This is a genomic window from Streptomyces sp. NPDC127108 (assembly GCF_042677545.1).
Taxonomy (GTDB): domain Bacteria; phylum Actinomycetota; class Actinomycetes; order Streptomycetales; family Streptomycetaceae; genus Streptomyces.
Genome location: NZ_JBHXTE010000045.1, coordinates 1 through 57,671, shown reverse-complemented (window position 1 = coordinate 57,671; position 57,671 = coordinate 1). Strand labels below are relative to the sequence as shown.

The 57,671-nt window shown below is 72.3% G+C and carries 46 protein-coding genes, 2 tRNA genes and 1 pseudogene (1 of these 49 running past the window's edge); 11 read left to right on the top strand and 38 right to left on the bottom strand.

The genetic code is table 11. The annotated features are described in order from the left end of the window. From ACFVHO_RS31610 to hrcA, 12 genes are all read right to left on the bottom strand, one after another. Positions 1 to 183: the 5' portion of a PhoH family protein gene (locus ACFVHO_RS31610; RefSeq protein ID WP_385722121.1), read on the bottom strand. It extends 927 nt beyond the left edge of the window; the window shows 183 of its 1,110 coding nt (coding positions 1-183); the start codon lies at positions 181 to 183; its stop codon lies off the left edge, out of view. A gap of 200 nt (positions 184 to 383) precedes the next feature. Further along, positions 384 to 1,538: a carbohydrate kinase family protein gene (locus ACFVHO_RS31605; protein WP_385722119.1), complete on the bottom strand. Its 1,155-nt coding sequence runs from the start codon at positions 1,536 to 1,538 to the stop codon at positions 384 to 386. Between the two features lie 66 nt (positions 1,539 to 1,604). Continuing rightward, complete coding sequence (locus ACFVHO_RS31600) at positions 1,605 to 2,606, bottom strand: adenosine deaminase (RefSeq protein WP_385722116.1); 1,002 nt, start codon at positions 2,604 to 2,606, stop codon at positions 1,605 to 1,607. 42 nt (positions 2,607 to 2,648) lie between these two features. Then, entirely contained in the window at positions 2,649 to 3,557 is a 909-nt protein-coding gene (locus ACFVHO_RS31595) for a ribonuclease Z (RefSeq protein WP_385722114.1), read from the bottom strand. Between the two features lie 90 nt (positions 3,558 to 3,647). Continuing rightward, on the bottom strand, positions 3,648 to 4,001 hold the full coding sequence (locus ACFVHO_RS31590; protein ID WP_385722111.1) for a histidine triad nucleotide-binding protein: 354 nt from the start codon (positions 3,999 to 4,001) through the stop codon (positions 3,648 to 3,650). A gap of 208 nt (positions 4,002 to 4,209) precedes the next feature. Then, the gene (locus ACFVHO_RS31585; RefSeq protein WP_385722108.1) at positions 4,210 to 7,446 is read right to left on the bottom strand and encodes a S41 family peptidase; all 3,237 of its coding nucleotides are present in this window, start codon (positions 7,444 to 7,446) and stop codon (positions 4,210 to 4,212) included. A gap of 45 nt (positions 7,447 to 7,491) precedes the next feature. Continuing rightward, a complete protein-coding gene (locus tag ACFVHO_RS31580; RefSeq protein ID WP_385722105.1) occupies positions 7,492 to 8,109 on the bottom strand; it encodes a hypothetical protein in 618 nt (205 codons plus the stop codon). A gap of 201 nt (positions 8,110 to 8,310) precedes the next feature. Beyond that, positions 8,311 to 8,712, bottom strand: a complete 402-nt coding sequence (locus tag ACFVHO_RS31575; protein WP_385722102.1) for a VOC family protein — start codon at positions 8,710 to 8,712, stop codon at positions 8,311 to 8,313. Between the two features lie 22 nt (positions 8,713 to 8,734). Next, positions 8,735 to 9,484: a 16S rRNA (uracil(1498)-N(3))-methyltransferase gene (locus tag ACFVHO_RS31570; protein WP_385722099.1), complete on the bottom strand. Its 750-nt coding sequence runs from the start codon at positions 9,482 to 9,484 to the stop codon at positions 8,735 to 8,737. Further along, entirely contained in the window at positions 9,481 to 10,554 is a 1,074-nt protein-coding gene (locus tag ACFVHO_RS31565; RefSeq protein WP_385722096.1) for a nitronate monooxygenase, read from the bottom strand. Before ACFVHO_RS31565 ends, ACFVHO_RS31570 begins: the two co-directional genes overlap by 4 nt. Positions 10,555 to 11,008: 454 nt before the next feature. Next, entirely contained in the window at positions 11,009 to 12,148 is a 1,140-nt protein-coding gene (gene dnaJ, locus ACFVHO_RS31560; RefSeq protein ID WP_385722093.1) for a molecular chaperone DnaJ, read from the bottom strand. After that, entirely contained in the window at positions 12,149 to 13,165 is a 1,017-nt protein-coding gene (hrcA, locus tag ACFVHO_RS31555) for a heat-inducible transcriptional repressor HrcA (protein ID WP_380857027.1), read from the bottom strand. Positions 13,166 to 13,503: 338 nt separating this feature from the next. On the opposite strand from hrcA, the gene ACFVHO_RS31550 reads away from it, so the two are divergent. Continuing rightward, entirely contained in the window at positions 13,504 to 14,265 is a 762-nt protein-coding gene (locus ACFVHO_RS31550; protein ID WP_385722090.1) for an MBL fold metallo-hydrolase, read from the top strand. Between the two features lie 23 nt (positions 14,266 to 14,288). Next, on the top strand, positions 14,289 to 15,107 hold the full coding sequence (locus tag ACFVHO_RS31545) for a DUF3097 domain-containing protein (RefSeq protein ID WP_385722087.1): 819 nt from the start codon (positions 14,289 to 14,291) through the stop codon (positions 15,105 to 15,107). Between the two features lie 112 nt (positions 15,108 to 15,219). Here ACFVHO_RS31545 and hemW read toward each other — a convergent pair whose 3' ends face one another. Together hemW and ACFVHO_RS31535 are read right to left on the bottom strand one after the other, a co-directional pair. Next, positions 15,220 to 16,452: a radical SAM family heme chaperone HemW gene (gene hemW, locus ACFVHO_RS31540; RefSeq protein ID WP_385722084.1), complete on the bottom strand. Its 1,233-nt coding sequence runs from the start codon at positions 16,450 to 16,452 to the stop codon at positions 15,220 to 15,222. A gap of 166 nt (positions 16,453 to 16,618) precedes the next feature. Next, a complete protein-coding gene (locus ACFVHO_RS31535; protein ID WP_385722081.1) occupies positions 16,619 to 18,526 on the bottom strand; it encodes a SpoIIE family protein phosphatase in 1,908 nt (635 codons plus the stop codon). 783 nt (positions 18,527 to 19,309) lie between these two features. Here ACFVHO_RS31535 and ACFVHO_RS31530 point away from each other — a divergent pair. Continuing rightward, positions 19,310 to 23,575, top strand: coding sequence for a HAMP domain-containing protein (locus ACFVHO_RS31530; protein WP_385722183.1), 4,266 nt, complete (start codon positions 19,310 to 19,312; stop codon positions 23,573 to 23,575). 13 nt (positions 23,576 to 23,588) lie between these two features. Further along, entirely contained in the window at positions 23,589 to 24,173 is a 585-nt protein-coding gene (locus ACFVHO_RS31525; protein ID WP_385722079.1) for a two-component system response regulator, read from the top strand. Positions 24,174 to 24,230: 57 nt separating this feature from the next. Here ACFVHO_RS31525 and ACFVHO_RS31520 read toward each other — a convergent pair whose 3' ends face one another. Together ACFVHO_RS31520 and lepA are read right to left on the bottom strand one after the other, a co-directional pair. After that, on the bottom strand, positions 24,231 to 26,120 hold the full coding sequence (locus ACFVHO_RS31520; protein WP_385722076.1) for an AMP-dependent synthetase/ligase: 1,890 nt from the start codon (positions 26,118 to 26,120) through the stop codon (positions 24,231 to 24,233). 281 nt (positions 26,121 to 26,401) lie between these two features. Further along, on the bottom strand, positions 26,402 to 28,267 hold the full coding sequence (gene lepA / locus ACFVHO_RS31515) for a translation elongation factor 4 (RefSeq protein ID WP_385722073.1): 1,866 nt from the start codon (positions 28,265 to 28,267) through the stop codon (positions 26,402 to 26,404). Positions 28,268 to 28,469: 202 nt separating this feature from the next. On the opposite strand from lepA, the gene rpsT reads away from it, so the two are divergent. After that, a complete protein-coding gene (gene rpsT, locus ACFVHO_RS31510; protein WP_030357727.1) occupies positions 28,470 to 28,730 on the top strand; it encodes a 30S ribosomal protein S20 in 261 nt (86 codons plus the stop codon). Positions 28,731 to 29,174: 444 nt separating this feature from the next. On the opposite strand, the gene holA is transcribed toward rpsT, so the two are convergent. Beyond that, complete coding sequence (gene holA / locus ACFVHO_RS31505) at positions 29,175 to 30,161, bottom strand: DNA polymerase III subunit delta (RefSeq protein ID WP_385722070.1); 987 nt, start codon at positions 30,159 to 30,161, stop codon at positions 29,175 to 29,177. Between the two features lie 148 nt (positions 30,162 to 30,309). Here holA and ACFVHO_RS31500 point away from each other — a divergent pair, with 148 nt between their 5' ends. After that, complete coding sequence (locus ACFVHO_RS31500) at positions 30,310 to 30,555, top strand: hypothetical protein (RefSeq protein WP_289950884.1); 246 nt, start codon at positions 30,310 to 30,312, stop codon at positions 30,553 to 30,555. A 7-nt stretch (positions 30,556 to 30,562) separates the two neighbouring features. Here the strand turns inward: ACFVHO_RS31500 and ACFVHO_RS31495 are convergent, their stop codons facing one another. The 7 genes from ACFVHO_RS31495 to leuS form a co-directional block, all read right to left on the bottom strand. Beyond that, positions 30,563 to 31,444 (bottom strand): YceI family protein, encoded by an 882-nt coding sequence (locus tag ACFVHO_RS31495; RefSeq protein ID WP_385722067.1) that lies wholly within the window; start codon positions 31,442 to 31,444, stop codon positions 30,563 to 30,565. 240 nt (positions 31,445 to 31,684) lie between these two features. Further along, entirely contained in the window at positions 31,685 to 32,029 is a 345-nt protein-coding gene (locus ACFVHO_RS31490) for a hypothetical protein (protein WP_385722064.1), read from the bottom strand. 103 nt (positions 32,030 to 32,132) lie between these two features. Continuing rightward, positions 32,133 to 34,889 carry a ComEC/Rec2 family competence protein gene (locus ACFVHO_RS31485; RefSeq protein WP_385722061.1) on the bottom strand — a complete coding sequence of 919 codons (2,757 nt, stop codon included), beginning with the start codon at positions 34,887 to 34,889 and terminating at the stop codon, positions 32,133 to 32,135. A 98-nt stretch (positions 34,890 to 34,987) separates the two neighbouring features. Next, positions 34,988 to 36,247 carry a helix-hairpin-helix domain-containing protein gene (locus ACFVHO_RS31480; RefSeq protein ID WP_385722058.1) on the bottom strand — a complete coding sequence of 420 codons (1,260 nt, stop codon included), beginning with the start codon at positions 36,245 to 36,247 and terminating at the stop codon, positions 34,988 to 34,990. Positions 36,248 to 36,377: 130 nt separating this feature from the next. After that, positions 36,378 to 37,223, bottom strand: coding sequence for a DegV family protein (locus tag ACFVHO_RS31475; protein WP_385722056.1), 846 nt, complete (start codon positions 37,221 to 37,223; stop codon positions 36,378 to 36,380). Between the two features lie 135 nt (positions 37,224 to 37,358). Beyond that, positions 37,359 to 38,150, bottom strand: coding sequence for a hypothetical protein (locus ACFVHO_RS31470; RefSeq protein ID WP_385722053.1), 792 nt, complete (start codon positions 38,148 to 38,150; stop codon positions 37,359 to 37,361). Positions 38,151 to 38,566: 416 nt separating this feature from the next. After that, positions 38,567 to 41,506: a leucine--tRNA ligase gene (leuS, locus tag ACFVHO_RS31465; protein ID WP_385722050.1), complete on the bottom strand. Its 2,940-nt coding sequence runs from the start codon at positions 41,504 to 41,506 to the stop codon at positions 38,567 to 38,569. A gap of 426 nt (positions 41,507 to 41,932) precedes the next feature. Between leuS and ACFVHO_RS31460 the strand changes: the two genes are divergently transcribed. Together ACFVHO_RS31460 and ACFVHO_RS31455 are read left to right on the top strand one after the other, a co-directional pair. Continuing rightward, positions 41,933 to 43,378: a cytochrome b/b6 domain-containing protein gene (locus ACFVHO_RS31460; protein WP_385722047.1), complete on the top strand. Its 1,446-nt coding sequence runs from the start codon at positions 41,933 to 41,935 to the stop codon at positions 43,376 to 43,378. Further along, a complete protein-coding gene (locus ACFVHO_RS31455; protein WP_385722044.1) occupies positions 43,375 to 44,967 on the top strand; it encodes an NADH-ubiquinone oxidoreductase-F iron-sulfur binding region domain-containing protein in 1,593 nt (530 codons plus the stop codon). Before ACFVHO_RS31460 ends, ACFVHO_RS31455 begins: the two co-directional genes overlap by 4 nt. A 111-nt stretch (positions 44,968 to 45,078) precedes the next feature. Here the strand turns inward: ACFVHO_RS31455 and ACFVHO_RS31450 are convergent. Next, positions 45,079 to 45,151, bottom strand: a tRNA-Ala gene (locus ACFVHO_RS31450). Positions 45,152 to 45,265: 114 nt separating this feature from the next. Between ACFVHO_RS31450 and ACFVHO_RS31445 the strand changes: the two genes are divergently transcribed. Then, on the top strand, positions 45,266 to 46,564 hold the full coding sequence (locus tag ACFVHO_RS31445; protein ID WP_385722041.1) for a glycosyltransferase 87 family protein: 1,299 nt from the start codon (positions 45,266 to 45,268) through the stop codon (positions 46,562 to 46,564). Here ACFVHO_RS31445 and ACFVHO_RS31440 read toward each other — a convergent pair. The 3 genes from ACFVHO_RS31440 to ACFVHO_RS31430 form a co-directional block, all read right to left on the bottom strand. Next, on the bottom strand, positions 46,543 to 46,776 hold the full coding sequence (locus ACFVHO_RS31440; RefSeq protein ID WP_016643127.1) for a hypothetical protein: 234 nt from the start codon (positions 46,774 to 46,776) through the stop codon (positions 46,543 to 46,545). The genes ACFVHO_RS31445 and ACFVHO_RS31440 overlap by 22 nt on opposite strands. A gap of 3 nt (positions 46,777 to 46,779) precedes the next feature. Further along, positions 46,780 to 46,956, bottom strand: coding sequence for a hypothetical protein (locus ACFVHO_RS31435; RefSeq protein WP_190113686.1), 177 nt, complete (start codon positions 46,954 to 46,956; stop codon positions 46,780 to 46,782). An 89-nt stretch (positions 46,957 to 47,045) separates the two neighbouring features. Further along, positions 47,046 to 48,509, bottom strand: a complete 1,464-nt coding sequence (locus ACFVHO_RS31430) for an MFS transporter (RefSeq protein WP_385722037.1) — start codon at positions 48,507 to 48,509, stop codon at positions 47,046 to 47,048. A gap of 93 nt (positions 48,510 to 48,602) precedes the next feature. Between ACFVHO_RS31430 and ACFVHO_RS31425 the strand changes: the two genes are divergently transcribed. Then, positions 48,603 to 49,619: a helix-turn-helix transcriptional regulator gene (locus ACFVHO_RS31425; RefSeq protein WP_385722034.1), complete on the top strand. Its 1,017-nt coding sequence runs from the start codon at positions 48,603 to 48,605 to the stop codon at positions 49,617 to 49,619. 118 nt (positions 49,620 to 49,737) lie between these two features. Here ACFVHO_RS31425 and ACFVHO_RS31420 read toward each other — a convergent pair. The 7 genes from ACFVHO_RS31420 to ACFVHO_RS31390 all read right to left on the bottom strand — a co-directional run bounded on the left by ACFVHO_RS31420 (position 49,738) and on the right by ACFVHO_RS31390 (position 54,098). Continuing rightward, positions 49,738 to 49,810: transfer RNA gene (locus ACFVHO_RS31420), tRNA-Ala, on the bottom strand. Positions 49,811 to 49,938: 128 nt separating this feature from the next. Beyond that, positions 49,939 to 50,580: a histidine phosphatase family protein gene (locus tag ACFVHO_RS31415; RefSeq protein ID WP_385722031.1), complete on the bottom strand. Its 642-nt coding sequence runs from the start codon at positions 50,578 to 50,580 to the stop codon at positions 49,939 to 49,941. After that, the gene (rsfS, locus tag ACFVHO_RS31410; RefSeq protein ID WP_030362627.1) at positions 50,577 to 51,035 is read right to left on the bottom strand and encodes a ribosome silencing factor; all 459 of its coding nucleotides are present in this window, start codon (positions 51,033 to 51,035) and stop codon (positions 50,577 to 50,579) included. The genes ACFVHO_RS31415 and rsfS overlap by 4 nt, the downstream gene beginning before the upstream one ends. A 158-nt stretch (positions 51,036 to 51,193) precedes the next feature. Then, the gene (locus ACFVHO_RS31405) at positions 51,194 to 52,927 is read right to left on the bottom strand and encodes a LytR C-terminal domain-containing protein (RefSeq protein ID WP_385722028.1); all 1,734 of its coding nucleotides are present in this window, start codon (positions 52,925 to 52,927) and stop codon (positions 51,194 to 51,196) included. Between the two features lie 16 nt (positions 52,928 to 52,943). After that, the gene (gene nadD, locus ACFVHO_RS31400) at positions 52,944 to 53,594 is read right to left on the bottom strand and encodes a nicotinate-nucleotide adenylyltransferase (RefSeq protein WP_385722025.1); all 651 of its coding nucleotides are present in this window, start codon (positions 53,592 to 53,594) and stop codon (positions 52,944 to 52,946) included. A 68-nt stretch (positions 53,595 to 53,662) separates the two neighbouring features. Next, positions 53,663 to 53,827 (bottom strand): hypothetical protein, encoded by a 165-nt coding sequence (locus ACFVHO_RS31395; protein WP_385722022.1) that lies wholly within the window; start codon positions 53,825 to 53,827, stop codon positions 53,663 to 53,665. 115 nt (positions 53,828 to 53,942) lie between these two features. Next, positions 53,943 to 54,098, bottom strand: a complete 156-nt coding sequence (locus tag ACFVHO_RS31390; RefSeq protein ID WP_385722020.1) for a hypothetical protein — start codon at positions 54,096 to 54,098, stop codon at positions 53,943 to 53,945. Positions 54,099 to 54,199: 101 nt separating this feature from the next. Here ACFVHO_RS31390 and ACFVHO_RS31385 point away from each other — a divergent pair, with 101 nt between their 5' ends. After that, on the top strand, positions 54,200 to 55,315 hold the full coding sequence (locus ACFVHO_RS31385; protein WP_385722017.1) for a M48 family metallopeptidase: 1,116 nt from the start codon (positions 54,200 to 54,202) through the stop codon (positions 55,313 to 55,315). A 55-nt stretch (positions 55,316 to 55,370) separates the two neighbouring features. On the opposite strand, the gene ACFVHO_RS31380 is transcribed toward ACFVHO_RS31385, so the two are convergent. The 3 genes and pseudogenes from ACFVHO_RS31380 to ACFVHO_RS31370 all read right to left on the bottom strand — a co-directional run. After that, positions 55,371 to 56,435 (bottom strand): hypothetical protein, encoded by a 1,065-nt coding sequence (locus ACFVHO_RS31380; protein WP_385722014.1) that lies wholly within the window; start codon positions 56,433 to 56,435, stop codon positions 55,371 to 55,373. Positions 56,436 to 56,582: 147 nt separating this feature from the next. After that, positions 56,583 to 57,212: a hypothetical protein gene (locus tag ACFVHO_RS31375; RefSeq protein WP_385722012.1), complete on the bottom strand. Its 630-nt coding sequence runs from the start codon at positions 57,210 to 57,212 to the stop codon at positions 56,583 to 56,585. A gap of 123 nt (positions 57,213 to 57,335) precedes the next feature. After that, positions 57,336 to 57,671 (bottom strand): annotated as a pseudogene (locus ACFVHO_RS31370) (gamma-glutamyl-phosphate reductase); the annotation flags it as partial.

Genomic DNA, 57,671 nt, shown 5'->3' with positions numbered 1-57,671 from the left:
GAAGGCCGTCTCGATCACTCGCAGCAGCGCGTCTCCGGAGCCCAGGACCATCACCATGGGGTGCTTGGCCGGGACGGAGAAATGAGCCTTGCCGATGCCCTTTCCGGGCGCCCGCGTCCGTGCCGTGTCCTGTTCCGCGTCCTGCGGCTGCGCAGGGGTCTGAGCTGTCGGTGTCTGCGTCATGGGCCGGCCGTGAAGGCCTGCACAACCCTCCTCGTCAGGGACTCGCCGCGCGGCGACTTCTGCACTGCCAAGCGTACGGCGTGCCACTGACAAGGCCTAAGCCGTTTTCCGGGACAGGCGAGGACTGGCGGGAACGGGCGGGGCACACGGAGAGCGGCCTGGAGGGAGCGGCCCGCAGGGAGCGGGCTACGGGGAGCGGCCTACAGGGAGCGCCCGAAGCCGATCGTCGGGACCGCGCGCCGCAGCGGCCAGGCCCGGCCGCCACCCGCGGGCAGCAGGTCCTCCAGGAAGGCGTACCGCCGCAGGGCCACCGGGTCCTGCTCGTCGAACTCGCCGACGCGCCGCCACCAGGCCGCCACCTCGGCCCACCCGGGCGCCGAGAGGGAGCCCCCGAACTCCTGCACGGACAGCGCCGCCGTGAGCCCGGCGAAGGCGAGCCGGTCGGCGAGCGGCCACCCGGCCAGGGTGCCGGTGACGAAGCCCGCGACGAACACGTCGCCCGCCCCCGTCGGGTCGAGGGCCTCCACCTCGATGGCGGGCACGGAGGCGGTCTCGCCGGTGCGCCCGTCGACCGCGTACGCCCCCTCGGCACCGAGGGTGACCACGGCGAGCGGCACGTGTTCGGTGAGGGCGTGCGCGGCGGCGCGGGGGCAGGTGGTGCCCGTGTACCGCATGGCCTCCTGGGCGTTCGGCAGGAACGCCTCGCAGTGCGCCAGGTCGGGCAGCGCGGCCAGGTCCCAGGCCCCCGTGTCGTCCCAGCCGACGTCCGCGAAGATCCGGGTGCCGCGCCGGGCCGCCGCGGCGATCCAGGGCGCCCGCACGCCGGGCACCAGGGAGGCGATGGCGGCCCGCGCCCGCGGCGGGCACTTCGGGGCGCCGCCGTCCGGGGAGTCCGCGTCGGGCGGCGGCTCGTGGCCGTGGCTGACCATGGTCCGCTCGCCCTCGTACGCCATCGAGACCGTCACCGGCGAGTGCCAGCCGGGGACGGTCCGTGACGACGACAGGTCGATGCCCTCGCCGCGCTCCAGGGCGTCCCAGCAGTACTCGCCGTAGTGGTCGTCGCCGAAGGCGGCGGCCAGGGAGGTGCGCAGGCCGAGCCGGGCGAGGGCGCTCGCCATGTTGGCGACGCCGCCGGGGCTCGACCCCATGCCGCGCGCCCACGACTCGGTGCCGCGCACGGGCGCGGAGTCGAGGCCGGTGAAGATGATGTCGAGGAAGACGGTCCCCGTCAGGTACACGTCGCAGGACGGATCGCCCGCCCTGCGCGCCGACTTGAGGGGGTCGACGACGGTCTCCGCAGCCGCGGCGGGTGTCTGCTGGGATACGCCAGGTGGTACGGCGGGTGGTACGGCCATGAGGGCAACGTAACCCAGGCCTGTGACAACCCGCCGTCGCACGCCGCCGGGACGGCCCGCCGTCCGTCAGTCGAACGTGTGGGCCTCGACCTCCGCGAGGTACCGCGCGCGCAGCGCCTCCTCCTCGGGGCCGCCGTCCAGGAACGCGGCCTCGAAGGAGTTGCGGGCCAGCTCCCGCAGCCCCTCCTGGTCGATGCCCAGGGCCTCGTGGACGGCGTGGAAGGTGTCGTCGACGTAGCCGCCGAAGTAGGCGGGGTCGTCGGAGTTGACGGTGCACAGCAGCCCGGCCGCCATCATGCGCGGCAGCGGGTGCTCCTCCAGGATGTCGACGGCCCGCAGCCGCACGTTGGACAGCGGGCACAGCGTCAGCGGCACCCGCTCCCGCACGAGCCGCTCCACCAGGTCCGGGTCCTCCATGCAGCGCAGGCCGTGGTCGATCCGCTCCACGCCGAGCACGTCGAGCGCCTCGCGCACGTAGGCGGCCGGGCCCTCCTCCCCCGCGTGCGCCACCTTGCGCAGTCCGAGTGCCCCCGCGGCCTCGTACACGGCGGCGAACTTGCTCGGCGGGTGGCCGACCTCGGCGGAGTCGAGGCCCACGCCGGTGATGCGGTGCAGATGGGGCCGGGCCTCCTCCAGGGTCGCCAGGGCCGACTCGGCGGACTGGTCGCGCAGGAAGCACATGATGAGGCGGGTGGAGACGCCGTGCCGCTCCTCGCTGCGGTCGAGCGCGCGGCCGAGGCCCTCGACGACCGTGGCGAAGGGGATGCCGCGCGCGGTGTGCGCCTGCGGGTCGAAGAAGATCTCGGCGTGCCGCACGCCCTGTGCGGCGGCCCGCGCGAGGTAGGCGTCCGCCAGTTCCTCGAAGTCGGCCTCGGTGCGCAGGACGGCCATCAGGCCGTAGTACAGGTCCAGGAAGGACTGGAGGTCGTCGAAGAGGTAGGCCTTGCGGAGCTCTTCGGTGTCGGCGTACGGCAGCGTGACGCCGTTGCGTGCGGCGAGCGCGAAGGCGAGTTCGGGTTCGAGGGTGCCTTCGATGTGCAGGTGCAGTTCGGCCTTGGGGAGGGGCATGGTGGTGCTTTTCTCTCGGGTGGTTCGGGGGGTTCGGGTGCTTCAGGGGCTGCGCTTGGGCAGCGGCACCCGCATCAGGTCCCGCGCGACCGTCAGCTCGCCCTCGAACCCGGCGTTGCGCGCCTGCTGTTCGAAGACCGCGGGGTCGGCGTAGCGCTGGCTGAAGTGGGTGAGCACGAGGTGGCGCACCCCGGCGTCGCGGGCCACGCCCGCGGCCTGCCCGGCGGTGAGGTGCCCGTGGTCGGCGGCGAGCCGGTGGTCCTCGTCGAGGAACGTCGACTCGATGACGAGCATGTCGCAGCCCTCGGCGAGGGCGTGCACGCCGTCGCACAGCCGGGTGTCCATCACGAAGGCGAACCGCTGCCCCCGGCGCACCTCGCTGACCTCTTCGAGCGTCACGCCGCGCAGGCTGCCCTCGCGTTGCAGCACGCCGATGTCGGGGCCCTTGATGCCGCGTTCGGCGAGCAGCGCGGGCAGGATGCGGCGCCCGTCGGGCTCGACGAGGCGGTAGCCGTACGCCTCCACGGGGTGGGAGAGCTTCGCCGTCTCCAGGCGGTACGAGGGGGTGCTCGCGATGACGCCGTCGGCGGCGACCGGCGCCTCGGTGAGGGCGACCGTCTCGCGGTAGGCGGTCGAGTACCGAAGGCGGTCGAAGAAGTGCCGGCCGGACGCCGGGTAGTGGGCGGTGACGGGGTGCGGGACGCGGTCCAGGTTGATGCGCTGGATCACGCCCGCGAGGCCGAGGCTGTGGTCGCCGTGGAAGTGCGTGACGCAGAGGCGGTTCAGGTCGTGCGCGGCGACGGAGGCACGCAGCATCTGGCGCTGCGTGCCCTCGCCGGGGTCGAAGAGGATGCCCTCGCCGTCCCAGAGCAGGACGTAGCCGTTGTGATTGCGCTGGCGGGTCGGCACCTGGCTCGCGGTGCCGAGGACCACCAATTCACGTGCGGACACAGGAGGTTGTCCCAGCTGTTCGGGGCGGGCGCGCTTTCGGGGCGGGCGCGGGGGTTTCGGTGCTGTCGGTGCTGCCGGTGCTGTCGGCGGCTAGCCGGGCGGCCACTGCAGGCCGCGGCCGCCGAGGACGTGGGCGTGCGCGTGGAAGACGGTCTGCCCGGCGCCGGAGCCGGTGTTGAAGACGATGCGGTAGCTCTCGGACTTCTCGTCGGCGGCGACCTCACCGGCCTCGCGCAGCACGTCACCGGCGATGCCCGGCTCGGCGGCGGCGAGCGACGCGGCGTCCGGGTAGTGCACCTTGGGGATCACCAGGACGTGCGTGGGCGCCTGCGGGTTGATGTCGCGGAAGGCGACGGTCGTCTCGGTCTCCCGCACGACGGTCGCCGGCACGTCACCCGCGACGATCTTGCAGAACAGACAGTCGGCCTGCGGTTCTCCCGCCATGGGGACACCCTCCCGGGTCACTTGGTTCGCTTGGGTCGCATGGTATCGGGGTGGGGCGCGCCGGGGGTGGGGCGGTGGCCGCGGGGGGGGTGACCGGAAGTCCGACGGAAACGGGTGGGAGGGTGGGAAATCCCGGCAGGGGGCCCGGCCGGGGGCGAAGCCGGGGTCGGCCCCAGGGCACGAGGCCCCGGGGCCGCGGGGGCGACCGTCAGGACGACGGTGCCCCCGTCCCGGGCAAGGCGGGCGGCGCCTTCGCCGGGGTCTCGTCCAACGCCGCCAGCGCGACGCGTACCGCCTCGTCGAGCTGCGGGTCCCGCCCGGCGGCGTAGTCCTCGGGCGTGACCACGACCTCGACGTCCGGGTCGACGCCGTAGTTCTCGACGCCCCACTCGTACCCCTCCAGCCAGAAGGCGTACTTGGGCTGCGTGACCAGCGTGCCGTCGACGAGGTGGTACCGGCTGTCTATGCCGACGACGCCGCCCCACGTGCGCGTACCGACGACGGGACCGATGCCGAGGGCCTTGATCGCGGCGTTCACGATGTCGCCGTCGGAGCCGGAGAACTCGTTGGCGACGGCGACGACGGGCCCGCGCGGCGCGTCCCCGGGATAGCTGAGCGGCCCCGAGCCGCGCGGCAGGTCCCAGCCGACGATGCGCCGCGCCAGCTTCTCCACGACGAGCTGCGAGGTGTGCCCGCCGCGGTTCTCGCGCACGTCCACGACCAGGCCCTCGCGGGCGACCTCGATCCTGAGGTCCCGGTGGATCTGCGCCCAGCCGGGCGCCTGCATGTCGGGCACGTGCAGATAGCCGAGCCTGCCGCCGGAGCGCTCGTGGACGTAGGCCCGCCGGTCGGCGACCCACGCGTGGTAGCGCAGCGGCTCCTCGTCGTCGACGGGGATGACGACGGCGTGCCGGGGGTCGCCGCCGCCCGCGGGCGACACGGTCAGCTCGACGGCCTTGCCCGCGGTGCCGACGAGCAGCGGCCCGGGCCCGGTCACCGGGTCGACGGGCCGCCCTCCGACGGCGAGGATCGCGTCGCCCGCGCGCACCGCGACGCCCGGCGCGGCCAGCGGCGAGCGCGCGTGCGGGTCGGACGTCTCGGACGGCAGGACGCGGTCGACGCGCCACGCCCCGTCCTCGCCCCGCGAGAGGTCCACGCCGAGCAGTCCCTGGGCTCCGGCGCCGCCCCAGCCGCCGCGCGGCGTCACATAGGCGTGCGAGGTGCCGAGTTCGCCCTGCACCTCCCAGAGCAGGTCCACGAGGTCGTCGTGGGTGGCGACGCGGGCGAGGACGGGCCGGTACCGCTCCAGGACGCCGTCCCAGTCGACGCCGCCCATGTCGGGCCGCCAGAAGTTGTCCCGCATGAGGCGCCCCGCCTCGTCGTACATCTGGCGCCACTCGGCGGCCGGGTCGACGTACTGGCGTACGCGGCCGAGGTCGACGGTGATGTTCGTGTCGCTGTCCTCGTCGCCGGACGCCCGCCGGTCGCTGGGCACGACCTTCAGCTTGCCGTCGGCCCACAGCAGCACCCGCTTGCCGTCGCCGGTGACCGCGAAGTGCTCGGCGACACCGGCGAGTTCCTCCACGCGGTGCTGCGCCAGGTCGTACCGCTCCAGCTCGGAGCTGGGGTCCGGGTCGGTCGGCGTGGCCCGGGACGCCCCGAGGACGCCGTGCACGGGGTGGCGCAGCCACAGCAGTCCGTCCTTGGCGGCGCGCAGCGTGGAGTAGCGGGCGGCCTCCACGGGGAACGGCACGACGCGCTCGGCGAGCCCGTCGAGGTCGACGCGGGTCGTGGGCGTGCCCTCGCTGTCGGGCGTCTCGGCGTGCGGTGTGTCCGGGGCGTCGAAGGCCCGCCCGTGCCGCTGCGGCCCGAACGGCGAGGGCGTCGTGGCCGCGAGGGTGATCAGGTGCGGCCGGGCGCCGCCGACGAACGCGAGGTCGAAGACGTGGTCGTCGTAGACGGGGTCGAAGGCCCGCGCGGACAGGAACGCGAGGTGCTTGCCGTCGAGGGTGAACGCCGGGCTGTAGTCCCGGAACCGGAGCTGGGTGGCCTCCGACACCGACAGGTCGGCGGTGTTGGCGAGCTTCAGCTGGCGCAGCGGCCGCGGCCCGGGGTGCGACCAGGCGAGCCACGCGGAGTCGGGCGAGAACACGAGCCCGGTGACCTCGCCGTGCTCGGCGCGGTCCACCTCGCGCACCTCGCCGCTCTCGCGCTCCACGAACAGCACCCGGCCGTCGTGCGCGGCGACGGCCGCCCGGCTGCCGTCGGGCGCCATGGCGAGCGCGAGGACCCGGCCGAGCTGTCCGGCCGCGAGCCGCCGCGGCGTCGCGCCGGGCGTGAGGCCGGTGGCGGGCGCGAACTCCAGGGCGTCGTCGCCCTCGGCGTCCGTCACCCACACCACGTGCTCCTCGCCGTCCACCCGGAAGGTACGCGGAAGGCGCGCCCGCACCCCCGGCTCGGCGGCGAGCGCGCGGGCGGGCCCCTCGCGGTGCGTGACCCAGTGCACGGCGCCGCGCACGGCGACCGCGCTGCCGCGCCCGGTGTGGTCGGGCGTGGCGGCCCCGAACCAGCGGGCGGCGCTCACCGGATGCGGCTGGAGGTCGGTGCGCTGCCCGCCGAGGACGATGTCCAGGCGGCGCGGCTCGGCGTCCACGAGGTCGTCGAGGAGCCAGAGTTCACCGGCGGCGGTGTACGTCACGCGGGTGCCGTCGGTGGCGGCGTGCCGGGCGTAGAAGCTGTCGACGGGCGTGTGGCGGCGCAGGTCGGTGCCGTCGGGCAGCGAGGAGTACACGGCGCCGACGCCCTCGTGGTCACTGAGGAAGGCGACGCGGTCGCCGACCCACAGCGGGTACTCGATGTTCCCGTCGAGGTCGGCGTGCAGCCGTGCGAAGGCGGGCTCGGGGTCGCCCTCGTCGGCGCCGAGCCGGATCCACAACTTGCCCGCCGTGCCGCCCCGGTACCGCTTCCACCAGGCGGCCTCGCGCCCCATCGGCGCGGAGAGCAGCAGGACTTGACCCCCGGGGCCGTACGCGACGTCCCCGACGAGCCCGTACGGCAGCATCTCGGCGGGCCCGCCGTCGAGCGGCACCGCGCGCGCCCGGGTGCGGCGCAGCGAGGCCTCGCCCTGCGTGCTGACGGCGAGGACCCGCCCGTCGGGCGTCCAGCCGCGCACGGACGTCTTCCCGCTGCCCCAGTACGTCAGGCGCCGGGTGGGGCCGCCGGCCACGGGCGCGACGTACACCTCGGGGGTGCCTTCGCGCGTGGACGTCCACGCGACGGTGGTGCCGTCCGGGGAGATCCGTGGCTGGGTCACGGGTACGTTGTCGGCGCTGACCCGCCAGGCGCGGCCGCCGTCGAGGGGGGCGAGCCAGACGTCGTCCTCTGCGGTGAAGGCGATCAACTCGCCGCGCAGGTGCGGAAACCGGAGGTAGGCAGGCTGAGTCACACGGTCACCCTAAGCAGGCGTCGCGCGGGGCGGGGGCGTTTTGGATCACTTGCCCGGTTCCTCGTCGGGCTGTTCGGTCACGGTGACGGTGGCGGTGGGCCCGGGGTCGGGCTTCTCGTGCCCGGCATCGTCGTCGCCGTTTCCGTCGTTGTTGCCGTCGTTGTTGCCGTTGTTCCCGTCGTGGCCGTCGTCGTTGTTGCCGTCGTGGCCGTTGCCGTTGTTCCCGTCATGACCGTTGCCGTCATCGCCGCTGTCGTCGTTGGCTTGATCGTCGTTGCCGTCGTCGTCGGGCGTGTGGTCGCAGTTGCCCAGGGCGTCGACGCGGAACCACTCCTCGCTGCCGACCTTGGCGGTCAGATTCCCGCGGACGCAGGCGCCGTTGCGCACCTCCGTCACCCGGCCCTTGATGGTGATGACCTTGTCGTCGTCGGACTGGCCCCGGCAGTCGACCTCCGCCTCCCGCTGCTCGTCGGAGTCCGATGCCTTCCTGTCCTTGCCGACGAACGAGGCCGTGCAGGTCAGCCAGTCCACGTCGACGTGCTGCCGCTCCAGCTCCAGGGTGCCCATCTTGTCGGTGGTGATCGCGACGGCGGACGTGCTCATGTTGCCCTCGACGGGGTCGCACGCGGCGAGTCCCGCACCGGCGGCGACGGCGGCCGTCACGGCGACGAGGCCCCGCCGTGTCCGCCGCGTCCACCGGGAGCGCGGTAACGGTGATCGCGGTGTTCGCCTCAATGCCCCCATGAGCGGCAGGGTGCCACCACGGACGGCACGGCGGTAGACCGCTTGCGGTCAACTGTCCAGTTACCGCCCCTTGACCGAGGCCTCTTCACGGGTCCGCTCAGGGCCCCTTCCCGGGTCCGCTCAGGCGCGGTCCGTGCGCAGCAGCAGCCACTCCTGGAGCTCCACCAGGTTCCCCTCGGGATCCTTGAGGTGGGCCACCCGCATCCGGTCCGTCATGGGCGCGGGCCCGTGCGTCAGCTCGGCGCCGCGCTCGGTGATCCGCTCGCAGTACGCGTCCAGGTCGTCGACGCGCAGCACCACCAGGGAGCGGTGTCCGGTCGCCGACTCGGCCAGCTCGCCGAGTAGTTCGGCCATCACCGTCCGGTCCTGCAGGGCGATGCCCGCGGACCCCGTCGTGGGGCTGAACTTCTCGTACGGTCCGCTCGGAGCGCCCGACTGGGGCTTCAGGCCGAGCACGTCGGCGTAGAAGCGGTAGCAGGCGGGGAAGTCGGTGACGAGCAGGCGTACCTGGGCGAGTTCCACGGGGATGCCTTTCGGGCGGTGATCAGGACCAGCGTCCGGTCCGGCCGAGGAGGAGGGCCGTCGCGGCGGTGCCGGCGGTCGACGTGCGCAACACGCTGCGCCCGAGCCGGTAGGGCTTGGCACCCGCCTGCGCGAACGCCGCCAGCTCGTCCGGGGCGACGCCGCCCTCGGGGCCGACGACGAGCACGATCCGGCCGGTCGCGGGCAGTTCGGCGGTGGCCAGCGGCTCGCTGCCCTCCTCGTGCAGGACGGCGGCGAAGTCCGCGGCGGCCAGGAGCGCCGCGACCTGCTTGGTGGTGGCGAGCTCCGCGACTTCGGGGAAACGCACGCGGCGCGACTGCTTGCCCGCCTCGCGTGCCGTGGCCCGCCACTTGCCGAGCGCCTTCTGGCCGCGCTCGCCCTTCCACTGCGTGATGCAGCGGGACGCGGCCCAGGGGACGACGGCGTCCACACCGGTCTCCGTCATGGTCTCCACGGCGAGCTCGCCCCGGTCGCCCTTGGGCAGCGCCTGCACGACGGTGATCCCGGGCGTCTCCGCGCCCTCCTCGCGTACGCCGTCGGCGTCCAGGGACACCGTCAGGCGGTCCTTGCCCTCGGTGTCCGCGACGACGCCGTGCGCCCAGTGTCCGGCGCCGTCGGTGAGGACGACGTCCTCGCCCGCGCGCAGCCGCTTCACCGACACGGCGTGCCGCCCCTCGGGCCCGTCCAGGACGTACACGCTTCCCGGGGCCGCGCCCCGGAAGTCCTCGACGACGAAGACCGGCGCCGTCACACCGCACCCCGCGCGGTGAACGTCGCCTTCGCCTCGTCGAGTTCGGCGACCAGGACCTCCATCAGCTCCCCGGCGGGCAGCGCCCGCGCCAGGCGATGGCCCTGGCCCGCCCACAGCGCCATGGCCTGCGGGTCACCGGCCTTCGCGGCGGCCTTGCGGAGCCCGGCCGTCAGATAGTGGACCTGCGGGTACGCGGCCGGGGCGTACGGGCCGTGCTCGCGCATGAACCGGTTGACCAGGCCGCGCGCGGGGCGGCCCGAGAACGCCCGGGTCAGCTCGGTGTGCCCGAACAGCGGGTTCGTCATGGCCTGCTTGTGCAGTGGCTGCGCGCCCGACTCGGGCGTCACCAGGAACGCCGTGCCGAGCTGGGCGAAGTCCGCGCCCGCGGCGAGGACCGCGGCGATCTGGCCGCCGCGCATCAGGCCGCCCGCGGCGATCACGGGCAGCCGCACCGCCTCCCGTACCTGCGCGATCAGGCTGAGCAGGCCGATCCCGGAGCCGTCCGCCTCCGGGTTGTCGCGGTGCGTGCCCTGGTGGCCGCCCGCCTCGATGCCCTGGACGCAGACGGCGTCGGCGTCCGCCCGCTGGGCCGCGCGGGCCTCCTCGGGCGTGGTGACGGTGACGACCGTACGGGTGCCGACGCGGTCGAAGGCCTGGACGACCTCCCGGGTCGGGCAGCCGAACGTGAACGACACCAGCGGCACCGGGTCGTCGAGCAGGATCGCGAGCTTCGCTTCGTAGCCGTCGTCGCGCTTGCCCTCGGTGTCGCCGAGCTGCGTCTCGTACCAGGTGGCCTCGCCCGCGAGCTGATTGCGGTAGACCTCGACGGCCGCGGGATCGGCGTACTCCGGCTGCGGCATGAACAGGTTCACCCCGAACGGCCGCGCCGTCAGGCCCCTGACCTGTTTGATCTCCTGATACATCCCGTCGGCGGTCTTGTACCCGGCAGCCAGGCAGCCGAGCCCCCCGGCCTCGGCCACAGCGGCCACGAGCTGCGGGGTCGAGCCACCGCCCGCCATCGGGGCCTGCACGATCGGATAGCGACAGAGATCGGTGAACGCGGAGGACATACCGGCATCGTGCCACGTCTGGCGGGGGCGCCTTGTCCGGGGTCCTTCGGCTTTCCCGCCGTGGGGGCTTTCCTGCCCCGCCGCTCCGCGGCGGATACCTCCCACCCACCCACCCGTGACTGGAACATCACCGCGCCGCCGCCATGGCCACCTGCGCCACTCCCGCTACGGCGAGCCGAGCCGCCCGTGCTCCCGCACCGGGGCCGGGGAAGGACCCGGCCGCCCCTGTCCGTCCCACCCTGTGGGCAGCTGGGCCGCCAGGGGCGGCACGGGTGGGCACAGCCCCGGCCGACGGCGCTGTGACGACGAGGGAGGGGCACGGCCCCCGGCCGACGGGGCGCCACGAACGGAGGTGACCCGGCCGAGCCCCGGGCGCCGTCACCGCGCGGGGTGACCACGCAAAACGGCCCGGGACGAACGTGGAATCCACGCTCACCCCGGGCCGCTCAAGGCGCTAGCGCCCGTTGAACGCGTCCTTCAGGCGGGAGAAGAGGCCCTGCTGCCCGGGCTGGAACTGCCCGGTGGGCCGCTCCTCGCCCCGCAGCTGCGCGAGCTCCCGCAGCAATCGTTCCTGCTCGGGATCGAGCTTGGACGGCGTGAGCACCTCGACGTGCACGATGAGGTCACCGCGCCCCCCACCGCGCAGGTGGGTGACACCACGCCCGTGCAGCGGGATCGACTGCCCGGACTGCGTACCGGGCCGGATGTCGACCTCCTCCACACCGTCCAGCGTCTCGAGCGGCACCTTCGTGCCGAGCGCGGCCGCCGTCATCGGCAGCGTGACGGTGCAGTGCAGATCGTCCCCGCGCCGCTGGAACACGGCGTGGGGCAGCTCGTGGATCTCGACGTAGAGGTCACCTGCGGGGCCGCCGCCGGGGCCGACCTCGCCCTCGCCCGCGAGCTGGATCCGGGTGCCGTTGTCGACACCGGCCGGGATCTTCACGGTGAGCGTGCGCCGGGACCGGATCCGCCCGTCGCCCGCGCACTCGGGGCACGGCGTCGGCACGACGGTCCCGAAGCCCTGGCACTGCGGGCAGGGCCGCGAGGTCATGACCTGGCCGAGGAAGGACCGGGTGACCTGGGACACCTCGCCGCGGCCGCGGCACATGTCACAGGTCTGCGCGGAGGTGCCGGGCGCGGCCCCTTCGCCGGAACACGTCGTACAGACGACGGCCGTGTCGACCTGGATGTCCTTCGTGGTGCCGAAGGCCGCCTCTTCGAGGTCGATCTCCAGGCGGATCATGGCGTCCTGCCCGCGCCGGGTGCGCGAGCGCGGCCCGCGCTGCGACGCCGTGCCGAAGAACGCGTCCATGATGTCGGAGAAGTTGCCGAAGCCACCCGCTCCGAAGCCGCCCGCGCCACCGGCGCCGCCGGCCTGGGACAGCGGGTCCCCGCCGAGGTCGTAGACCTGCTTCTTCTGCGGGTCCGACAACACCTCGTACGCGGCGTTGATCTCCTTGAAGCGCTCTTGCGTCTTCGGATCGGGGTTGACGTCCGGGTGCAGCTCGCGTGCGAGCCGCCGGAAGGCCTTCTTGATGTCGTCCTGGGAAGCGTCGCGGCGCACGCCTAGTACGGCGTAGTAGTCCGTGGCCACTTACGACTCCGCCAGGATCTGTCCGACGTAACGTGCCACTGCGCGTACTGCTCCCATCGTTCCCGGATAGTCCATGCGGGTCGGTCCGACCACGCCCAGCTTGGCGACTGCCTCGCTCCCCGAACCGTAGCCGACGGAGACCACCGACGTGGAGCTGAGCCCCTCATGGGCGTTCTCGTGCCCGATCTTGACGGTCATGCCCGAATCCGTCGCCTCACCAAGCAACTTGAGGAGGACGACCTGCTCCTCCAGAGCCTCGAGGACCGGCCTGATGGTGAGGGGAAAGTCATGTCCGAAGCGGGTGAGATTGGCGGTGCCGCCGATCATCAGCCGCTCCTCGGTCTCCTCCACCAGCGTTTCGAGGAGGGTGGACAGGACCGTGGTCACCGTCCCCCGGTCGTCCTTGTCGAAGGATTCGGCCAGATCCTGCACCAGCTGCGGCACGTCCGAGAAGCGGCGGCCCGCGACCCGGCTGTTGAGCCGTGCCCGCAGATCCGCGAGCGACGTCTCGCCGAACGGCGCCGGGCAGTCGATCATGCGCTGCTCGACCCGCCCGGTGTCGGTGATGAGGACCAGCATCAGGCGGGCCGGGGCCAGCGAGAGCAGTTCCACGTGCCGCACCGTGGAGCGGGTCAGCGACGGATACTGCACCACCGCGACCTGCCGGGTCAGCTGCGCGAGCAGCCGCACCGTGCGGCCGACGACGTCGTCCAGGTCGACCGCGCCGTCCAGGAAGTTCTGGATCGCGCGCCGCTCCGGCGCCGTCATCGGCTTGACTCCCGCGAGCCGGTCCACGAACAGGCGGTACCCCTTGTCGGTCGGGATGCGCCCGGCGCTGGTGTGCGGCTGGGCGATGAACCCTTCCTCCTCAAGGGCGGCCATGTCGTTGCGGACCGTGGCCGGGGAGACGCCGAGGTGGTGGCGTTCGGTGAGCGCCTTGGAGCCGACGGGCTCCTCCGTGCCCACGTAGTCGTGGACGATGGCGCGCAGCACTTCCAGCCTGCGTTCACTGAGCATCGCGCACCTCCAGCTGCCGTCCCTCGCCCCGAGCCCCCGGTGGTGGCCCCTCGCCCTGGCACTCACCCCGGGCGAGTGCCAGCCTTCACCGAGTCAGTGTACGGCCGGTGGGTACAGGCCCGGCAAGGGCCGACCCCTTTGTCATGCCGACGGGTGCCGCCCTTGTCCTGCCTTGTCATGCCGGAGGGTGGCACCGTGTCATGCCTGAGGGTGGCACGGTCCGGCCGCACCGGAGGGCACCACCGTCCCACCGTCGCCCCTCCTCCCCACACCTCCCCGCATCTCCCCACACCCTCCCCCGCCCTGCCTCCGTGCCCCGTCGGCGTTAGCGTCACCCCATGGACACCTCCTCGCCCTCCCCCGCCCCCACCCCGGCCTGGGAGGAGGCTGGCTGGGAACGGCTCGCCGCCCGCGTGGGGCGGTGCAGGCTGCCCGTGTGGGACTGCACGGCCGGGCTCGTCGTCGGCACCGGCGCCGCCCTCATGATCGAGGCCGGATCCAGCCTGCGCGAGGGCTCCCGGCTGCGCGCCGACGCCCGGCGGCTGCTCGGTGGCGAGCGGCGCGTGACCCATCTCGCCCTCACCCACCCCCACTTCGACCACGTCCTCGGCGCCGCGGCGTTCGCGGGCGTCGAGGTGTTCGGCGCCGTCGGCCTCGACACCGTCCTGGACCACGACCGCGAGGGCCTGCGCGCCGACGCCGTCGCCCAGGGCCTCGACCCGGCCGCCGCGGCCGAGGCCGCCGACCTCCTGGTCCAGCCCCGCCACCTGGTGTGCGGCGAGTGGACCCTCGACCTCGGCGGGCTCCAGGTGCTGCTCGCCAACGTCGGCCCCGGGCACTCCGGCCACGACCTGGCCGTCCTCGTGCCGGGCGGCCCGGGCGAGCCCGAGGTCGTCTTCTGCGGTGATCTGGTCGAGGAGTCCGGCGAACCGCAGGCCGGTCCGGACGCGGCGCCCCGGCACTGGCCCGCCGCACTCGACCGGCTCCTCGACCTGGGCGGCCCGGACGCGCTGTACGTGCCCGGGCACGGGGCCGTCGTCGACGCCGCTTTCGTACGCCGCCAACGCGACGAGCTGGCCCGGCGGTTCGGTGTCGCCTGACGGCATGCCATAACGTCTGGCCCATGCGCAGCTACCACCCGGACCTGACCCCGCCCTGGAAGAAGCCGGCCGCCGTCCCCGAGGTGCCCGCCGAGGCCGACCTGGTCGTGGAGGAGGTCACCACGGGCTTCTGCGGCGCGGTGATCCGCTGCGAGAAGACCGCCGAGGGGCCGACGGTGACCCTGGAGGACCGCTTCGGCAAGCACCGCGTGTTCCCGATGGCGCCGCGCGGCTTCCTCCTGGAGGGCCGGGTGGTCACGCTGGTCCGCCCGTCGGCCGCCGCCGCGCCCCGGCAGCCCGCGCGCACCGCGTCCGGCTCGCTGGCCGTGCCGGGGGCGCGGGCACGGGTGGCCAGGGCGGGGCGGATCTACGTGGAGGGGCGGCACGACGCCGAGCTGGTCGAGAGGGTCTGGGGCGACGACCTGCGCATCGAGGGTGTCGTCGTCGAGTACCTGGAAGGCATCGACGACCTGCCCGCCATCGTCGACGAGTTCGCCCCCGACGCCGACGCGCGCCTGGGCATCCTCGTCGACCACCTGGTCCCCGGCTCCAAGGAGTCCCGCATCGCCGCGGCCGTCAGCAGCGACCACGCCCTGGTCGTCGGCCACCCCTACATCGACGTGTGGGAGGCCGTGAAGCCGTCGTCGGTGGGCATCACGGCCTGGCCCCGCGTCCCCCACGGCCAGGACTGGAAGAAGGGCGTGTGCCGCGCCCTGGGCTGGCCGGACAACACGGGCGCGGCGTGGCAGCACATCCTGGGCAGGGTCCACACGTACAAGGACCTGGAGCCGGCGCTGCTGGGGAGGGTCGAGGAACTGATCGATTTCGTGACGGCTCCATAGTCCCAGGGCCCTGTCCAGGCGCCGGACGAGGAATTCTCAGCCCGTCCGGCGATTGAGGACGAGGCGCGCAGCGCCGAAAAGGGGGGCCAGGGGCGAAGCCCCGTACGAAGGCTCAGTCGACCAGATCCCGCACGACGGCGTCGGCCAGCAACCGCCCCCGCAGGGTGAGGACGGCCCGCCCCTCCGCGTAGGGGCCAGCCTCAAGCAGCCCATCAGCCAGCGCACGCGTAGCTGCGGCGAGCCCGGCCTCCTTCAGCAGCCCCAACGGACACCCCTCAAGCAGCCGCAGCTCGAGCAGCACCCGCTCGACCCGCCGATCCTCGTCCGAGAGGACCTCCCGCCCGGCCCCGGGCGACCTCCCCCCGGCGAGCGCGGCGGCGTACGCGCCGGGGTGCTTCACGTTCCACCACCGCACACCCCCCACATGGCTGTGGGCCCCCGGCCCGGCCCCCCACCAGTCGGCACCCCGCCAGTACAACTCGTTGTGCAGGCACCGCCCCGCCTCGGAGGTGGCCCAGTTCGACACCTCGTACCAGTCGAACCCGGCCCCTCCGAGCACCTCGTCGGCGATCAAGTACCGATCCGCGTGCACGTCGTCGTCGGTCATGGGCACCTCCCCGCGCCGGATCCGCCGGGCGAGCTGCGTCCCCTCCTCGACGATCAGGGCGTACGCGGACACATGATCGGGCCCCGCGCCGATGGCGGCGTCGAGGGAGGCCCGCCAGTCGTCGTCGGTCTCCCCGGGGGTGCCGTAGATGAGATCGAGGTTGACGTGCTCGAAGCCCGCGGCGCGCGCCTCGGCGACGCAGGCCTCGGGCCGCCCGGGCGTGTGCGTGCGGTCGAGGACCTTCAGGACGTGCTGCTTGGCGCTCTGCATGCCGAAGGAGACCCGGTTGAAGCCACCCTCGCGCAGGGCACTCAGATAGGCGGGGTCGACGGACTCCGGATTGGCCTCCGTGGTGATCTCCGCGTCGTCGGCGAGCCCGAACTCGTCGCGTACGGCGGCGAGCATCCGTACGAGATCGTCGGCGGCGAGCAGCGTGGGCGTACCGCCGCCGACGAACACGGTCCGCACGGGGCGCGGGTCGTCGCCGAGGACCTTGCGGGCGAGGCGGACCTCGTCGATCAGGGTGTCGGCGTAGTTGTCGCGGGAGGCGAGGACGCCACCGCTGCCGCGCAGCTCGGTGGCGGTGTAGGTGTTGAAGTCGCAGTAGCCGCAGCGGGTCGCGCAGTACGGCACGTGCAGATAGAACCCGAGCGGCCGCTCACCCGCTCCGACCAGGGCGGAGGCGGGCAGCGCCCCGTCCTCGGGCATGGGCTCACCATCGGGCAGTACAGAAGGCATGTCTGCCATTGTCCCGGACGCGCCGGGGTTCCCGGTCCCCGTGAGGATCCGCCGAAGGGTGGGTGGGGGACAGCCCCTCCGGCGATTGAGGAGCGGGGTCCGGGGCGGAGCCCCGGTTTCGGTGAAGGGGTGGGCCTGGGGCGCCCCGCGAAGGCACCCCCCCGGGTCACTTCGCCCTGAGCACCAGCAACGCCAGATCATCGTCCGGCGGCCGCTGCGAGAACTCATGGACCAGCCGCCGGATCCGCTCGGCGACGAGCCCCGCGTCAAGCCCCGCGCAGCCCGCGAGCGCCTTGGCGAGCCCGTCCCCGTCGTCGAAGAGGTGCAGCCCGGAGCGCCGCTCCGTGACGCCGTCGGTGACGCACAGAAGCGTGTCACCGGTGCGCAGCTCGAAGGTGGTGCTGGTGTACGTCTCGTCGTCGACGACACCGAGCAGCATCTGCGGCGCCGCCACGGGCCGCACCTGCCCGTCGGCCCCGAGGACCAGCGGCAGCGGATGCCCGGCGCACGCCACGGTGCACCGCACGCCGCCGTCGAAGGGCACCAGCTCGCCGTAGAGGAGGGACAGGAAGCGCGAGGTGGGGCCGTCGGTGGGCTCGTCCTGGCCGCCGGCGACGGCGAGGACGGCCGCGGCGGCGTCGGCGGCCTCCGTGGCGTCGTCGAGGAGGAGCTGGTTGAGGCGGTCGAGGACCTCGGCGACCTGGTAGCCCTCGCGGGCGAGCAGCCGCAGCCAGGGCCGGGCGAGCCCGATGACGACGGCCGCCTCGGGCCCCTTGCCCTGGACGTCGCCGAGCGCGAAGCACCAGCGGCCCTGCCCGGCGGGGAACACGTCGTAGAAGTCGCCGCCGGGCCCGCCCTGCTCCCGGGGCTCGTACACGATGCCGCTCTCCACGCCGGGGATCTCCGCGACGGCGCTCGGCAGCAGGCCGCGCTGGAGGACCTGGCTGATGGTGGCCTGGCGCTGGTAGCGGCGGGCGGCGCTGATGGCGAGGGCGACGCGGCGGCTGAAGTCCTCGACGAGCCCGGTGGCCTCGTCGGGGAAGCGCACGAGCCCGGCCCGCCCGATGACCAGGGTCCCGAGCTTCCTGCCGCCCGCCACCAGGCGGTACGCAAGCGCCGCGCCGCCCGTTTCGCCGCCGCCGAGGGCGTCCCCGGGCCACAGCACGGCCACCGCGCCGGAGCCCACCGCCTCGGTCAGCCGCGGCGGCTCCTTCTCCAGGAGCCTCCGCAGCTCCTCTATGCGGTGTTCGCTGGTGTGCCAGACGCGCGCGAGGCGGGTGCCGGGGGCGCGGCCGTCGGGGGTGCGCCCGGGGCCCTCGGCCTCGTCGTCGAGCCAGACCGCGCACCAGTCCGCGAGGCGCGGTACGAGCAGTTGTCCGGCGAGGGCCGCGACCAGGTTCTCGTCGAACTGTCCGGCGAGCAGGTCGGAGGCCTCGGCGAGGAAGGTGAGGGCGCCGCGGTTGATCCAGTCGGTGTCGTGGGTGGTTCTCTTGGGCATCGGCGCGAGGATCTCGGCGGCGCGCAGGCCGCGGTGCAGGGCCTGTTCACCGGCGTACGTCTCGAACTCCTGGGCGGCGGGGAGCCCTTCGACGGGCAGCCGGGCCCAGACCGTCTTGGTGCCGGAGCGGTAGGTGATGCCCCAGGACTCGGAGAGGGTGGCGACGAGTTGCAGGCCGCGGCCGTACTCGGGGGTGCCGGGCTGCGGGGCGCGGGGCTCGCTGCGGACGGCGCGCGCCGGGTGGTGGTCGGACACCTCGATGACCAGGGCGTCGGTGTTCTCCCCGGGGGCGCCCTCGTCGAAGCGGCACAGGACGTCGACGGCGGTGCCCGCGTGCACGACGGCGTTCGTCACCAACTCGCTGACGAGCAGCACCGAGTCGTCGGCGAGCCGGTCGGTGATGCCGGTCGCGGCGGGCGCCCCGAGTTCGGTCCAGTCGGCGAGCGCCGCGCGGACGAACCGGCGGGCCGCGGCGGGCGCCAGGGAGTTCCCGGGCAGGGACGTGCGGACGACGGCGAGCGGCCCGGGGCGCGCCGCGGGCTGGGCGGAAGCACGAAAAGTAGTCTCCCGTTGCATCGGAATGGCCCCCACAGTGCGGCTCCTGAGCAGTTCGGACGAATACGCCTCAGGCGACACGGACAGAGTGACAGACTGACTGGGCCCATAAGCACCGAGTTACCGAAGTGGGCCACCATGAGTGAGAACAGTGCTACGCCCGCGCTCGGACGCGGTCAGATTCCGTCATCCGCCGATACGGGCATTCCTGTGCGGATTTCGGCCCCGGATGCCGCTGCGGCTCCCGGCCCGACGCCCCCACCGGCCATCGTGGATCCGGGTGGCCGATTCCGGCCCCGGGCCGCGGCGGTGGCGCCCGGCGAGATCCGGCCAGCCGACGCGGGCGGCGTCGGCTGCGCCCCATCGCCGTCGCACCCCAAGTTCCCTGACCCTCTGTCACTGTCAACTTCTGCTGTCATAGCGGGACTTGAGACACCGAAGGGGACCGGAGCGGCGGCTCCGGGCAGCCCGCACGCGTCCGCGCGAACGGCGCTCGACGCCTCGCTCACACCCCCGGCACCGGAGCGCGCCCACTCGGTCTCCGCGGCCGAGCAGCGCCCCGGGCGCTCCGTCCGCGCCAAGATCCCGTCCCCGGCCGGGGAGCCGGCCCCGCCCGGCCAGGCGCCCGCCCACAAGGTCCCCGCTCCGGCCGGAGCGCCACCCGCGGCTCCGGCCAGGCGGTCGCCCAAGCGCCCGCCCAAGCCCACCCGCGCGCCGGACCCGGGCCCCGTCTTCGCCCCCGAGGCGATCCTCGGCGACCCGTCGGGCACGACCGCCGCCGATCTGCGCGGCCTGCTCGCCGCCATGCGGGCCGCCCGCGACGGCAAGTTCACCAAGGCCCCGCACACCAGCTCGGGCCTGGTCGCCGAGCTGGTCACGGTGTTCAACGAACTGGTGGACCGCTCCACGCACTTCGACGGCGAGCTGCTGCGCGTACGCAGGGAGATGGTCCGGCACGGCCGCCTCGACACGCGGTTCACGGCGAGCCCGGGGCAGGGCAGCTGGGCCAACCGGATCATCGAGGTGAACTCCCTCCTGGACTCGCTGGTCGCACCCGCCACGAACGCGACCCGCGTCCTGAACGCCGTCGCGGGCGGCGACCTCACCCAGCGCGTCGACCTGCACGACGGGTCCCGGGAGCTGCGCGGCGACCTGCGGCGCCTGGGCCGTGCCGTCAACACGATGGTCGACCAGTTGTCACTCTTCACGGGCGAAGTGACGCGGGTGGCCCGCGAGGTCGGCACGGAGGGGCGGCTCGGCGGCCGCGCCAAGGTCCGCGGCCTGTCCGGAAGCTGGCGGGACGTGACGGAGGCCGTGAACACGATGGCCTCGCGGCTGACCGCACAGGTCCGCGACATCGCGCTTGTCACCACGGCCGTCGCGCAGGGCGACCTGACGCGCACGGTCACCGTCGAGGCCACCGGCGAGCTGCTCGAGCTGAAGCTCACCGTGAACACGATGGTCGAGCAGCTCTCCGCCTTCGCGGCGGAGGTGACGCGTGTCGCCCGTGAGGTGGGCACGGAGGGGCGGCTCGGCGGCCGGGCGCAGGCCCGGGGCGTGTCCGGGGTGTGGAAGGACCTCACCGACAACGTCAACTTCATGGCGTCCAACCTCACCTCCCAGGTGCGCAACATCGCGCAGGTCACCACCGCCGTCGCCAACGGCGACCTGAGCCAGAAGATCACCGTGGACGCGCGCGGCGAGATCCTGGAGCTGAAGGACACCGTCAACACGATGGTCGACCAGCTCTCCGCGTTCGCCGACGAGGTCACCCGCGTCGCCCGCGAGGTCGGCACCGAGGGCAACCTCGGCGGCCGCGCCCATGTGCGCGGCGTGTCGGGCGTCTGGAAGGACCTCACCGACAACGTCAACTTCATGGCGGACAACCTCACTTCGCAGGTCCGCAACATCGCCCTGGTGTCGACGGCCGTCGCCCAGGGCGACCTGTCGAAGAAGATCACGGTGGAGGCCAAGGGCGAGATCCTGGAGCTGAAGTCGACGATCAACACGATGGTCGACCAGCTCTCCGCGTTCGCCGACGAGGTCACCCGCGTCGCCCGCGAGGTCGGCACCGAGGGCAACCTCGGCGGTCAGGCGCAGGTGCGGGGCGTCAGCGGCGTCTGGAAGGAGCTGACGGACAACGTCAACTTCATGGCGTCGAACCTCACCTCCCAGGTGCGCAACATCGCGCAGGTCACCACCGCCGTCGCCAACGGCGACCTGTCGAAGATGATCACGGTGACGGCGCGCGGCGAGATCCTGGAGCTGAAGGACACCGTCAACACGATGGTGGAGCAGCTGCGCGCCTTCGCGGACGAGGTCACCCGGGTGGCCCGTGAGGTGGGCACGGACGGCAGGCTGGGCGGCCGCGCCCAGGTCCTCGGCGTCTCGGGCGTGTGGAAGGACCTCACCGACAACGTCAACTACATGGCGGACAACCTCACCGGTCAGGTCCGCAACATCGCGCAGGTCGCCACGGCCGTGGCGCAGGGCGACCTGTCGAAGAAGATCGACGTGGACGCGCGCGGCGAGATCCTGGAGCTGAAGACCACCATCAACACGATGGTGGACACGCTGTCGTCGTTCTCCTCGGAGGTCACCCGCGTGGCCCGCGAGGTGGGTTCGGAGGGGCAGCTCGGCGGTCAGGCCCGGGTCGAGGGCGTGTACGGCACCTGGAAGCGCCTGACCACGAACGTGAACGAGCTGGCGCTGAACCTGACCACCCAGGTCCGCGCGATCGCCGAGGTCGCCTCCGCGGTGGCGCAGGGCGACATGTCCCGCTCCATCACCGTGGAGACCCGGGGCGAGGTCGCCGAGCTGAAGGACAACATCAACCTGATGGTGTCCAACCTCAGGGAGACCACCCGCGCCAAGGACTGGCTGGAGTCCAACCTCGCCCGCCTGGCCGGTCTGATGCAGGGCCACCGGGACCTGATGGAGGTCGCCGACCTCATCCTGCGCGAGCTGACCCCGCTGGTGAACGCAGGGTACGGCGCGTTCTTCCTGGCCGACCCGGACGCGGAGGGCACCGCGCCGCTGCAGGCCTCGCCCGCCAAGGGCCTCGCCTTCATCGCCGGGTACGGCTCCGCGCAGGGCAGCGCGACCGAGGAGGAAGGGTTCCTCGTCGACACCGGGGGCATGCCCGCGCACGGCCTGGTGCGGCAGGCGGCCCTGGAGAAGAAGCGCATCCTCCTCGACGAGGTGCCGCCCGACTACATCAAGATCCATTCGGGGCTCGGGGACGCCTCACCGGCCAGTGTCGTCATCATCCCGATCCTGTTCGAGGACAAGCTGCTCGGCGTCATCGAGCTGGCCACGTTCTCCCGCTTCTCCGACGTCCACCTGGCGTTCTTCGACCAGTTCGTGAACACCATCGGCGTCGCCATCAACACCATCATCGCCAACTCGCGTACGGAGTCCCTGCTCAGCGAGTCCCAGCGGCTCGCCATCCAGTTGCAGGAGCGCTCGGACGAACTCCAGCGCCAGCAGGCCGAGCTGCGCCGCTCCAACGCCGAGCTGGAGGAGAAGGCGGCCCTGCTCGCCACGTCCTCGCAGTACAAGTCGGAGTTCCTGGCGAACATGTCGCACGAGCTGCGCACCCCGCTGAACTCCCTGCTGATCCTGGCCCGGCTGCTCTCCGACAACCCCGACAGCCATCTCTCCGACCAGGAGGTGCAGTTCGCGACCACCATCCACCGCTCGGGCTCCGACCTGCTCCAGCTCATCAACGACATCCTCGACCTGTCGAAGATCGAGGCCGGGCGCATGGACGTACGCCCGAAGAAGCTCCCGCTGATCAAGGTCCTGGACTATGTGCACGCCACGTTCCGGCCGCTCACCATCGACCGCGGCCTCGCCTTCGACGTCACGGTCGGCCACAACGTGCCGAGGGAGATGTTCTCCGACGAGCAGCGGCTCCAGCAGATCCTGCGCAACCTGCTGTCGAACGCGGTCAAGTTCACCGCGAACGGCCGCATCGAGCTGCGCGTGCAACACGTCACGGACTCCCCCGACCCGCTCCTGAGCGACCGGGGCGACCTGATCAGCTTCGCCGTGCAGGACACCGGCATCGGCATCCCGCCCGAGCAGCTCCCGGTGATCTTCGAGGCGTTCCAGCAGGTCGACGGCACCACCAACCGCAAGTACGGCGGCACCGGCCTCGGCCTGTCCATCAGCCGCGAGATCGCCGGTCTGCTCGGCGGCCGCATCACCGCCGAGAGCAGGCCCGGCGAGGGCTCCACCTTCACGCTGTACGTGCCCGTGGTGCACCCCGGCCACGGCGCGGCGGCCGCGGCGTACGCCTCCGCGCGCACCGTGCCCGCCCCGGTCCCGCAGGACGAGACCACCTCGACCGCGCACACCCTGCCGGACACCGACGACAACTGGCCGGCGCCGACCAAGCTGGAGGTGTGGAAGGAGGGGCGGGCGGGCCGGATACTGCCGGGCCGGCGGGTGCTCATCGTCGACGACGACATCCGCAACGTCTTCGCCCTGACCCATGTCCTCAGCCGCGTGGGCCTGGTGGTGCTCTACGCCGAGAACGGCCGCGAGGGCATCGAGACCCTGGAGCGCAACCCCGACACCGACCTGATCCTGATGGACATCATGATGCCGGAGATGGACGGGTACGAGACCATCGCGGCCATCCGCCGCACCCCGCGCTGGACCGGCCTGCCGATCGTCGCCCTCACCGCGAAGGCGATGCCCGGGGACCGCGAGAAGGCCATCTCGCAGGGCGCCACCGACTACGTACCGAAGCCGGTGGACGTGGACCAACTGCTCATGGCCGTCTGCGCGCTCCTGGACCCCGAAGGCGCCTCGTTCTACAAGCAGGCCAACGTGGCCATCGAGGACCCCGCCGACCCGGAGCAACCGACGACGCCCGCCGAGGACCGGCTCGAACCCGACCCCGTCGACCCCGTCGGCCTCGTCGATCTCGTCGCCCCTATCGACCAGGCCGACCTCGTCGACCCCACAGAACCCACGGAACCCACGGAACCCACTGAATCCGTTGACCCGGAGCAGGCCGGTACGCAGGGGGAGCCTGCCGCGCCGCCCACGACTGAGTGAGGCTCTTGTCACCATGAGTACAGAGGCGCCGACCGACAACCGCGCCAGCATCCTCCTGGTCGACGACATGGAGGACAACCTGATGGCCCTGGAGGCGGTCCTGGGCTCCCTCAACGAGCCACTCGTGCGGGCCCGCTCCGGTGAGGAGGCGATGAAGGCCCTTCTGAGGCAACGGTTCGCCGTGATCCTCCTGGACGTACGGATGCCGGGCATGGACGGCTTCGAAACCGCGTCCAACATCAAACGCCTCGACCAGACGAAGGACGTGCCGATCATCTTCCTGACCGGCACGGACAACGACGCGGGTTACGCCTTCCGCGGCTACGCGACCGGCGCGGCGGACTACCTCACCAAGCCCTTCGACCCCTGGGTGCTGCGCGCCAAGGTCACCGTCTTCCTCGAACTGCACCGCAAGAACCAGCAGTTGGAACGCATGCTGGCGCGCGAGCAGGTGCAGTTCGAGGAACTGTCCGAACGGCTCTCCGCGATCGAGCGACATATGGCGGCGAGCAGCCTGACCGACGTACTGGAACTGCGCCACCACGTGACGCACATGGAGGAACTGCTGCGGGAGATGCGGCGCGGGCGGGGCGTGTGAACACCGGGGCCCCGCCCGCCCCCGCGGGCGCGTGCGTCGGCACGCGCCCGCGGACGCTCACGCCTCGCGCGAGCCCGCGTACATCTCCTCGATCAGCGCCTTGTACTCGCGCTCCACGACCGGCCGCTTCAGCTTCAGGCTGGGCGTCAGCTCGCCGTGCTCGACGTCGAGGTCGCGGGGAAGCAGCTTGAACTTCTTGACGGTCTGCCAGCGCTGCAGGCCGTCATTGAGCTGCTTCACGTAGCCCTCGATGAGCGTGACCGTCGCCGGGGCCGCGATCACCTCGGCGTAGGACTTGCCGCCGAGGCCGTTCTCCTCGGCCCAGCCCATGAGGGACGGCTCGTCGAGGGCGATGAGCGCGGTGCAGAAGTTCCGGTCGGCGCCGTGCACGAGGATGTTCGAGACGTACGGACAGACGGCCTTGAACTGGCCCTCGACCTCGGCGGGCGCGATGTACTTGCCGCCGGAGGTCTTGATCAGGTCCTTCTTGCGGTCGGTGATGCGCAGATAGCCGTCCGGGGACAGCTCCCCGATGTCGCCGGTGTGGAACCAGCCGTCCGACTCCAGGACCTCGGCGGTCTTCTCGGGCTGACCGTGGTAGCCCTCCATCACACCGGGGCTGCGCAGCAGGATCTCGCCGTCGTCCGCGATCCGCACCTCGGTGCCGGGCAGCGGCTTGCCGACGGTGCCGGTGCGGTAGGCCTCACCGGGGTTCACGAAGGACGCGGCGGAGGTCTCGGTGAGCCCGTAGCCCTCCAGGATGTGGATGCCGGCGCCCGCGAAGAAGTACCCGATCTCGGGCGCGAGCGCCGCCGACCCGGACACCGCGGCCCGCAGCCGCCCGCCGAAGGCCTCCCGCAGCTTGCCGTAGACGAGCTTGTCGGCGACCGTGTGCTTGGCGCCGAGCCCGAACGGCACCGAGGCCACCCCGGTCCTGCGGAAGTTGTCCTGGCTGGTCTTCGCGTACTCCCGGGCGACCTCCGCCGCCCACTGGAAGATCTTGTACTTCGCGCCGCCACCGGCCCGCGCCTTGGCCGCGACGCCGTTGTAGACCTTCTCGAAGATGCGCGGCACGGCGGCCATGTACGTCGGCTGCACCACCGGCAGATTCTCGATGATCTTGTCCACGCGACCGTCGACGGCCGTGACGTGTCCGAGTTCGATCTGTCCGCTGGTCAGCACCTTGCCGAAGACGTGCGCGAGCGGCAGCCACAGGTACTGCACGTCGTCGGCCGTGAGCAGCCCCGTCGCCGCGATGGCCTTCGCCATGTACGACCAGTTGTCCTGCGGCAGCCGCACGCCCTTGGGACGGCCCGTGGTCCCCGACGTATAGATGATGGTCGCGAGGTGATCGGGCCTGATCGCGTCGATCCGCTCCTTGACCACCTGCGGGTTCTTCTCCAGATAGGCGGCGCCGCGGGCCTCGAGGTCGGCCAGCGTGAGCACCCAGCCCTCGGGGTCGTCCGCCGCGGGCTCGACGCCCTCGGCGTCGATCACCACGACATGCTTCAGCTCGGGCAGGTTCGCCCGCTGCGCCCGCGCCTTCGCCAGCTGCTCGACGTTGTCCGCGATCAGGACGCGGCTGCCGGAGTCACCGAGGATGAACGCCGACTCCTCGGCGTTGGTCTGCGGATACACCGTCGTCGTGGCCGCCCCGGCGCACAGGATGCCCAGGTCGGCGAGGATCCACTCGACGCGGGTCGCGGAGGCGAGGGCCACCCGGTCCTCGGGGTTCAGGCCCAGGTCGACGAGGCCGGCCGCGATGGCGAAGACCCGCTCGGAGGCCCCCGCCCAGCTCAGGGCCCGCCAGTCGTCCGGCCCCTCGCCCGAGGCGGCCGGGACGGGATAGCGGTAGGCCTCGGCGTCGGGTGTGGCCGCGACCCGTTCCAGGAAGAGGTGCGCCACGGAAGGCGGACGGTTCTCGATCAAGGTCTGTGTGTCGCTCACGACATCCTCCGGGCCCGCGACGGTGCGTCCTGACGGTGCGTTTCTACTAGCTGCATGGCTGCGGTCGCTGCGCTCCCGTGCCCCTCCGGGCACTTGTTTAACTTGCGAGTAACCTACGAGCAGTGATCAGAGTAAAGGCCGGACGCCATGTGCGTAAGGGGCTGCAGCCTGTCACTTCCTACAGCTTCACCGGCGGTGAACCCACAGAGCACCTGCCCGCCAGGCGGACAGGTGCTCTGTGTACGACGCGGAACGACGCGCGCGGGCGCCGGGGCGCTGGGCTACTTCTTCTTGCCGGAGCCCTCGTCGCTGGACAGCACCGCGATGAAGGCCTCCTGCGGGACCTCCACGGAGCCGACCATCTTCATCCGCTTCTTGCCTTCCTTCTGCTTCTCGAGCAGCTTGCGCTTACGCGAGATGTCACCGCCGTAGCACTTCGCGAGCACGTCCTTGCGGATGGCGCGGATGGTCTCGCGGGCGATGACCCGGGAGCCGATGGCGGCCTGCACGGGCACCTCGAAGGCCTGCCGCGGGATCAGCTCGCGCAGCTTGGCGACGAGCCGCACGCCGTACGCGTACGCCGCGTCCTTGTGCGTGATCGCCGAGAAGGCGTCGACCTTGTCGCCGTGCAGCAGGATGTCGACCTTGACGAGCTGCGCGGACTGCTCGCCCGTGGGCTCGTAGTCCAGCGAGGCGTACCCGCGCGTCTTGGACTTCAGCTGGTCGAAGAAGTCGAAGACGATCTCCGCGAGCGGCAGCGTGTACCGGATCTCGACGCGGTCCTCGGACAGGTAGTCCATGCCGAGCAGCGTGCCGCGCCGGTTCTGGCACAGCTCCATGATCGAGCCGATGAACTCGGACGGGGCGAGGATGGTCGCCCGCACGACGGGCTCGTACACCTCGTCGATCTTGCCCTCGGGGAACTCGCTCGGGTTGGTGACGACGTGCTCGGTGCCGTCCTCCATGATCACGCGGTAGACCACGTTGGGGGCCGTGGCGATCAGGTCGAGCCCGAACTCGCGCTCGAGGCGCTCCCGGATCACGTCCAGGTGCAGCAGGCCGAGGAAGCCGACGCGGAAGCCGAAGCCGAGCGCGGCGGATGTCTCCGGCTCGTACACCAGCGCGGCGTCGTTGAGCTGCAGCTTGTCCAGGGCGTCGCGCAGCTCCGGGTAGTCCGAGCCGTCCAGCGGATAGAGCCCCGAGAAGACCATGGGCTTGGGGTCCTTGTAGCCGCCGAGCGGCTCCGTGGCGCCCTTGTGCAGGGAGGTGATCGTGTCACCGACCTTGGACTGGCGGACGTCCTTCACACCGGTGATGAGATAGCCCACCTCGCCCACGCCGAGCCCGTCGGCGGCGAGCATCTCGGGCGAGTTCGTCCCGATCTCCAGGAGCTCGTGGGTCGCGCCCGTCGACATCATCCGGATCCGCTCACGCTTGTTGAGCTGGCCGTCGACGACTCGTACGTACGTCACCACGCCCCGGTACGAGTCGTACACCGAGTCGAAGATCATCGCGCGGGCGGGCGCGTCCTTGACGCCGACCGGCGGCGGGACCTCGGCGACGACCTTGTCGAGCAGCGCCTCCACCCCGAGCCCGGTCTTCGCGGAGACCTTCAGGACGTCGTCCGGGTCGCAGCCGATGAGGTTGGCCAGCTCCTCGGAGAACTTCTCGGGCTGGGCCGCCGGCAGGTCGATCTTGTTGAGCACCGGAACGATCTTGAGGTCGTTCTCCATCGCCAGATACAGGTTGGCGAGGGTCTGCGCCTCGATGCCCTGGGCCGCGTCGACCAGGAGGACCGTGCCCTCGCAGGCCGCGAGCGAACGGGAGACTTCATAGGTGAAGTCCACGTGGCCGGGGGTGTCGATCATGTTCAGGATGTGCGTCGTGCCCTGGTCGGGGCCCTCGGTCGGGGCCCAGGGCAGACGCACGGCCTGGGACTTGATCGTGATACCGCGCTCGCGCTCGATGTCCATGCGGTCGAGGTACTGGGCGCGCATCTGACGCTGCTCGACCACGCCGGTCAGCTGCAGCATGCGGTCGGCGAGCGTGGACTTGCCGTGGTCGATGTGCGCGATGATGCAGAAATTGCGGATCAGAGCCGGGTCGGTACGGCTCGGCGCGGGCACATTCTTAGGGGTCGCGGGCACGCAGGGTCCTGTCTCTTGAGGCGCCTTATGCCTCGGGTCGGATCGATACGTAGCCTCCATCGTCCCACGGGTGGGCCGCGAGGATCGGTTTGGGCCGGTCGCGGGGCGGCTGGTAACGTGGGCAGCTGTGTCTCTCAGCCCTCTCGGCCACGAGGCACATGTCAGAGAAATCAGCAGTACCTGAACCTGAGAAGGCTCTTTCGTGGCGAACATCAAGTCCCAGATCAAGCGGAACAAGACCAACGAGAAGGCGCGCCAGCGCAACAAGGCCGTCAAGTCCTCGCTGAAGACCGCGATCCGCAAGGCCCGCGAGGCCGTTGCCTCCGGTGACACCCAGAAGGCGACCGAGCTGACCCGCGAGGCTTCGCGCCAGCTCGACAAGGCCGTCTCCAAGGGCGTCATCCACAAGAACCAGGCCGCCAACAAGAAGTCGGCGCTTGCTTCGAAGGCCGCGTCCCTCTAAGGCCGACCAGTGATGTAACCGCCGGGAGGACCAGAGCGGGCCCTCTCTCATCCGCTCCCGACCGGCACCCCGATCCACACGCGGCCTGCGTTCGCCACGCGGGTGTGGATCTTGAAGAGCTTGAGCTTGACCGAAGGCCCCGTGCACTGTCCTTCCCCAGGACGGCGTGCGGGGCTTTTCGGGTTTCTGGGGGTGCGGGGGTCTCGGTCCGGGGGGTCGGGGTCCGGGTTTCTGGGGTCCGGGGTCAAGATCCGGGGTCGGGGTCCGGGGCGGAGCCCCGGTTTCGGGAAGGGGCGGGCTTGGGGAAAGAAAAATCCGCCGCAACGGCGAGCACCCCGAACAAACCGTCCCGGCGGTGCCAGCCCACCCCACCCCTCCAGAGGACAAAAGCCCACCCCACCCTCCGGAGGATGAAAGCCCTCCCCCCCGAGAGGACGAAAAACCCTACCCCCGACGAAGCCGAGCAGCCCGCGCAACGGCGACGACAGCCTTCTCCAAGGCGTACGCGGGATCGTCCCCGCCCCCCTTGACGCCCGCGTCAGCCTCCGCACAGGCCCGAAGCGCCACAGCGACCCCCTCCGGCGTCCACCCCCGCATCTGCTGCCGCACCCGATCGATCTTCCACGGCGGCATCCCCAGCTCACGAGCGAGATCAGCGGGCCGCCCACCCCGCGCGGACGACAGCTTCCCGATGGCCCGCACCCCCTGCGCCAACGCCGAGGTGATCATCACGGGCGCGACACCGGTCGCCAGGGACCAGCGCAGCGCCTCCAGGGCCTCCGCCGCCCTTCCCTCCACGGCCCGGTCGGCCACGGTGAAGCTGGACGCCTCCGCCCGCCCCGTGTAGTACCGCCCGACGACCGCCTCGTCGATCGTGCCCTCGACGTCCGCGACGAGCTGCGCCACGGCGGACGCCAGCTCCCGCAGATCACTGCCGATGGCGTCGACCAGGGCCTGGCACGCCTCCGGCGTCGCCGACCGCCCGAGCGCCCGGAACTCACCCCGCGCGAAGGACAGCCGGTCCGCGGGCTTGGTCATCTTCGGGCAGGCCACCTCCCGCGCCCCCGCCTTGCGTGCGGCGTCGAGCAGCCCCTTGCCCTTGGCGCCGCCCGCGTGCAGCAGCACCAGGGTGATCTCCTCGACGGGCGCCCCCAGATACCCCTTCACGTCCTTGACCGTGTCCGCCGACAGGTCCTGCGCATTGCGTACGACGACGACCTTGCGCTCGGCGAACAGCGAGGGGCTGGTCAGCTCGGCGAGGGTGCCGGGCGCCAGCTGGTCGGGCGTGAGGTCACGGACATCGGTGTCGGCGTCCGCGGCCCGCGCGGCGGCGACGACCTCCTGCACGGCGCGGTCGAGCAGCAGATCCTCCTGCCCCACGGCGACCGTGACAGGAGCGAGCGGATTGTCGTTTGCGTTCTTCCTGGCCATCGCGGTCAAGCATCCCACGCAGCACTGACACCTCAGGCCGAGGCGGCGTCCGGCGGGCGCGGCCGGGGAGGGAGCCAAGGGCCGGGCCCAGGACCGCCGGACCGGACGCGGGGCACGGCCCGACGTCGCCGTATCGGAGAATGGGCAGGTGACCGACGTACGACATGTCCTGGTGCTGCCCGACCGCGACGCCGCCGAGCAGCTCGCCGAAGAACTCCCCGACCGCTTCGGCGTCCCCGACGAACCCCAGCTCGTCCGGGACGCGCTGGCCGGCGAGGACGACGCCGAGGACGCCCAGTGGCTGGTGGTCGTCGAGGACCCCGAGCGCCGTCTGGACCCGGCGGAACTGGACGCGCTGGCAGCCGAGTTCGAGGGCTGGCTGGAGGCGCCCTAGCCGAGGCTCAGGCCTTGGGCAGGACCTGGATGTCCAGCTCGATGGTGATGCTGGCGCCGACCGCCGCGATCCCCCGGGCGAGCATCGTCTGCCACGTGATCGTGAAGTCGTCGCGGTGCAGCTCGGTCGTCGCCCGGCACGCGGCCCGCGTCTCGCCCTCGAGCCCGTGCCCGACCCCCAGGTACTCCGTGTCCAGGGTGACCGTCCGCGTCACACCGTGCAGCGACAGCGCGCCCGTGATCGCCCACCGCGCACCGCCCTTGTGCACGAACTTGTCGCTGTAGAACTCCATCGTCGGAAACCGCGCCACGTCCAGGAAGTCACCCGACCGCAGATGGTCGTCGCGCATCTTGACGGCCGTGTCGATGGAGGACGCGTCGATCACGACGTGCATCGCGGAGTCCTCCATCCGGTCGGCCAGACGTATCGCCCCCGCGAACGTGTTGAACCGGCCGTGGATCCGCGCGAGCCCGATGTGCCGCGCCGTGAACGCGATCGAGGAGTGCAGCGGGTCGATGTCCCAGTCCCCGGACTCCGGCAGCCCCGGGAGCTGTGCGATCTGCAGCGTCACGTCCCCCATCGACGCGTGCGCGCCCTCGCCCACCGTGACGTTCGCCCGGTACGGCGTGAACCCCTCCGCCGACACCGCGAGCCGGTACTCCCCCGCCGGAACCGTCGCGACGAACGACCCGAACGGATCCGTCCCACCACCGACGATCTTGCGGCCCATGGTGTCGCTGACCGACAGCTCCGCGTGCTGCACCGCCTCATTGACGGGATCGAGCACCCGGCAGCTGAGCACCCCCGCGCCGGTCGGCACCGTCATCGCCGACAGCGGCCCGGACCGCCCGTCCCGGCCCCAACGGTTTCCCAGCCAACGGCCGAACACTGCGACACACCCCGCACACCTTGACAACACCTGCAACGAAAAGGCATTCGATCACCGTTGCGGCATTCGATGCAAACGCAACCACTTCAGCAAGAACATTGTGGAATTGACCGGAGCACCCGCACTGTCCCACTGACCCCAATTAACAGTTCCGCCCCACTTCGCCTCCCCTCCCGCGCCGCCTCACTTCGCCTCCCCTCCCGCGCCACCCCACACACCGCCGCGACCGGCGCCTTGAGATCACTCACCCAGCGAGTCGCGGTGCGCGGCCGGCGAGAGGGGCGACGCGCAGTCGAAGTCGAAGGTCTCCACGGCTGCGCCGGCGGGGAACTCCGGGTGGTCGTCCCAGATCCGCGCGAACGCGACCAGGAGGTTCCACGAGGCCACCGCGTGCAGCTCCGTCTCCCCTGCCTGCTCGGCCGGAGAGCTCCGATGGAAGATCACCGCCGCGATCTGCTTCTGCGCGGCCAGCCGCAGGGCCGCGGCCGTGCGGCGCGCTTCGCCTTGAAGCGGGGCCGTATCGGGGATCCGCGCCGACACGAAACCCACCAGCCGCACGAACTGGTCCTCAGTGATCCGTTCCACCCATACCCCCTGATTCCGCCTCCTGCGGTGAGCAAGCCTATTCGCCTGACGCACCGCCAACCGTCACGTCCCGAGGCACCCCCGCCCCCTCCACCCCCACCCCTCACCTGCGTGTAGTCACCCCCAGCTCGACCACCCCGCCCTCACCCCTGCCCCCATCCGCACCCGCACCCGCACCCGCACCTAGACCCTGCCCCGGTGGCTCCGCCCCCGCCCCGGCCCGCCCTCCTGTCACCGCGATGGCCCCGCTCGTGTCCGTCCGCAGCACCTGCGCACCCCCGGCCCGCAGCGCCGCGACCGTCCGGGGCGAGGGGTGTCCGTACGGGTTGTCCTCGCCGCACGACACCAGCGCGAGCCGCGGCCCCACCCGTCGCAACAGCAACGCATCTTGGTACGCCGACCCGTGATGCGCGACCTTCAGGACGTCCACCCGCGACAGCGCGGCGCCCGCCGGGGTGCGCAACAGTGCCCGCTGGGCCGGTGGTTCCAGGTCGCCCAGCAGGAGCAGGGTGAGCCCCGCGACCCGCACGAGGAGGGTGACGCTGGCGTCGTTCGGCCCCTCCGGCCGTGCCCCCGGGCCGGGCGGCGGCCAGAGCACCCGCCACTCCAGCGGCCCGGCCCGTCTCCGCTCCCCGGCGACGGCCCGCGTCAGGGGAATCCCCCGCGCCGCCGCCTCCCTGCGCACGAACTCGGCCTGCCCCGGCGGCTCCTGGAACCCCGTCGTCTGGATCGCCCCCACCGACCGCCCCCGCAGCACCCCGGGCAGCCCCGCCACATGATCCGCGTGAAAGTGCGTCAGGAGCACCAACGGCACCCGTGTGACACCGAGCGAGCGCAGACACCGGTCGACGAGCACGGGATCAGGCCCCGCGTCGACGACCACCCCGGCACCCCCGCCCGCCGCGAGCACGGTCGCGTCCCCTTGCCCCACATCGCACATCACAAGCCGCCACCCCGGCGGCGGCCAGCCCGCGATGACCCGGGCGAGGGGCGGGGGTTGAACGACCGCCAGCAGGAGCAGCAGCACGCAACCCGCACTCAGCCACGGGTGCCGGGCGAGCCTGCGGCAGGCCAGGACCACGACGACGGTGACGAGCACGAGCAGCAGCGCCCCGCTCCAACTGCCCGGCCAGTCGATCCCGTTCCCCGGCAGCGCCGCCCCCGTCCGGGCGATCCCCGCGATCCATCCCACCGGCCAACTCGCGCACCACGCGAGCACCTTGGCCACCGGCATCGCCACCGGCGCCACCGCGAGCGCCGCGAACCCCAGCACGGTGGCAGGCGCCACAGCGAACTCCGCGAGCAGGTTGCACGGCACCGCGACCAGGCTCACCCGCGCCGCGAGCACCGCCACGACCGGCGCACACACCGCCTGCGCCGCCGCCGCGGCCGCCAGCGCCTCGGCCGCCCGCCCCGGCATCCCACGCCGCTGCATCGCCGCACTCCACCTCGGCGCCAGCGTCAGCAACGCCCCCGTCGCAAGCACGGACAACAGGAAGCCGTAACTCCGCGACAGCCAAGGGTCGTACAGCACAAGGAGCAGCACCGCGGCGGCCAGCGCGGGCAGCAGCGATCTGCGCCGCCCCGTGCCGATGGCCAGCAGCACGATCAGCCCACAGGCCGCCGCCCGCAGCACACTCGGCTCCGGTCTGCACACGATGACGAACCCGAGCGTCAGCCCGCCGCCGAGCAACGCCGTCGTGCGCAGCGGGATGCCCAACCTCGGGGCGAGCCCCCGTCGTTCCGCACGGTGGGCCGTCCCTGGCGGTCCGATGAGCAAGGCCAGGACGATGGTGAGGTTCGCACCGCTCACCGCGAGGAGATGGGTGAGGTCGGTCGCGCGGAACGCCTGGTCCAGGTCCGGCGGCACCCGCGAGGTGTCCCCGATCACCAGCCCCGGCAACAGCGCGCGGGCATCATCCGGCAGCCCGTCCGTCGCCTCCCTCAGCCCTGCCCGCAGGTCCCCCGCGAACCGCTGTGTCGCCGACGGCGCCCCGACCACCTGCGGCGCCCGCCCCTCGGGCACCCGCAGCACGGCCGCGATCCGCTCGCTGTCCGACCACGGCACCGCGAGGCTCCCGCGCACCAGCAGCCGCGTGGACGGCAACAGGTCCAGCCACGGCGACCCTCGCGGCCGCGCGGCCGTGTCCCCGGCGCGTCCGTCTGCCACTGCCTCCCCTGCACCTGTCGCCCTCTCGTCCCTCCCCTCCTCTCGCACGATGACCAGCACCGGCGCCCGCGTCCCGCTCGTCGTACCGTCGGCCTCCTTGACGCGGACGACCTCCCCGTTCAGCACGATGGACGGCGGAGCCGCGCGGTCTCCGGTCACCCGGGGACGCGTACGGCGTGGGTCCGACGTCACCTTCACCTCCGCCGTCACCTCGGCGTACCGCTCCGCGAGCTCGGGCACCGGGCCCCGGTGCAGGTCCGCCCCGTGCAGCCCGGCCGAGGCAGCCGACGCCGCGGCGCACAGCAGGATCGCGGCCACGCTCACCCGACCCCACGCGAAGCGGCCCCGTCTCCGGGGCGGGACACGCCCTCCCGTCCGGGCGCGGGCACCCCCTGCACGGGCCTGCCCGCCCCCGCACCCCCACGCGGTCCACGTCACCAGCAGCACTCCGGCCACCACCACGCACACCACGACCGCGCCGACCACCACTCGGGGTGGGGCGTCCAACGCGAGGGCCGCCGCGGCCCAGGCCGCGAGGGCGGGTGGCACGAGGCGAAGGTCGGCGGGGCCCTCCTGGGGCGGGTCGGCGGGGACACCCTGGCGCGGGTCGGCAGGGTCGTCCTGATGCAGGTCGGGTGCGCTGGGGCCGAGGCTGGGATCAGGCCCGGGGCCAGCCGCCCGCCGCCTCATGAACGTCCCCGCGCCTCTCATCCCGGTGCCCCTCGTCCCCGCCCCTCTCGTCCCGGTGCCCCTCGTCCCCGCACGCCCCGTCCCCGACTCCGAGCGCCTCATGGCCGCACAAGGTTCTGCAGATCGGCGAACCGCTTCTCACCGATGCCGTTCACTTCCCGGAGTTCGTCGACCGAGCGGAATCCCCCGTGCTCCGTGCGGTAGTCGATGATGTGCTGCGCCAGGACCGGGCCGACCCCAGGCAGGGTGTCCAGTTGCTCGACGGTGGCGGTGTTGAGCCCCACGGGTCCCGCCGCCGCACCGACGCCGCCTGCCGGTCCGGCCGTTGTGCCTCCTGCCGTCGCTCCGGGGCCGGAGCCCGGTGGGGCGGTCGGCGCGGGGCCCGCTTCCGGTGGGGCGGGGCCGCCCACCACGATCTGCTCGCCGTCGATGAGCAGCCGGGCGCGGTTGAGCCCTTCCGTCTTCGTGCCGGGGCGGACCCCGCCCGCCGCCCGCAGCGCGTCGGCCACGCGGGAGCCTCCCGGCAGTCGTTGCACACCGGGGCTGCGGACCTTGCCCCTGACGTCCACGACGACGCCTGCCGCCGCGCCCGCGCCGCTCCCCGCGCCAGTGGCGTCGCCCGGAGTGCTCTGCGGCAGTTCCCCGTCGGGCGCGGGCGGCGTCCCCGGCGAAGGGGACGGCCCTGGCTCGCCGCCGGGCCCCGCCGCCTCGCCCACCACGTCCGGCGCCCGGACCGGCTGCGTCCGCCCGGCCCAGAAGTGCTGCGCCGCGAAGACCGCCGCCACGATCAGGACCAGGCCGAGCGCGATGACGCTCCGCCGCTCCAGGCCGCACCGCAGCCGAAGCCAGAGCGGCAGCCTCTCCCGCACGGCGAGCCCGGCCCGCACCCGCCACGACGGCTCCGCCCGGGCATCGGCCCCGGAACCCTCATCCACCGCGTCCGGCTCGCCCGCAGGGTTCTCCCGGCCCACCTGGCCCGGGCTCGCCGCGTCCACAGCGCCCGCACCACCAACACCGCCAGCGCCACCAATGCCCCCAACCCAAGCGGGAGTTCGACGCAATCCCCGCTCAGACCCCACAGGCACAACAGGCGTAGCAGGCACAACAGATCCCACCGGCCCCACAGGCCGCGTCGGAGCGCGCCCCCGTCCTCCTCCCCTCACGCCCGGCTCGGCGAAGAGCGCCTCGGCCCGCAGCCGCATGGCCTCCGCCGCCGCGCGCCTGCGTCGGGCCCGGCGCCGAGCATGGCGTCGTGTCGCCTGCCCCACGGCGACGCGGTGTTCTTGCGCACGCCCGTCCGGGCCCGGCGCCTGCCCCGGGCCGCCCCGCACCGTCTCTGAACCTGATCGAAGTCCCATGCCGAGAACGCTAGGCACCGCCACGGGAACTTGTTGATCTTGCTCAATTCCCGGGGATTACCCGGCAGTTGTGGATAACTTCGTCACCCGCACGAGCGAACCTCACCCGCGCAGAAGCGGGAGCCGGACCTCACCGAGGCGACACCACAGCCCCGAGCAGTCCGGGCCCGGTGTGCGCCCCGATCACCGCGCCCACCTCGCTGACGTGCAGGTCGACGAGGCCCGGGACGCGGTCTCGGAGGCGGTCCGCGAGAGTCGCCGCGCGCTCGGGCGCCGCGAGGTGGTGCACGGCGATGTCCACGTCGTGCGCCCCGGCCCGCTCGATCACGATCTCCTCCAGCCGGGCGATCGCCTTCGACGCCGTGCGGACCTTCTCCAGCATCTCGATACGGCCGTCGTCCAGCGCGAGCAGCGGTTTCACGGCGAGCGCGGAACCCAGGAGCGCCTGGGCCGCGCCGATGCGGCCGCCGCGGCGCAGATAGTCGAGGGTGTCGACGTAGAAGTACGCGGACGTCGCCGCGGCCCGCTTCTCCGCGGCCGACACCGCCTCGTCCATCGTGCCGCCCGAGTCGGTGGTCTCGGCCGCGGCGAGGGCGCAGAAGCCGAGGGCCATGGCGACCATGCCGGTGTCGACGACGCGGACCGGCACGGGCGCCTCGCGGGCGGCGAGGACGGCGGCGTCGTACGTTCCGGAGAACTCCGCCGACAGGTGGAGCGAGACGATGCCGGTGGCGCCCGCCTCCGCGACCTTGCGGTAGGTCTGGGCGAACAGCTCGGGGCTGGGGCGCGAGGTGGTCACGGGGTGGCGCTTCTGCAGGGCCAGCGCGAGCGAGCGGGCGGAGATCTCGGTGCCCTCTTCGAGTGCCTGATTGCCGAGTACGACCGTCAGCGGCACCGCGGTGATGTCGTGCCGCTCCATCGTCCGCTGCGGCAAGTAGGCCGTTGAATCGGTGACGATCGCGACATGGCGGGACATGAGCTGGAGATTACCCGCAGGAACCCGGGTGCGGCAGTCCGACCCCTGCACGCGGGCGACGGGGGCGAGGTGCCCCGACGGGGCCTCGGGCATGCGGGAGGTGCGGGCCGTGGTCCTGGGGGCGGGCCCTGCGGGTCAGGTGGTGCTCTCGGGCTTGGGCTTCTTCTGCCAGGGGTACGTCGGCTGCGGTGCCGGCGGGGTGATGGCGGGTCTGGTCGGCTCCTGGGAGGCGCGGTCTTCCTCGGCCGCGCGGTCGGACGCCTGGGGCCGGGACGGCTTGTTCAGGTCGGCCGCCGCGGTGCCGGACCCGGTCTTCGCCTGGTCGGTCTGCGAGGTCGTCGCGGGGTCGGACCACGAGGTGAGGGGCTGGTCGTCGGACGGGCCGGCCGTCCAGTGCCGCAGCGCGCCCGCTTCCATGTCGATCTGCTCGCTGAGCAGGTCCAGGTCGTCGTCCGCGAACTTGTGGGCGCGGTCGCGGGCCGCCCAGCGGAGTGAGTCGGCGGCCTTGACGATCTGCTCGGTGCGCTCCTTCAGGGCGGGCAGGCGCTGGCTGAGCTCGATCCGGTCGGGCTCCCGCTCCAGGCGCTTGAGCTCGTCGTCCAGCTCGTGGCCGTGGGCGCTCAGGCGCTGGAAGAGCGCCAGGGACTCGTGCAGCGAGGAGTCCTCGGCGACGCCCGCGCGCAGCGAGTCCTGGGTGGCCCGCATGGAGGTGCGCAGTCGCAGTCGCAGCTGGGCCAGCTCGCCGACGGCGCCGGGCTGGGCGAAGGTCCGCGCGCGCAGGGTGGTGTCCTCCACCGTGCGGCGGGCCTGCGTGATCGTGCGGTCCATGCCACGCCGGGCCGCTCCGACCGCCTTGACCACCGCATACGCTCCCAATGCCAGGAACAGCACGAAGAGCAGCGCGACCACTGCGATCACGGCTTCCACGATGCTTCTCCTTCGGCCCGGCGAATCGGTCTGCGGCGGTGCGGGGTGGTGCGGGGGTGGTGCGGGACAGCGCGGTTTCCTGCCGAGGGCGCCGAGCTCCCCGTCTTCCGCACGGGCTGATCTCGCCGCCTTCTCCACGGTAAACGCAGCAACCCTCCTGAGGGTTCCAGCGGAACCCCCAAGCTGCCCGTAGGGGACTACCCCGATGCGCGTCGCACGGCCCGCAGTTGGCGGGTCGGCCCAGGCGCGCCACGGCTGGCCACGAACAGAAAGCGGCGGGCCCCCTCAGGGACCCGCCGCTCGCCGACCACACCGGACCAGTCAGCCCAGCCGCCCGGCAGCCCGGCAGCCCGGCAGATCAGCTCAGCCGATCAGCTCGGCCCGGCCACACCACCCCGGCCAGACCACATCGCCCCTCACGCAGGAACGATGTTCACCAGCTTCGGCGCCCGCACGATGACCTTGCGGATGCCCGCGCCGGCCAGCGCGGCGACCACGCGCTCGTCGCCCAGGGCCGCCTTCTCCAGTTCCTCGTCGGAGATGGTGGGCGGGACCTCCAGGCGGGCCTTGACCTTGCCCTTGATCTGCACGACGCAGGTCACGGTCTCGTCCACCACGTACGCGGGGTCGGCGACCGGGAAGTCCTGGTGGACGACCGAGTCGGTGTGGCCCAGCTTGCGCCACAGTTCCTCGGCGATGTGCGGGGCCAGCGGCGCGACCAGCAGCACCAGGCGTTCGGCGACGGAGCGCGACACGGGGCCCGCCGCCTTGGTCAGGTGGTTGTTCAGCTCGGTGATCTTGGCGATGGCGGTGTTGAACCGCATGCCGTCCAGGTCCTGGCGGACGCCGTCGATCGCCTTGTGCAGCGCCCGCAGGGTGTCCTCGTCGGGCTCGGCGTCAGTGACGGTCACCTCGCCGGTGGCCTCGTCGACGATCAGGCGCCACATGCGCTGCAGCAGCCGGTACTGGCCGACGACCGCGCGGGTGTCCCAGGGACGCGAGACGTCCAGGGGACCCATCGCCATCTCGTACAGGCGCAGCGTGTCGGCGCCGTACTCCTCGCAGATCTCGTCCGGAGTGACGGCGTTCTTCAGGGACTTGCCCATCTTGCCCAGCTCGCGCTTGACCGGCTCGCCCTCGAAGAAGAACACCCCGTCGCGCTCCTCGACCTCGGCGGCGGGGACCGGGAAGCCACGGCTGTCGCGGTAGACGTAGGCCTGGATCATGCCCTGGTTGAACAGCTTGTGGAACGGTTCGGCGGACGAGATGTGGCCCAGGTCGAACAGGACCTTCGACCAGAAGCGGGCGTACAGCAGGTGCAGTACGGCGTGCTCGGCGCCGCCGACGTACAGGTCGACGCCGCCGGTGGGCTGGCCCTCACGGGGGCCCATCCAGTAGCGCTCGGCGTCGGGGGCGACCAGCTGCTGGTCGTTGTGCGGGTCCAGGTAACGCAGTTCGTACCAGCAGGAACCGGCCCAGTTGGGCATGGTGTTGGTCTCGCGGCGGTACTTCTTGGGGCCGTCGCCCAGGTCCAGCGTGACGTTGACCCAGTCCCCGTTGCGGGACAGCGGGGTCTCCGGAGAGGTGTCCGCGTCGTCCGGGTCGAAGGTGCGCGGGGAGTAGTCGTCGACCTCCGGCAGCTCCAGGGGCAGCATGGACTCGGGCAGCGAGTGGGCCACGCCGTCCTCGTCGTAGACGATCGGGAAGGGCTCGCCCCAGTAGCGCTGGCGGCTGAACAGCCAGTCGCGCAGACGGAAGTTGACGGTGCCCCGGCCGATGCCCTTGCGCTCCAGCCACTCGGTGATGCGGGCCTTGGCCTCGACGACGACCAGGCCGTCCAAGGTGACGTCGGCTCCAGAGGAGCCGATGATCTTCGCCTCGTAGGAGTCGAAGGAGTCGTCCCACGCGGACGGGTCGGTGCCGCGGCCCGCGGCGGAGCCGCTGTCAGATGCCGTGGAAGGATCGACCACGCAGCGCATCGGCAGCTCGAAGGCGCGCGCGAAGGCGAAGTCGCGGGAGTCGTGCGCGGGGACGGCCATGATGGCGCCGGTGCCGTAGCCCATCAGGACGTAGTCGGCGATGAAGACCGGGACCTGCTCGCCGCTGACGGGGTTCGTCGCGTACGCGCCGGTGAAGACGCCGGTCTTCTCCTTGGCGTCGGCCTGGCGCTCGACGTCGGACTTGGCGGCGGCGAAGGCGCGGTACTTGGCGACGGCCTCGGCGGGGGTGGCGTGGCCGCCCGTCCACACGTCGTGGGTGCCTTCGGGCCAGGCGGCCGGGACGATGGTGTCGACCAGCTCGTGCTCGGGCGCCAGGACCATGTAGGTGGCGCCGAACAGGGTGTCCTGGCGGGTGGTGAAGACGGTGATGGCGTCGCCTTCGGAGCCGACGGGGAAGTCGACGCGCGCGCCTTCGGAGCGGCCGATCCAGTTGCGCTGCTGCAGCTTGATGGCCTCGGGCCAGTCCAGCGCGTCCAGGTCGTCCAGCAGGCGGTCGGCGTAGGCGGTGATGCGCATGTTCCACTGGCGCAGCTTGGCCTTGAAGACGGGGAAGTTGCCGCGCTCGGAGCGGCCGTCGGCGGTGACTTCCTCGTTCGCCAGGACGGTGCCCAGGCCCGGGCACCAGTTGACGGGGGCGTCGGAGGCGTACGCCAGCCGGAAGCCGCTCAGGACGTCGGCGCGCTCCTTGGCGTCCAGGGCGCTCCACGCGCGCGTGGAGTCCGGTACGGCGCGCTCACCGCTGTCGAACTGCGCGATCAGGTCGGCGATCGGGCGGGCCTTCTTCGCCTCGTCGTCGTACCAGGAGTTGAAGATCTGCAGGAAGATCCACTGGGTCCACTTGTAGTAGTCCGGGTCGATCGTCGCGAAGGAGCGGCGCTTGTCGTGGCCCAGGCCCAGGGCGCGCAGCTGTGCCTTCATGTTCTCGATGTTGGCTTCCGTGGACACGCGCGGGTGCGTGCCGGTCTGCACGGCGTACTGCTCGGCGGGCAGGCCGAAGGCGTCGAAGCCCAGGGAGTGCAGGACGTTGTGGCCCGTCATGCGCTGGAAGCGGGCGAAGACGTCGGTGGCGATGTAACCCAGGGGGTGGCCGACGTGCAGGCCCGCACCCGAGGGGTACGGGAACATGTCCATGATGAACTTCTTGGGGCGTGCGACGAGGGCCGGGTCCCCGGCCAGGTCGCCGCTCGGGTTGGGCGCCTCGTACGTGCCGTTCGCGTCCCAGAAGTCCTGCCAGCGTGCCTCGATCTCGGCCGCCAGGGCGGCCGTGTAGCGGTGCGGGGCGGCTGCCTCGGCGGCGGTGGCGCCTCCCGCGCCCGCCGCGCCTTCAGCAGTGGCGGAGGAATTCGTCTCGCTCATGGTCCTCAAAGCTCCATCGATCGTCTCTGCCTGCAGAAATGGCCGGACGGCCAAATAAAAATGCCCCTCGCACAGGAGGGGACGCCGCGCCGATTCCGACCGCGCTCACTGGGCGGTCGGGACTGATCAGCGCGGCCCGCTAAGCAGAAGGCGTACGGCACGCATGGCGTCAGGGTACCGCAGCGCTCCGGAGCCGGGCCACGCGCTTTGTCCGTATCCCCGGCACTCTCTGGAACCCCGCGCGTGTGACGCCCGGTTGCCCCCGGAACCCCACCCATGGCCAAGGATTACTCCGCGTACCGCCCACTATCGGGGCAACACCAAGATCGAGTCGCGCTTTGATAACAACGCAATAACTCAAACCACGTACCCATCGGTATGGCTCGACTTAGCATGCGGCGACCGAACCACTTCGGAGTCGCCCCCATGAACCCTCTGAATCCGCACCGCAAGAGCCGAGGAAGCCCCACGCCCCCCGCAGCGCCGCCGCGGCGCTCCCCCTCGCCGCGGCGGTCCTCCCCGGCGTCCGCGCCCTTCCCGCCGCCCGCACCGCCCTCGGCACCGGCGTTCCCCTCCTTCCGCGCGCCGAGCAGAGCGGCCCGCGGCATCGTCACCACGGCCGCACTGCTGCTGATACCCCTGCTCGTGTTCGCGGGAGGCGACGACTTCCGCGCCGCCCTCGACTTCACCACCGGCGTCCTGTCGCTGGTCGCCCTGACGGCGTCGGTGATGTGGGGCCTCGTCGCCTCCGACCGGCTCTTCCTGCGCTCGCGCCAGCGCCTGCTCGCCCAGGCCGTGCACCGGGCCACGGCGATCGCGTCCGTGGGCTTCCTGCTGCTGCACGGCACCGTGAAGCTCGCCCTCGACCACGTCTCCGCGGTGGGCGCCCTGGTGCCCTTCGGGCTCGGGTTCACGGGCAGCGACGGGCTCATCGGTCTGGGCTCGCTCGCCGGGCTCCTGATGATCACCACCAGCGTCACCGGCGCCCTGCGCAGCGCCTTCGCCTCACCGGTCCAGGTCGCGTCCCGGTGGCGTGCGCTGCACATGCTGGCCTACCCGGCCTGGTGCGCGGCCCTGATCCACGGCCTGTACGCGGGCCGCCCCCCGAAGCCGTGGGTGGTGGTCCTGTACTGCCTGTGCCTGGTCGCGGTCGCCGGAGCGGTGGCGCTGCGCGCGGCGCCGCGTCCGGTCAAGCGCAAGGTGGCCGCCCGGATCTTCGCCCTCCTCGACCCCGACGCCCGGCCCGCGCCCGACCGCTCCCGCCGCCGCGAGGCCCCCGCGCCCACCCGGGACACTGCCTCGGCACCCCTGCCCGGCACCGCCTCGGGCCGCGCCGCCGCCTCGGCCGACCAGCCCCCGGTCGTCGGCATCGCCGCCGCCTACCGCGCGCTGGCCGCCCCCTCCGACCCCGACTCGTCGCTGCCGCCGGACCTCCAGCCGACCGAGGTCCTGCCCACCATGGCCCCCCGTTGGCCGGCCCCCTCCCCGCCCCCTCCGGCCGAGGCGCCCTCGGCCCCGTTCCCGCACGCCTCCGTAGACAACGACTACGACTCCGTAGCGAGCACGTACGACTCCGTGGACATCGGTCACGGGCCGACGGGCAGCGGTGGCGGTCTTCGCGACTCCCAGGACACACAGCACGACTACGGAGACAGGGGCTTCGGCTCCGGGGACGCCGACCCGTACGACGCCTCGTACGACACCGGCCCCCAGCCCGCCTACCACCCGCCCCTGCACGATCCCCTGTCCGTACACGACCCCCTGCACGACCCCGTGTACGACGACGGCCCCGCCACCCAACAGCTACCCGGCCCCTTCCAGGCGCCCAGCAGCGGCGAACCCTGGAACGCGTCCACCGGAGGCAGCAAGTGAACGCGTCACTGCCCGATGTCCCCGAAGTCCGCGTCGTCGGGCTTCCGCTGCTGACCTCGGGCTTCGATCTGGTCGAGCGGCTCGACCTGGCCATGCACCTCAAGGTGCACGGCCCGCTGGAACCCATCGCGGGCGAGCAGCTCGCCACGCTGGCCGAGCAGATCTCGCTGCGTGGCCGCGGCGGCGCGGGCTTCCCGTTCGCCAAGAAGCTGCGGGCCGTCGCCGAGGCCGCGATCCGACGGGGCGTACGGCCCGTGGTCGTCATCAACGGCAGCGAGGACGAGCCCGCGTGCCGCAAGGACACTGTGCTGATCAACCGCGCCCCGCACCTCATCCTGGACGGCGCGCTGCTCGCCGCCGAGGCGCTGGGCGCGCGCACGCTCGTCGTCGGCGTGACACGGGACTCCACGGAGGCCTCGATGCAGGCGGCGCTCGCCGAGCGCGGTCTGAGCAACCGGCGCGGATCGATCCTCCGCGCGCGCGTGCAGCGCAATCCCGTGCGCATGGTCACCGGTGAGTCCTCGGCCCTGGTGCGCTCAGCGGACGGCGGACCACCGTTGCCTCCGGGGCGCAAGGTCCGCACGTCCGACTCCGGGGTGGGCGGCGCGCCGACGCTCCTGTCGAACGCGGAGACCTTCGCGCAGCTGGCTGTCGCCGCCCGCATCGGCGCGGAGCGCTACCGGCGCACGGGCCTGCGCGACGAGCCGGGCACAGTGCTCCTCACCCTCTCCGGAGCCGTCGCCCGGCCGATGGTCCTGGAGGTCCCGACGGGCGTGCCCCTCCGCTACGTTCTCCAGCTCGCCGGTGCCCCCCCATTGCCGCAGGGCGTGCTCACGGGCGGCTATCACGGCAAGTGGCTGGACACGGTCACCGCGCACGACGCGGTCGTGTCCCGGGCCGCCCTGGAGGCCTGTGGGGGCGCGCTCGGCGCGGGCGCGATCCTGCCGCTCGGACCGGGCACCTGTCCGCTGGGCGAGGCCCTGCACGTGGCGAACTGGCTGGCGGCGGAGAGCGCCGGTCAGTGCGGGCCCTGCTATCTGGGGCTCCCCGCCGCCGCGCGCGGGCTCGCCGATGTCCTGGACGGTGGCGGGCCCACCGCTCTGGAGGCGCTGCGCGAGGTGACGCGGGCGGTGAAGCGGCGGGGTGCGTGCAAGCATCCGGACGGCTCGGCGGCGTTCCTGGAGTCGACGATCGCGGCGTTCACCGACGATCTGGCCGCGCACGTCCTGGGCGACGGGTGCGGGCGTCCCGTGGAGGGCGTCCTGCCGCTCCAGGACGACAGCCCCCAGGGGGAGGCGTCGAGCGGCCGCAAGCTCGCCGTCGACTGGACGCTGTGCCAGGGCCACGGCCTGTGCGCGGACATCGTGCCCGAGCTGATCCAGCTGGGACCGGACGGCTTCCCCGCGGTCGCAGAGGCCGCCGTACCGCGCTACTCCGAAGCGCGTGCCCAGCGCGCGGTGCGCCGCTGTCCCGCGCTGGCCCTGCGCATCGAGGAGGCCCCCGCGGCGATCCCGGCGCAGGCGCCGTCGGCGGGCCTGCCGATGCTGCCGCGGGGCCGCGGGCGCAGGGCGCTCGGCAGCGGGCGGTGAGGGAGGCGAGGGCGGGCTGAACAGCCTGTACGAGGGAAGCCCCGGGCACACACCCGGGGCTCCCCAAACGAAAAGCGGGCCACCCGATTCGGGTGGCCCGCTCATCTGCTGTGGAGCTAAGGAGAATTGAACTCCTGACCTCCTGCATGCCATGCAGGCGCTCTACCAACTGAGCTATAGCCCCTTGTTGCTGCTCCGCCCGGTTTCCCCGGCGGCTCCGCAAACATTACACGCACACCCCCGTGGTCCACCAAATCGTTTCCGTCCCGGACACCCGAGGTCACTACGGTCCGACCACGTGTCCGTGATCGCCACCGCTGTCGTCCGCCGCCGTGTGCCCCTGGCCGCCGGGGTCTGCGCGCTCTCCTTCGTCCTCTTCTGGGCCGCTCAGCGCGCGGCCGACGTCTCGATGATCGACCTGTCCGTCTACCGCGCGGAGGGCCTCGCCGTGCGTACGGGCGCCGACCTCTACGCGCTGCGTGCCACCGAGTACGACCTGCCCATGACGTACCCGCCGTTCGCGGCGTTGCTGTTCACACCGCTGACGCTGCTGGCTCCGGCGGACCTGCGCCCGCTCGCCACGCTCGGGAACCTGCTGCTCCTGTTCACCTTCGTACGACTGTCCCTGCGGCTGGTGGGAACGTGGCGGCACGCGCGCGTGGAGACCGCCCTGTGGGTGTCGGCGGTGGCTGTCTGGGCGGAGCCGGTGTGGACGACGCTGCGCTACGGGCAGGTGAATCTGCTGCTCGCCGTGCTGGTGCTGTGGGGCCTCACGCGGCGCCCGGACCACCGGTGGGCGGGCGTGGGCATCGGGATCGCCGCGGCGATCAAGCTGACGCCCGGCCTGTTCGCGGTCTTCCTGCTCCTGGTGGGTGCCGTGGCGGGGATACGGCACGGTGCGTGGCGGCCTCCCGTGCGGCACGCGTGCGTGGCCACCGGCGCGTTCCTGGGGGCGACGCTGGGCGCGGCCGTGGTGCTGCCGGACGACTCCCGGAACTTCTGGACCCGGGTGGTCTTCGAGACCAGCAGGGCCGGGCGGGGGGAGAACACCGCGAACCAGTCGGTGCGCGGCGTCCTCGCGCGGCTGCTGCACACGCCGGAGCCCGGCGCCTGGTGGGCGGCCGGGGCGGCGGCGGTCTGCGTGGCCGGGCTCGCCGTGGCGGTGGCCGCGGCGGCGCGCGGGGACCTGGCCTGGGGCGTGGTCGCCTGCGCGGCGACCGCGCTGCTCGTCAGCCCGGTGTCGTGGTCGCACCACTGGGTGTGGTGCGTGCCGATGGCGCTGCTGCTGTGGACGCGTGCGGCGCGGTGGGGCGGCCGCGGGCGGTGGGCGGTGGCGGGCGGCCTCGTGCTGGCGTTCTGCTCGTACGCGCTGTGGTGGGTGCCGCACGGCCATGGACGGCGTGAACTCGACCAGAACTTTGGCGAGATGACGCTGTCGGCGATCTATCCGCTGGCCGCTTTCGGCTTCCTCGCCGTCGCCGCGGCCGTCGCCCTGGGCCGTCCGCGCACGGGATCAGGGCAGCGGCGCGGAGGCCGGGGCGGCCGGGCAGGGGGGTTCAGGCGCTCGCGGACGCCTCAGGCGGTGGCGAACGAGTAGAAGCGCTTGAGGGTGCAGTGCTCGTCGAGCAGGCGGCCGTAGATCGGCTCCCCTTCGAGTTCGCGGTACGTCTCGATGGGGTCGCCCTTTATGATCAGCGCCCGCGCGCACTCCTCGCACCAGTACTGGTAGTCCGGGTTGACCGGCTCCATGTCGCGGACGATCGGCGTACCACTGCCGCACCAGTCGCATTTACGCCTGTGTGCACCCATCGATCAGCTCCAGCTGTGGCCGCAGGCGGTGCACACGTAACTGACTCCGCCGTTGTCGCCGAGGACTTGAGCCACGTGGGCCGAACCGCAGGAAGGGCAGTGGAGGAGCGTGGCATCGCCGACCTGTATGTCCGCCACTTCGAAGAGGCCCCCGGCCTCTTCGAGGATGCTCGAAGGCATCGCGCTCTCCCTCCCGTCGGGTCACCGTCGGCGCTTTGGTGCAGTCCCCTTCCGGCCCCGTCGATTCTGCCACGACCACGGCGAGACGGTCAGCGACGCATACGTACCAGTCCGGACACGGCCCCCAGGGCGGCCGCCGCGGCGAGCGCGTAGAAGCTCACCAGGAGCGCGTCCGCCGATGAATACGCCCCAGGAGCCCCCTGCGACTCAATCCGGGCGAGGAAAATCGCGCCGAAGACCGCGACGCCGGTGAGCTGTCCCAGCTGGGTGACGGTGGCGAGGAAGCCACTGGCGTCCGCCGCGTCCTCGGGATTCACCGTCGCGAGCGCGCGCGTGAGGGTCGGGCTGAATCCCAGCGCGAGGCCGAGGCCGCCGCCCACGAACGCCACGTACAGCCACAGCCCACCGTCGTCTCCGTCCCGCAGCAGCAGGCCCACCGCGACGCACGACACGGCCGCGAGGGCGAACCCGCCCGGGATCAGCGCCCGTTGCAGGGCCGCCGGCCACTTGCGCCAGGTCAGACCGACCACTCCGAAGACGATCGCGGACGGGGCGAACGTCAGCCCCGCGCGCAGCGCGCTGTAGCCGAGGCCGCCCTGGACGTGCAGGGACAGCACGAAAAGGAACCCGGAGTTGACCGCCATCACCGCGGCGAGCCGGAACACGGCGAGGCCCATGCCCGGCACCCGCAGGACCCGCGGCGAGATCAGCGGCGCCCCACCGCGCCGGGCGAGCCGCGCCTCGTACCAGCAGAACAGGGCGAAGAGCACGGCGGCGGCGCCGAGGGACACCCAGGTCCACAGCGGCCAGCCCTCCTGCTCGCCGAGGACGAGCGGCACCGTGAACGCCGAGACGGCGGCGGCGAGCAGCACGAGCCCCGGCAGGTCGAGCCCGCGCGCCCGGCCCGCGTCACTCCGGTCGTCGCGGGGCAGCACCCGGGCGGCGACGAACAGCAGGGCCACGCCGACCGGCACGTTCACCAGGAACACGGGGCGCCAGCCGGTGCCGAACAGGTCGGCGCTGACGAGGACGCCGCCGACGACCTGTCCCGCGGCGGCGCCGGTGGCAAGGACCGCCGAGTACGCGCCGAGCGCCTTCATCCGTGCCTCGCCGGTGAAGTTCCGCTGGATCAGGCTGAGCACCTGCGGGATGAGGACGGCGGAGCCCGCGCCCTGCAGGAGCCGGAAGGCGATCAGCTGACCGGTGCTCTGGCTCAGCCCGCAGGCGAGGGAGGCGGCGGTGAAGACGGCGAGCCCGACGAGGTAGACGCGGCGGTGGCCGAGGCGCTCGCCGAGGCGCGCTCCGGTGATCAGCAGGACGGCGTACGTGATGGTGTACCCGGCGATGACGAGTTGCAGCCCGGCGCCGGACGCGTGCAGTTCCTCGCGGATCGTGGGCGCGGCGACGTTGACGATGAACACGTCGAGCAGGGCCATGAACTGGGCGGTGAGCACGACCGCGAGGAGCCGTCCGGGGCGGATGTCAGTGCCAGGGGCTTTACTGGACGCAGGAGTTGGGGCGGAGGTCGCCGCGGGTGGGGTCGTAGTCGTCATGCCCCGAGCGTGGTCGCGGGCGGGTACAGGTAGTGAGAGCCCGCCGATGCTGGTACTGGCAGCACCTGGCAAGGGCCGGGACGGGGACGGACGATGGGGGACGTGACGACGATGGACATGACGGGGACACCACGCACGGTGCCGTCCGCACGAACGACACCGCCCGCACGCGCGGCACGGCCCGCACGCGCGGCACGGCCCGCCCGCACGGCACCCACGGGCACGACCACGCCCGGCCCCCTGCCCGCACCCGCGCCCACATCCACCGCCCCCCGCCGCCGCCCCGAGCTGGCCGCGTTCCTGCGAGGCCGCAGAGCCCTCGTCACCCCGGCCGACGTGGGCATGCCTCCCGGCCCCCGGCGCCGCACGCCGGGCCTGCGCCGCGAGGAGGTCGCCCAGCTCTCCGGCGTGGGCGTGACGTGGTACACGTGGCTGGAGCAGGGCCGCCCCATCAACGCCTCCGCCCAGGTCCTGGACGCCGTCGCGCGCACACTGCGCCTGGACAAGGCCGAGCGCGAGCACCTGTACGACCTGGCGGAGGTGCCGTACGCCGCGCGGAAGGAAGCGGCCGCGGAGACGGTGGGCGCGGAGATACAGGGCATCATCGACGCCTTGGACCCGCACCCGGCGGTGGTCTACAACACGCGGTACGACATCCTCGCCACCAATCCCGCCTACAGGGACCTCTTCCTCGTCCCGCCGATCGAGGCGATAGGCGTGGAGAACGTGCTGTGGACGCTGTTCGTCGTGCCGGAGAAGCACTGCCCGCTGGTCTTCCGGGACTCGGAGCTGCCGGTGATGGTGGCGACCCTGCGCGGGGAGTACGGCCGGCATGTGGGCGAGCCCGCCTGGGAGACCTTCATCCGGGAACTGTCCGCGGCCAGCCCGGAGTTCGCGCGGCTGTGGGCGAGCGGCTATGTGGTGCCGCCGGGGCCACGGGTGAAGACGTTCTGGCACAAGGCGGTCGGTGAGCTGCGGATGACGTCGGTGTCGCTGTCGATCAACGGCATGCCGGACTGCCGCATCGTGGCGTACACACCGGATGACGAGGAGACGAAGGATCGGATGGCCCGGCTGCGCGGGCTGCGCCGTGACGGCGAGTCCGGGTGAGAGGAGGACGCCGGTGAGGAGGGCATGGGTGGGGAGGGCGCCGATGAGAAAGATGCCGGGAATGACGAAAGCGACGCGGCTCACGTTTTCCGTGAGCACACGCCGCTCGTCGTGCGAGTGGAGCTAAGGAGAATTGAACTCCTGACCTCCTGCATGCCATGCAGGCGCTCTACCAACTGAGCTATAGCCCCGCGTGTTCTTCCCGCTCGGCGGGCGAACAAGAAGAACTTTAGCCTGCGACCTGCCCGAATGTGAAATCCGGCCCCCGGACCCTGTGACCTGGGCTTCCGCCGGGACACGCCGACTCGTCGAACCGGCCCTAGTCGTCGTCGCCGAGCACCGGCTCGGGCAGCGTGCCCGCGTTGTGCTCGAGCAGGCGCCAGCCGCGCGCGCCCTGGCCGAGGACCGACCAGCAGCAGTTGGAGAGCCCACCCAGGCTCTCCCAGTGGTGCGGCTCCAGGCCGAGGAGACGCCCGATGGTGGTGCGGATGGTGCCGCCGTGGCTGGCGACGACCAGCGTGCCGTTGTCGGGCAGCTTCTCCGCGTGCCGCAGCACGACCGGGGCGGCGCGGTCGGCCACCTCGGTCTCCAGCTCACCGCCGCCGCGGCGGACCGGCTCGCCGCGCTTCCACGCGGCGTACTGCTCGCCGTGCAGGGCGATGATCTCGTCGTGGGTCAGGCCCTGCCAGGCCCCGGCGTAGGTCTCGCGCAGGGACTCGTCGTGGGTGACGTCGAGGCCCGTGACGGCGGCCAGCTCGGCGGCGGTGGCCGCGGCCCGCCTGAGGTCGGACGCGATGATCGCGTCCGGCTTCAGGGAGGCGAGCAGCCGGGCGGCGCGCCGGGCCTGACCGAGGCCGACGTCGGTCAGCTCGATGTCCGTGGTGCCCTGGAAGCGGCGCTCCAGGTTCCAGGCGGTCTGGCCGTGCCGCCACAGGATGATCCGGCAGCCGCGGTTGCTCACCGCAGCTCACCGCCCAGCTCGCGCAGGGCTCCGGCCTCCTCGGCGGCCTGCTGCCGGTCGGCGTACTCGGCGGCCTTGCCGCGGGTGGCCTTGGCCTCGGCGGGCAGCTCGATCTCGGGGCAGTCCTTCCACAGGCGCTCGAGCGCGTAGAAGACACGCTCCTCGCTGTGCTGGACGTGCACCACGATGTCGACGTAGTCGAGGAGGACCCAGCGGGCCTCGCGGTCGCCCTCGCGGCGCACCGGCTTGGCGCCGAGTTCCTTGTTGAGGCGCTCCTCGATCTCGTCGACGATCGACTTGACCTGGCGGTCGTTGGGCGCGGAGGCGAGCAGGAAGGCGTCCGTGATCGACAGCACGTCGCTGACGTCGTACGCGATGATGTCGTGCGCGAGCTTGTCGGCGGCCGCCTGGGCGGCGACGGTGATGAGCTCGGTGGAGCGGTCCGTGGCGGTCACTAGAGAGCTTTCCTTCAGATGGGCAATACCCATCAAGGGTCTCACGGACCGCCCACGGGTCCCCAGAAGATTGTTTCGACCACGCCAGAACCGCTCCGGGGCCTGCTCCGGGACCTGCTCCGAGGCCTGTCCCGGGCCTGCCCGGGACCTGTCCGGGCCTAGTAATCCCCGCCGAGCACCACCGACACATCCGCGTTCGGAGCCGTCTTGCCCTTGCGGACCGCTCCCGTGGGCAGGCCGAGGGTCTTGGCGACCTCCTGCGCCTCCGCCTTCTTGCCCGCGTCGGCATAGGTGACCTGCGACGACGCGGACGTGGCGGAGCCGCCGTCGACGAAGGTGTAGCCGCCGTTGACCAGCGCGATGCGGGCCTTCTCCGTGGAGTCCTTGTCGCCGGTGGCGTTGCGCACGCCGACCCGGACGGCCGCGCCCTGCTCGGGGCTCTTCACGGCACCGCCGAGGACGTCCTTGACCACGCTCGTGCTGGCCTTCTCGGTCAGCGTCCCGTCGTCCTGGACCGGAAGGAGCGCGGTGGAGTAGTCGCCGCCCTTGGCGCGGTCGGCGAGCTTCGCGAGGAAGGTGCCGAGGTCCTTCTCCTTCAGCGACGGGTCGAGGATCTGCGCGAGCGACTGCACGGTGACGGTCGCGGCCTGCGGGTCGGACGACAGCTTGCGCAGCACGCCCTGCATGACCTGCCCGAACCGGGTGAGCTGCGCGGTCTCGGACTCGCCCGATGCGCGGTAGGTGGCGTACGCGACGGCCATCGGTCCGCTGAGGGTCTGCTGCTCGCCCTTCTTGACGAGCGGCGCCTCGCCCTTCTTCTTCGACTTCGGGTCGGGGACGTCGGCGTTGGTGTCGATGTCGATGTTGCCGACGAGTTCGACGAGGTTGTTGAGGTAGGGGGTGTCCAGGCGCCAGGTGCCCTCGACGTGGGTGCCGAGGGCCGTGTCGATCTCCTCGCGCGTGCCGGTCGAGCCGTCGTCCTCGACGGACTTGGCGAGCGTCGTCGCACTGCCGTCGTCGCCGGTCAGGGCGAGGGAGTCGGGGAGCAGGACGGTGCTGCCGCGCTTGGTGGTGGTGTTGTTCACGAGCAGCGCCGTGGAGGTGCCGCCGCCCTTGGTGTTGTGCAGGTGGACGACGATCACGTCGCGCTTCTGGGGCCCGGCGGCGGCCTCCCCGCCGGACTTCTCCTCCGAGCCGCCGGGCAGCTTGCCCGCCGACCACAGGTAGCCGACGCCGCCGACGACGGCGAGGGCCAGCACGACGACGAGCGCGACGACGCGCGAGCGACCCCGCCGCTTGGCCTCCTCGCGCCGCTCGGTGCGGCTCTCGGTGAACTTGAGCCAGTCGATGACGTCTTCGGATTCCTCGTCCGGTTCCTCTATGAACGAGAACTGCTCGGTGCGGTACTCGGGCGCCTCGTCGCCCTCGTGCGGCCGCTCAGGCCCGGCTTCCCGCTCCGGGGACGGCTCGGCCTGCCGCTGGCGCGGGGGCTGTTGGTGCGACGGCGACGGCTGCGTGTGCTGCGGCTGTTGGGGCGCCTGCGCCTGGTGCGACTGCTGCTGCGGAACCCACCCGGTCTGCTCCCGCGTGTCGTACGCGCCCCCGCCGGAGTGGTACGTGTCGTACGGCGACGGCGGCACCGCCGCCTGCTGCCCGGTCGAGCCCTCCGCCGCGTACGGGTCGTAGCCGTACCCCTGCGGCTGCTGCTGCGCGGCGTACGTGTCGTAGCCGGGCGTCGCCTGCGGGGGCACCTGGGGCTGCTGCACCAGTTGGTACACCGGCCGCCCGTACTCGTCGTACCCGACGACCTCGTACTGGTCCGCCGCGTCACCCGCGTACTGACCCGCATACGGGTCCTGGCCCGCATAGGGGTCGTACTGTCGGTCGTTCACCGGTGCCCCTCTCGGCTCAGTCGCCGCGGTACAGCTCGCGCTTGTCGATGTAACGCACCACACCGTCCGGCACCAGATACCAGACGGGGTCCCCCTTGGCGACCCGCGTACGGCAGTCCGTCGACGAGATCGCCAGGGCCGGTACCTCCACGAAGGAGACGCCGCCCTCGGGCAGGCCGGGGTCGGCCAGGGTGTGGCCGGGCCGGGTGACGCCGATGAAGTGCGCCAGCGAGAACAGCTCTTCGGTGTCGCGCCAGGTGAGGATCTGGCCGAGCGCGTCGGCGCCCGTGATGAAGAAGAGGTCGGTCTCGGGGTTGAGGCGGCGCAGGTCGCGCAGGGTGTCCGTGGTGTACGTGGCGCCGCCGCGGTCGATGTCGATGCGGCTGACCGAGAACTGCGGGTTCTCGGCGGTCGCGATGACCGTCATCAGATAGCGGTCCTCGGCCGGCGAGACCTTCTTGTCGCTCTTCTGCCACGGCTGCCCGGTCGGCACGAACACGACCTCGTCGAGGTGGAACTGCGCGGCGACCTCACTGGCCGCCACCAGGTGTCCGTGGTGGATCGGGTCGAACGTTCCGCCCATGACGCCGAGTCGGCGCTTGGCGGCACTGGCCGGTCCCGAGCCCGGGCCGCCCTGCGGGCCGGTAGGCATGTCCTGCTCTCCCATGCGTGCAGACACTACCGGCCCCACCGGCAGGCCCCGGTCTCAGCCGTCCGGGGCCGGGCTGCGACGGCTCAGCGGTCGCGGTTGAAGCGGGTGGTGATCCAGAGCAGCAGGAGCAGCACGACGAAGGCGCCGCCGCCGGTCACGTAGGGGCTGATGCTCGCGTGCTCGTCGGTGTGCTCGCCGCCCTCGGAGGCGAGAGTGACCAACTGGGCGGCGGTGCTGTGGAAGCTCATCGTCAGCAGGACCTATCCGGTGTGGGATCGGGGTAAAGACTTGGGCACATCGTATGCGGGGCCCAGGGGTGCGGCCACGGCGCCCTGCCGGGGGGCCTGCAGACGTCGGCCGGCGTCAGTCCTTCCGGTACCCGCGCAGCAGCAGCCAGCCCACCAGGACGCAGCCCACCACCATCACGATCAGTACGACGCGCAGCAGGTTGCCGAGGCCTGGCTCGTCCTGGGTGCCGGCGGCCAGGGCGAGGGCGTGAGCTGCGGAGATGTGCTCCATGGCGGATGACTCCTTCTGTGTGCTGCCCTGTCACGGTATCTCCGCCTAGGCTGGGGACCGCCTCGGGGGCAGGAACGAGGACACGACATGGGGGATGCGGCATGACCAACGGCAAGCACAACGGCAACGACAACGGCACGGGGGACGGACAGGAGAACGTGCCGAGCCGGCAGCGCAGGCGCTTCCCCGGCATCTCCTCGCGGGCGTACGAGCACCCGGCGGACCGCTCGGCCCTGGTGGCCCTGCGCAAGCTCAGCGGCTTCGACACGGTCTTCAAGGCCCTCAGCGGGCTGCTGCCGGAGCGCAGCCTGCGCCTGCTGTTCCTCTCGGACTCGGTGCGGGTGTCCGACGCCCAGTTCGCGCACCTGCACACGATGCTGCGGGACGCCTGTTACATCCTGGACCTGGAGAAGGTCCCCGCGATGTACGTCCAGCAGGACCCGAAGCCGAACGCCATGTGCATCGGCCTCGACGAGCCGATCATCGTCGTGACGACCGGCCTGGTCGAGCTGCTCGACGAGGAGGAGATGCGCGCGGTGGTGGGCCACGAGGTGGGCCACGCCCTCTCCGGCCACTCCGTGTACCGCACGATCCTGCTGTTCCTCACCAACCTCGCCCTCAAGGTCGCGTGGATCCCGCTCGGCAATGTCGCGATCATGGCGATCGTGACCGCGCTGCGCGAGTGGTTCCGCAAGTCCGAGCTGTCCGCGGACCGCGCGGGCCTGCTCGTCGGCCAGGACCTGCAGGCGTCGATGCGCGGCCTGATGAAGATCGCGGGCGGCAACCACCTGCACGAGATGAACGTGGACGCGTTCCTGGAGCAGGCCGAGGAGTACGAGGCGGGCGGCGACCTGCGCGACTCCGTCCTGAAGATCCTGAACGTGCTGCCGCGTTCGCACCCCTTCACCACCGTGCGCGCCGCCGAGCTGAAGAAGTGGGCCGCGACCCGCGACTACCAGCGGATCATGGACGGTCACTACCCGCGCCGCGAGGACGACAAGGACACCTCGGTCAGCGACTCCTTCCGCCAGTCCGCTTCGTCGTACGCGGACAACGTCCGCACCAGCAAGGACCCGCTGATGAAGCTGGTCAACGACATCGCGGGCGGCGCGGGCGACCTGGGCGGCAAGCTGCGCGGGAAGTTCACCGGGCAGGGCGGCCAGGGCAACGGCGGCTCCGCGTCCAACGACTCGTCGGACCGCCCGTCCGACAGCTAGCCGTCGGGCAACCGGCCGTCCGGCAACGAGCCGTCCGGCAACGAATAACGAGTACTCACAGCGAAGGCTGGGCGGACCGCGCCAGCGTCCCGCACAGCGCCGTGGCGTCCCCCGTCGCGTACGGGTCGGTGCCCGCGGGGCCGCCCGCCTTCGCCTTCTCGCCCGCGAGCAGCGGCCGCAGCTGCCGGGTGGTGTCGGCGGCGCAGGCGAGCGGCCCGGCCTGGACGTAGGAGGCGAGCAGCTCGGCCTGGTGCATGCGCAGGTCGTCGCGGTCGAAGCGGAAGTGCAGCTCGCGCCGGACGGTGAACAGGGAGGCCGCCGCGCGGGCGTCGGCGCGGGCCGGGCGCAGCGCGTACACGAAGGTGTGGTCCGAGGCGACCTCGAGGGTGTCCTTGTCGGTCTCGGAGGCGCGCAGGCTGCCCTGGACGCGCACGCCGGGGTCGGCGAGCGCCGTCCGTGCCCGGTCGAAGCGGACCAGCCAGCCGGTGGGGGCGTGCCGCCCGTCGGCCGCCGGGTGCGTGAAGCTGCGGTCGAACTGGTCGAGCTGGCCGGGGTCGAGCAGGACGCGGGCGGAGCGCACGGCGCGCCCCATGAGCACCTCGGGGTCGAGTGCGGACTGCACCAGGTAGTCCTTGGCCGTGGCGAGCGCGGAGACGACCTGGCCCTCGGAGAAGTGGGCGGTGCGGCGGGCCGCGGGCAGGTTGATGCCGCCGGCGCCGATGCGGAACTGCGCCGCGGGGCTCTTGGCGAACAGGTCGGCGACCTTCGCGGAGCCGGGCACGCGGCCCTGGGGGGCGAGCGGTATGACGGTCATCCGGAGCGGGTCGGGGCGTTTGGCGGCCGGGCTGCTGTACGGGTGTCGTACGCCCATGTAGATCGCGGTGCCGAAGGCGACGGCGATGAGGACGACGAGGACGACGATCTGCCGGGAGAGGCGGCGGTGGGGGGTGGGCCTGCGGCGCACGGCGCGCGCGTGGTCGCCCATCCGTTCCCGCGCGGAGAACTCCTGCAGCCGCGCAGCGCGCACGAACGACTCGTCGAAGACGACGGATCGGTACTCGTCCTCACCACCGGGAGCGCCCTCGGGTGTCCCCGCAGGTGGTTCTCCTGGCCCGCCCATACCTTCAGGGTAGGTCTCCGGGCCGTCAGGTAAACGCCCTGGTACACGACAACTTCTGACAACTCCTCACGCTCGCAGCCCAGTTGGCGGGCGCCGGCGTGCGCGGGCGGTCTCGGTGGGTCCGGCCTGGGCGGACGCGCCCGGCGCTCAGGGGGTGCGGGGCTCGGCGGGGACCGGGGACTGGCCGAACTCCGCCGACGCGGAGGGGCTGCCGGAGTCCCCAGGGCCCGCGTTCTGTTCGACCTCGGTGGTGGCGGGCGGGGGTATCCGGTCCTGGCGGCCGGACGACGCCCCCCGGTAGACCGCGGCGAAGGCGAAGGCGACCATGCCTATGCCGAGCAGGAGGGCGAGCATCCAGGCCACGGGGCGGTGCCAGCGGACCTTGGCGGCGCGGCGGCCGTAGCGCCCGCGGCCGTCCTTGAGGTAGTCCGGGTCGTCGAGGTCGTCGTAGTCGTCGAGGTCGCCGTCGCGGCCGAACTCGCCGGTGTCGTAGCCCTCGTAGAGGTAGTCGTCGTCGTCCGGTCCCGAGCCGTCGGCGCCGTGCGGGCCGCGGCGGCGGGCGCGGCCCCTGCGGGCCTCGGCCTCGGACGCCTCGGCGCGGGCCTCGGCGGCGGCGAGCAGCCGCTCCACCGCGGTGGGTTCATGGATCTCGGCGGCGCGCACGAAATCCTCGTCGAAGACCACGGAGGCGAACTCTTCGTCCGCACCCCCGTGGTCGCGGTCGTCGTCGGGTTCCCAGCCGTCGGGAAACGGCGAACCCCCCACGTCCTCCGGCACCCGTCCAGCGTAGACCTGGACGGGGCAATTTGGGCAGACGCAAAGGCAATTCGGGGGTTGTGACCCTCAACGCCCCACTACCCCGCGGGCGTCACGCGACGTGACGCGCGCCGCGCGCGACCGTCACCGGACGTGACCGTCGCCCGTCACGATGTACTTCGTGGAGGTGAGTTCCGGCAGGCCCATCGGGCCGCGGGCGTGCAGCTTCTGCGTGGAGATGCCGATCTCGGCGCCGAAGCCGAACTGGCCGCCGTCGGTGAACCGCGTGGAGGCGTTCACGGCGACCGTGGTGGAGTCCACGAGCTGGGTGAAGCGGCGCGCGGCCTGCTGGGAGGTGGTGACGATGGCCTCGGTGTGCCCGGAGGTCCACAGCCGGATGTGCTCCACGGCCTGTTCGAGGGAGTCGACGACGGCGGCGGCGATGTCGTACGAGAGGTACTCGGTCTCCCAGTCCTCGGT

Excerpts from the sequence above, each read along its gene's own strand:
- ACFVHO_RS31605 (WP_385722119.1), bottom strand. The coding sequence starts at position 1,538 with ATGGCCGTACCACCCGCCGTACCACCTGGCGTATCCCAGCAGACACCC.
- ACFVHO_RS31600 (WP_385722116.1), bottom strand. The coding sequence starts at position 2,606 with ATGCCCCTCCCCAAGGCCGAACTGCACCTGCACATCGAAGGCACCCTC.
- ACFVHO_RS31590 (WP_385722111.1), bottom strand. The coding sequence starts at position 4,001 with ATGGCGGGAGAACCGCAGGCCGACTGTCTGTTCTGCAAGATCGTCGCG.
- ACFVHO_RS31565 (WP_385722096.1), bottom strand. The coding sequence starts at position 10,554 with ATGTCCTCCGCGTTCACCGATCTCTGTCGCTATCCGATCGTGCAGGCC.
- hrcA (WP_380857027.1), bottom strand. The coding sequence starts at position 13,165 with ATGCTCAGTGAACGCAGGCTGGAAGTGCTGCGCGCCATCGTCCACGAC.
- ACFVHO_RS31550 (WP_385722090.1), top strand. The coding sequence starts at position 13,504 with ATGGACACCTCCTCGCCCTCCCCCGCCCCCACCCCGGCCTGGGAGGAG.
- ACFVHO_RS31545 (WP_385722087.1), top strand. The coding sequence starts at position 14,289 with ATGCGCAGCTACCACCCGGACCTGACCCCGCCCTGGAAGAAGCCGGCC.
- hemW (WP_385722084.1), bottom strand. The coding sequence starts at position 16,452 with ATGCCTTCTGTACTGCCCGATGGTGAGCCCATGCCCGAGGACGGGGCG.
- ACFVHO_RS31535 (WP_385722081.1), bottom strand. The coding sequence starts at position 18,526 with ATGCAACGGGAGACTACTTTTCGTGCTTCCGCCCAGCCCGCGGCGCGC.
- ACFVHO_RS31530 (WP_385722183.1), top strand. The coding sequence starts at position 19,310 with ATGCGGGCCGCCCGCGACGGCAAGTTCACCAAGGCCCCGCACACCAGC.
- ACFVHO_RS31525 (WP_385722079.1), top strand. The coding sequence starts at position 23,589 with ATGAGTACAGAGGCGCCGACCGACAACCGCGCCAGCATCCTCCTGGTC.
- holA (WP_385722070.1), bottom strand. The coding sequence starts at position 30,161 with ATGGCCAGGAAGAACGCAAACGACAATCCGCTCGCTCCTGTCACGGTC.
- ACFVHO_RS31485 (WP_385722061.1), bottom strand. The coding sequence starts at position 34,889 with ATGAGGCGGCGGGCGGCTGGCCCCGGGCCTGATCCCAGCCTCGGCCCC.
- ACFVHO_RS31480 (WP_385722058.1), bottom strand. The coding sequence starts at position 36,247 with ATGGGACTTCGATCAGGTTCAGAGACGGTGCGGGGCGGCCCGGGGCAG.
- ACFVHO_RS31475 (WP_385722056.1), bottom strand. The coding sequence starts at position 37,223 with ATGTCCCGCCATGTCGCGATCGTCACCGATTCAACGGCCTACTTGCCG.
- leuS (WP_385722050.1), bottom strand. The coding sequence starts at position 41,506 with ATGAGCGAGACGAATTCCTCCGCCACTGCTGAAGGCGCGGCGGGCGCG.
- ACFVHO_RS31460 (WP_385722047.1), top strand. The coding sequence starts at position 41,933 with ATGAACCCTCTGAATCCGCACCGCAAGAGCCGAGGAAGCCCCACGCCC.
- ACFVHO_RS31440 (WP_016643127.1), bottom strand. The coding sequence starts at position 46,776 with ATGGGTGCACACAGGCGTAAATGCGACTGGTGCGGCAGTGGTACGCCG.
- ACFVHO_RS31435 (WP_190113686.1), bottom strand. The coding sequence starts at position 46,956 with ATGCCTTCGAGCATCCTCGAAGAGGCCGGGGGCCTCTTCGAAGTGGCG.
- ACFVHO_RS31430 (WP_385722037.1), bottom strand. The coding sequence starts at position 48,509 with ATGACGACTACGACCCCACCCGCGGCGACCTCCGCCCCAACTCCTGCG.
- ACFVHO_RS31425 (WP_385722034.1), top strand. The coding sequence starts at position 48,603 with ATGGGGGACGTGACGACGATGGACATGACGGGGACACCACGCACGGTG.
- nadD (WP_385722025.1), bottom strand. The coding sequence starts at position 53,594 with ATGGGAGAGCAGGACATGCCTACCGGCCCGCAGGGCGGCCCGGGCTCG.
- ACFVHO_RS31395 (WP_385722022.1), bottom strand. The coding sequence starts at position 53,827 with ATGAGCTTCCACAGCACCGCCGCCCAGTTGGTCACTCTCGCCTCCGAG.
- ACFVHO_RS31390 (WP_385722020.1), bottom strand. The coding sequence starts at position 54,098 with ATGGAGCACATCTCCGCAGCTCACGCCCTCGCCCTGGCCGCCGGCACC.
- ACFVHO_RS31385 (WP_385722017.1), top strand. The coding sequence starts at position 54,200 with ATGACCAACGGCAAGCACAACGGCAACGACAACGGCACGGGGGACGGA.
- ACFVHO_RS31380 (WP_385722014.1), bottom strand. The coding sequence starts at position 56,435 with ATGGGCGGGCCAGGAGAACCACCTGCGGGGACACCCGAGGGCGCTCCC.